At 71.3% G+C, this 40993-nt stretch carries 37 protein-coding genes and 1 pseudogene; 13 read left to right on the forward strand and 25 right to left on the reverse strand.

The genetic code is table 11. The features are described from left to right. The 3 genes from kdpB to kdpF all read right to left on the reverse strand — a co-directional run. Positions 1-1766, reverse strand: a 1766-nt coding sequence (gene kdpB / locus ABZ848_RS47340; protein WP_360842712.1) for a potassium-transporting ATPase subunit KdpB, incomplete at its 3' end; no start/stop codon positions are given. A gap of 29 nt (positions 1767-1795) precedes the next feature. Beyond that, positions 1796-3460, reverse strand: coding sequence for a potassium-transporting ATPase subunit KdpA (gene kdpA, locus ABZ848_RS47345; RefSeq protein WP_360842714.1), 1665 nt, complete (start codon positions 3458-3460; stop codon positions 1796-1798). 8 nt (positions 3461-3468) lie between these two features. Next, entirely contained in the window at positions 3469-3558 is a 90-nt protein-coding gene (gene kdpF / locus ABZ848_RS47350) for a K(+)-transporting ATPase subunit F (protein ID WP_016434100.1), read from the reverse strand. Between the two features lie 512 nt (positions 3559-4070). Here kdpF and ABZ848_RS47355 point away from each other — a divergent pair. Then, positions 4071-4580: a hypothetical protein gene (locus ABZ848_RS47355; RefSeq protein ID WP_360842717.1), complete on the forward strand. Its 510-nt coding sequence runs from the start codon at positions 4071-4073 to the stop codon at positions 4578-4580. Here the strand turns inward: ABZ848_RS47355 and ABZ848_RS47360 are convergent. Further along, positions 4558-5714: pseudogene (locus ABZ848_RS47360) on the reverse strand (ATP-binding protein); the annotation flags it as partial. The gene ABZ848_RS47355 and the pseudogene ABZ848_RS47360 sit on opposite strands and share 23 nt — an antisense overlap. A 247-nt stretch (positions 5715-5961) precedes the next feature. Here ABZ848_RS47360 and ABZ848_RS47365 point away from each other — a divergent pair. Then, positions 5962-7536 (forward strand): Na+/H+ antiporter, encoded by a 1575-nt coding sequence (locus tag ABZ848_RS47365; protein ID WP_360842720.1) that lies wholly within the window; start codon positions 5962-5964, stop codon positions 7534-7536. Here the strand turns inward: ABZ848_RS47365 and ABZ848_RS47370 are convergent. The 7 genes from ABZ848_RS47370 to ABZ848_RS47400 all read right to left on the reverse strand — a co-directional run bounded on the left by ABZ848_RS47370 (position 7533) and on the right by ABZ848_RS47400 (position 14876). Beyond that, positions 7533-8045: a hypothetical protein gene (locus ABZ848_RS47370; RefSeq protein WP_360842723.1), complete on the reverse strand. Its 513-nt coding sequence runs from the start codon at positions 8043-8045 to the stop codon at positions 7533-7535. The two genes, ABZ848_RS47365 and ABZ848_RS47370, sit on opposite strands and share 4 nt — an antisense overlap. Before the next feature lie 438 nt (positions 8046-8483). After that, positions 8484-9362: a LysR substrate-binding domain-containing protein gene (locus ABZ848_RS47375; RefSeq protein WP_360842726.1), complete on the reverse strand. Its 879-nt coding sequence runs from the start codon at positions 9360-9362 to the stop codon at positions 8484-8486. 118 nt (positions 9363-9480) lie between these two features. Continuing rightward, entirely contained in the window at positions 9481-10479 is a 999-nt protein-coding gene (locus ABZ848_RS47380) for an RNA polymerase subunit sigma-70 (protein WP_360842728.1), read from the reverse strand. A gap of 74 nt (positions 10480-10553) precedes the next feature. Next, positions 10554-11498 carry a hypothetical protein gene (locus tag ABZ848_RS47385; protein WP_360842731.1) on the reverse strand — a complete coding sequence of 315 codons (945 nt, stop codon included), beginning with the start codon at positions 11496-11498 and terminating at the stop codon, positions 10554-10556. Between the two features lie 158 nt (positions 11499-11656). Next, positions 11657-12613: a TauD/TfdA family dioxygenase gene (locus ABZ848_RS47390; protein ID WP_360842733.1), complete on the reverse strand. Its 957-nt coding sequence runs from the start codon at positions 12611-12613 to the stop codon at positions 11657-11659. Positions 12614-12699: 86 nt separating this feature from the next. Next, positions 12700-13245, reverse strand: coding sequence for a HEAT repeat domain-containing protein (locus tag ABZ848_RS47395; RefSeq protein ID WP_360842735.1), 546 nt, complete (start codon positions 13243-13245; stop codon positions 12700-12702). A gap of 83 nt (positions 13246-13328) precedes the next feature. After that, positions 13329-14876: a GH32 C-terminal domain-containing protein gene (locus ABZ848_RS47400; RefSeq protein WP_360842737.1), complete on the reverse strand. Its 1548-nt coding sequence runs from the start codon at positions 14874-14876 to the stop codon at positions 13329-13331. 169 nt (positions 14877-15045) lie between these two features. On the opposite strand from ABZ848_RS47400, the gene ABZ848_RS47405 reads away from it, so the two are divergent. Genes ABZ848_RS47405 through ABZ848_RS47420 form a run of 4 tightly spaced genes read left to right on the forward strand, consistent with a single transcriptional unit; the run spans position 15046 to position 19650 of the window. Next, positions 15046-16455 (forward strand): extracellular solute-binding protein, encoded by a 1410-nt coding sequence (locus tag ABZ848_RS47405; protein ID WP_360842740.1) that lies wholly within the window; start codon positions 15046-15048, stop codon positions 16453-16455. Continuing rightward, the gene (locus ABZ848_RS47410; RefSeq protein ID WP_360842742.1) at positions 16452-17399 is read left to right on the forward strand and encodes a sugar ABC transporter permease; all 948 of its coding nucleotides are present in this window, start codon (positions 16452-16454) and stop codon (positions 17397-17399) included. The genes ABZ848_RS47405 and ABZ848_RS47410 overlap by 4 nt, the downstream gene beginning before the upstream one ends. A gap of 14 nt (positions 17400-17413) precedes the next feature. Further along, on the forward strand, positions 17414-18268 hold the full coding sequence (locus tag ABZ848_RS47415) for a carbohydrate ABC transporter permease (protein WP_360842745.1): 855 nt from the start codon (positions 17414-17416) through the stop codon (positions 18266-18268). After that, the gene (locus tag ABZ848_RS47420) at positions 18265-19650 is read left to right on the forward strand and encodes a glycoside hydrolase family 32 protein (protein ID WP_360842748.1); all 1386 of its coding nucleotides are present in this window, start codon (positions 18265-18267) and stop codon (positions 19648-19650) included. Before ABZ848_RS47415 ends, ABZ848_RS47420 begins: the two co-directional genes overlap by 4 nt. Before the next feature lie 32 nt (positions 19651-19682). Here ABZ848_RS47420 and ABZ848_RS47425 read toward each other — a convergent pair whose 3' ends face one another. After that, complete coding sequence (locus tag ABZ848_RS47425; RefSeq protein ID WP_360842750.1) at positions 19683-20747, reverse strand: LacI family DNA-binding transcriptional regulator; 1065 nt, start codon at positions 20745-20747, stop codon at positions 19683-19685. A gap of 97 nt (positions 20748-20844) precedes the next feature. Between ABZ848_RS47425 and ABZ848_RS47430 the strand changes: the two genes are divergently transcribed. From ABZ848_RS47430 to ABZ848_RS47440, 3 genes are all read left to right on the forward strand, one after another. Further along, complete coding sequence (locus ABZ848_RS47430) at positions 20845-21675, forward strand: aldo/keto reductase (RefSeq protein WP_360842753.1); 831 nt, start codon at positions 20845-20847, stop codon at positions 21673-21675. A 49-nt stretch (positions 21676-21724) separates the two neighbouring features. Further along, positions 21725-22342 (forward strand): DNA polymerase ligase N-terminal domain-containing protein, encoded by a 618-nt coding sequence (locus ABZ848_RS47435; RefSeq protein ID WP_360842756.1) that lies wholly within the window; start codon positions 21725-21727, stop codon positions 22340-22342. A 112-nt stretch (positions 22343-22454) separates the two neighbouring features. Next, on the forward strand, positions 22455-22889 hold the full coding sequence (locus ABZ848_RS47440; protein WP_360842759.1) for a cupin domain-containing protein: 435 nt from the start codon (positions 22455-22457) through the stop codon (positions 22887-22889). On the opposite strand, the gene ABZ848_RS47445 is transcribed toward ABZ848_RS47440, so the two are convergent. The 4 genes from ABZ848_RS47445 to ABZ848_RS47460 all read right to left on the reverse strand — a co-directional run bounded on the left by ABZ848_RS47445 (position 22890) and on the right by ABZ848_RS47460 (position 26935). Continuing rightward, positions 22890-25232 (reverse strand): SpoIIE family protein phosphatase, encoded by a 2343-nt coding sequence (locus ABZ848_RS47445; protein ID WP_360842761.1) that lies wholly within the window; start codon positions 25230-25232, stop codon positions 22890-22892. 76 nt (positions 25233-25308) lie between these two features. After that, a complete protein-coding gene (locus ABZ848_RS47450) occupies positions 25309-25776 on the reverse strand; it encodes a peroxiredoxin (protein ID WP_360842763.1) in 468 nt (155 codons plus the stop codon). After that, positions 25773-26153, reverse strand: coding sequence for a DoxX family protein (locus ABZ848_RS47455; RefSeq protein ID WP_360842765.1), 381 nt, complete (start codon positions 26151-26153; stop codon positions 25773-25775). Before ABZ848_RS47455 ends, ABZ848_RS47450 begins: the two co-directional genes overlap by 4 nt. Before the next feature lie 77 nt (positions 26154-26230). After that, positions 26231-26935, reverse strand: a complete 705-nt coding sequence (locus ABZ848_RS47460; protein WP_360842805.1) for an AraC family transcriptional regulator — start codon at positions 26933-26935, stop codon at positions 26231-26233. A gap of 150 nt (positions 26936-27085) precedes the next feature. Here ABZ848_RS47460 and ABZ848_RS47465 point away from each other — a divergent pair, with 150 nt between their 5' ends. Next, positions 27086-28276, forward strand: coding sequence for an MFS transporter (locus ABZ848_RS47465; RefSeq protein ID WP_360842768.1), 1191 nt, complete (start codon positions 27086-27088; stop codon positions 28274-28276). 1 nt (position 28277) lies between these two features. Here ABZ848_RS47465 and ABZ848_RS47470 read toward each other — a convergent pair whose 3' ends face one another. From ABZ848_RS47470 to ABZ848_RS47495, 6 genes are all read right to left on the reverse strand, one after another. After that, positions 28278-28805: a MarR family transcriptional regulator gene (locus ABZ848_RS47470; RefSeq protein WP_360842771.1), complete on the reverse strand. Its 528-nt coding sequence runs from the start codon at positions 28803-28805 to the stop codon at positions 28278-28280. 100 nt (positions 28806-28905) lie between these two features. Next, the gene (locus ABZ848_RS47475) at positions 28906-29736 is read right to left on the reverse strand and encodes an SDR family oxidoreductase (protein WP_360842774.1); all 831 of its coding nucleotides are present in this window, start codon (positions 29734-29736) and stop codon (positions 28906-28908) included. Positions 29737-29752: 16 nt separating this feature from the next. Beyond that, positions 29753-30937, reverse strand: a complete 1185-nt coding sequence (locus tag ABZ848_RS47480; RefSeq protein WP_360842777.1) for an FAD-dependent oxidoreductase — start codon at positions 30935-30937, stop codon at positions 29753-29755. Beyond that, positions 30934-31128 (reverse strand): ferredoxin, encoded by a 195-nt coding sequence (locus tag ABZ848_RS47485; protein ID WP_360842780.1) that lies wholly within the window; start codon positions 31126-31128, stop codon positions 30934-30936. The genes ABZ848_RS47480 and ABZ848_RS47485 overlap by 4 nt, the downstream gene beginning before the upstream one ends. 53 nt (positions 31129-31181) lie before the next feature. Continuing rightward, a complete protein-coding gene (locus ABZ848_RS47490; RefSeq protein ID WP_360842783.1) occupies positions 31182-32393 on the reverse strand; it encodes a cytochrome P450 in 1212 nt (403 codons plus the stop codon). A 284-nt stretch (positions 32394-32677) separates the two neighbouring features. Continuing rightward, complete coding sequence (locus ABZ848_RS47495) at positions 32678-33418, reverse strand: response regulator transcription factor (protein ID WP_360842786.1); 741 nt, start codon at positions 33416-33418, stop codon at positions 32678-32680. 208 nt (positions 33419-33626) lie between these two features. Here ABZ848_RS47495 and ABZ848_RS47500 point away from each other — a divergent pair, with 208 nt between their 5' ends. Beyond that, positions 33627-34553, forward strand: coding sequence for an SGNH/GDSL hydrolase family protein (locus ABZ848_RS47500; RefSeq protein ID WP_360842789.1), 927 nt, complete (start codon positions 33627-33629; stop codon positions 34551-34553). A gap of 94 nt (positions 34554-34647) precedes the next feature. On the opposite strand, the gene ABZ848_RS47505 is transcribed toward ABZ848_RS47500, so the two are convergent. Both ABZ848_RS47505 and ABZ848_RS47510 read right to left on the reverse strand, forming a co-directional pair. Continuing rightward, a complete protein-coding gene (locus ABZ848_RS47505) occupies positions 34648-35298 on the reverse strand; it encodes a TetR family transcriptional regulator (protein WP_360842792.1) in 651 nt (216 codons plus the stop codon). Positions 35299-35300: 2 nt separating this feature from the next. Then, the gene (locus ABZ848_RS47510) at positions 35301-36521 is read right to left on the reverse strand and encodes a cytochrome P450 (RefSeq protein WP_360842795.1); all 1221 of its coding nucleotides are present in this window, start codon (positions 36519-36521) and stop codon (positions 35301-35303) included. Positions 36522-36679: 158 nt separating this feature from the next. Here ABZ848_RS47510 and ABZ848_RS47515 point away from each other — a divergent pair, with 158 nt between their 5' ends. Beyond that, positions 36680-38161 (forward strand): MFS transporter, encoded by a 1482-nt coding sequence (locus ABZ848_RS47515; protein WP_360842798.1) that lies wholly within the window; start codon positions 36680-36682, stop codon positions 38159-38161. Between the two features lie 43 nt (positions 38162-38204). Here the strand turns inward: ABZ848_RS47515 and ABZ848_RS47520 are convergent, their stop codons facing one another. After that, complete coding sequence (locus tag ABZ848_RS47520) at positions 38205-38387, reverse strand: hypothetical protein (RefSeq protein WP_360842801.1); 183 nt, start codon at positions 38385-38387, stop codon at positions 38205-38207. Between the two features lie 268 nt (positions 38388-38655). Here ABZ848_RS47520 and ABZ848_RS47525 point away from each other — a divergent pair, with 268 nt between their 5' ends. Beyond that, entirely contained in the window at positions 38656-40866 is a 2211-nt protein-coding gene (locus ABZ848_RS47525) for an MMPL family transporter (RefSeq protein ID WP_360842803.1), read from the forward strand. The last annotated feature ends 127 nt before the right edge of the window (positions 40867-40993 follow it).

Below are 40993 nucleotides of genomic sequence, written 5' to 3' on the forward strand. Positions count from 1 at the left end.
CCCCGGGTGATGAGGAGTTGCTTGCCGATCTCGACGATCTCGATGAGCTTGGTCGGGTTGGAGTCGAGGTCGACCATGTTGCCGGCCTCCTTGGCGGCCGACGTACCCGTGTTCATCGCCACGCCGACGTCGGCCTGGGCGAGCGCCGGCGCGTCGTTCGTGCCGTCGCCGGTCATCGCGACGAGCTTGCCGCCCGCCTGCTCGCGCTTGATGAGGGCCATCTTGTCCTCGGGCGTGGCCTCCGCGAGGAAGTCGTCGACGCCCGCCTCCTCGGCGATCGCCTTGGCCGTCAGCGGGTTGTCGCCCGTGATCATGACGGTCTTGATGCCCATCCGGCGCAGCTCGTCGAACCGCTCCCGCATGCCCTCCTTGACGACGTCCTTGAGGTGGATGACGCCCAGGATCCTCGCGCCGCTCTCGTCCTCGACGGCGACGAGCAGCGGGGTGCCGCCCGCCTCGGAGATCCGGTCGGTCAACTCCTGGGCGTCCTGGGCGACTTCGCCGCCCCGCTCGCGCACCCAGGCGATGACCGAGCCGGCCGCGCCCTTGCGGATCCTGCGCCCGTCGACGTCCACGCCGGACATACGGGTCTGGGCGGTGAAGGCGATCCACTCGGCGCCGGTGAGCTCGCCCTGGTGCCGCTCGCGCAGTCCGTACTTCTCCTTCGCGAGTACGACGACGGAGCGGCCCTCGGGCGTCTCGTCGGCCAGCGACGACAGCTGGGCGGCGTCGGCCACCTCGGCCTCGGTCGCGCCCGACACCGGCACGAACTCGGCGGCCTGCCGGTTGCCCAGCGTGATGGTGCCGGTCTTGTCGAGCAGCAGCGTCGACACGTCACCGGCGGCCTCAACCGCCCTGCCGGACATGGCGAGTACGTTGCGCTGCACCAGCCGGTCCATGCCCGCGATGCCGATCGCGGAGAGCAGGGCGCCGATCGTGGTCGGGATCAGACAGACCAGCAGGGCGACCAGCACGACCATCGTCAGGTGGGTGCCCGCGTAGTCCGCGAACGGCGGCAGCGTCGCGACCGCCAGCAGGAAGACGATCGTCAGCGAGGCCAGCAGGATGTTCAGCGCGATCTCGTTCGGCGTCTTCTGCCGGGCCGCGCCCTCGACGAGGCTGATCATCCGGTCGATGAAGGTCTCGCCCGGCTTCGTCGTGATCTTGATGACGATGCGGTCGGACAGCACCTTCGTGCCGCCGGTGACGGCCGAACGGTCGCCTCCGGACTCGCGGATGACGGGCGCCGACTCGCCGGTGATCGCCGACTCGTCGACGGAGGCCACGCCCTCGATGACGTCACCGTCACCGGGGATGATGTCGCCGGCCTCGCAGACGACCAGGTCGCCGATCTTGAGGTCGGTGCCGGGCACCTGCTCCTCTCGGTCGCCCACCAGCCGCCGGGCCACCGTGTCGGTCTTGGCCTTGCGCAGGGTGTCGGCCTGCGCCTTGCCGCGGCCCTCGGCGACGGCCTCCGCGAGGTTGGCGAAGACGACGGTCAGCCACAGCCAGGCGCTGATCGCCCAGCCGAACCAGTCCCCCGGGTCCTTGAAGGAGAACACGGTGGTCAGCACGGAGCCGATCCACACCACGAACATCACGGGCGACTTGACCATCACCCGCGGATCGAGCTTGCGGAACGCGTCCGGCAGCGACTTCAGCAGCTGCTTGGGGTCGAAGAGGCCCGCACCGACGCGGCCCTCGGGAGCCTTGTGCCCGGTGGGTACGTCGCTGTGCGGCGCCCGGGTCGGAGTGGCTGTGGACATGGAGTCCTCTTGATTCGTTACGTCGGTGGTCATGACGCCAGCCCCTCGGCCAGCGGGCCCAGCGCCAGCGCCGGGAAGTAGGTCAGACCGGTGATGATCAGGATCGCGCCCACCAACAGACCGGTGAACAGCGGCTTTTCGGTGCGCAGGGTGCCCGCCGTGGCCGGCACAGGCTTCTGCTCGGCGAGCGAGCCGGCCAGCGCCAGCACGAACACCATCGGCAGGAAACGGCCCAGCAGCATCGCGAGTCCGGTCATGGTGTTGAACCAGTCGGTGTTCGCGTTCAGCCCCGCGAAGGCCGAACCGTTGTTGTTCGCGGCGGAGCTGAAGGCGTACAGCACCTCGGAGAAGCCGTGCGCGCCGGAGTTGAGCATCGAGTGCGGCGGAGTCGGCAGGGCCATGGACGCGGCCGTGAAGATCAGCACCAGTGCCGGGGTGATCAGGATGTAGCAGGCGGCCAGCTTGATCTCGCGGGAGCCGATCTTCTTGCCCAGGTACTCGGGCGTACGGCCGACCATCAGACCGGCGATGAACACCGCGATGACCGCCATGATCAGCATGCCGTACAGGCCGGAGCCGGTACCGCCGGGCGCGATCTCGCCCAGCTGCATGCCCAGGATGGTGATGCCGCCGCCGAGACCGGTGAAGGACGAGTGGAAGGAGTCCACCGCGCCGGTCGAGGTGAGCGTGGTCGACACCGCGAAGATCGACGAGGAGCCGACGCCGAAGCGCACCTCCTTGCCCTCGTACGCCCCGCCCGCCGCCTGCAGCGCCGTGCCGTGGTGGGCGAACTCGCTCCACATCATCAGGGCGACGAAGCCGACCCAGATGGTGGCCATCGTGGCGAGGATCGCGTAACCCTGCTTGATCGAGCCGACCATGACGCCGAAGGTCCGGGTCAGGGAGAACGGGATGACCAGCAGCAGGAAGATCTCGAAGAGGTTCGTGAACGGGGTGGGGTTCTCGAAGGGGTGCGCGGAGTTGGCGTTGAAGTAGCCGCCGCCGTTGGTGCCGAACTCCTTGATGGCCTCCTGGGAGGCGACCGCGCCGCCGTTCCACTGCTGCGACCCGCCCATGAACTGACCGACCTCGTGGATGCCGGAGAAGTTCTGGATGGCACCGCACGCGACCAGCACGATCGCGGCGATCGCCGCGCCGGGCACCAGGATCCGCAGGGTGCCGCGCACCAGGTCGGACCAGAAGTTGCCGAGTTCACCGGTGCGGGAGCGGGCGAATCCGCGCACCAGCGCCACGGCGACGGCGATGCCGACGGCGGCCGAGACGAAGTTCTGCACGGCCAGACCGGCGGTCTGCACGACGTGACCCATGGTCTGCTCGCCGTAGTACGACTGCCAGTTGGTGTTGGTCACGAAGGACACGGCCGTGTTGAAGGACTGCGCCGGGTTGACCGAGGAGAAGCCGAGCGAGCCGGGAAGGATGCCCTGCAGCCGCTGCAACAGGTAGAGGAAGAGCACGCTGACGGCGGAGAAGGCGAGGACTCCGCGCAGGTACGCGGGCCAGGTCATCTCGGCGTCGGGGTTGGCGCCGATGCCCTTGTAGATCCACTTCTCGACGCGCCAGTGCTTGTCGGAGGAGTAGACCCTGGCCATGTAGTTGCCGAGGGGGATGTAGGCGAGCGCCAGCGCGCCTATGAGGGCGAGCAGCTGGAGGAAGCCGGCGAGTACGGGTCCCATGTCGTGGCTCAGAACCTCTCCGGGAAGATCAGGGCGAGGACGAGATAGCCCAGCAGGGCGACGGCCACGACGAGGCCGACGATGTTCTCGGCGGTCACAGCTTCGTCACCCCCTTGGCTACGAGAGCCACCAGCGCGAAACCCGCGAGCACGGTGACGACGAAGGCCAGATCGGCCATCGCGAACTCCTGGAGTGAGGTTCGGTTGAATCGGACGGTTCGAGGAAACAGCCTTCGCGGCCGGAAACGAGCGCCGTTGACGGGTCCCATACGGCGGCCCGCACGGCTTTGACGGGACTCTTACGGGCCCGCCCCGTACGGGTGAGTTCGGCGCCGTGACCGGCGGTGACCTGGTTCACAGCAGCCGGAAACGGAGCCGGCAGATCACCGCGTCGGTCTCCCAGCCACAGCCGCTCCGGCTCGGTCTCCGGGATCAGTACCGTGACGCACGTACCCGGCTCGGCGGCGGCCCTGTCCGTCGCTTCCTTGCGGCATCTTCGAGCCGATCCGGCCGACTTTGACGGACCCTTGCCGAGCGAGAACCGTCTGGCACGCGTCAGAGCCGCGTCAATACGTGCCACCGCGCCCGGCCGGGTCTCTACCGTCACCTGCATGGATGGCCGCGAGAGGGTGTACGACCGCCGCTGGGGACGGGATGTGCGGGATGCCGTCCGGTGTGCCGGGCTGCTTCTCGCGCTGCTCCTGCTCGTCGACGGGGGCTCGGGCCGACTCACCGCCCGGCGCTGCCTGTTGTGGCTCGCGCTCGCCGCGCTGCTGCTCCTCGCGCTGTTTCCCGCCCGGGTCTCGGCCGGCGAGGACTGGCTGGGCTCACGGCCGCTGCTTCGTGAACGCCGGGTCCGCACCGATCTGCTGGTGTCGGTGCGCTGCCTCGACGGCATCTCCCAACGGCTCCTGCTGCGCGACGCGTTGGGTGCGCGCGTCCGGATCGACCCCGAGGTGCTGGTACGCAACCCCGAGCTCTGGCTCCGCCTGGAGGCAGGCGCCCGGAAGGCCGCGGCCGACGGCCTGCTGCTGTGCGGCCGGACCGCGCTGAGCCGTCTCTCGGCCCGCATGGACCGGGAGACCGCGCGGGCCGTGTTCAAGGTGTCCGGGCTGGAGTGACTCCCGTCATCACCTGTGCGGCGAACGGCAGCGACACGACCATCGTCAGACCTCCGCCAGGGGTGTCCTCCGGGGTGAGCGTGCCGTTCATCGCCTCGGTCAGGCCGCGGGAGAGGACGAGTCCTAGGCCGAGGCCGGTGGTGTTGTCGGTGTCGCCGAGCCGCTGGAAGGGCTCGAAGAGCCGCTCACGGCCGTCGGCGGGCAGACCGGGCCCGCGGTCCACGACCCGCAGTTCGACGCGTCCCGCCAGGGCACTCGCGGTGACCAGCACGCGACCCAGCCCGCGGCGAGCGGTGTGCGCAGGTCGTGGCCGACGGCACGCAGCAGGGCCGTACGCAGCCCGTCGGCAGCCTTGACCGGCTCCACCTCGGCCGCGGCCTCGGCGAGCCGGGCCCGCTCGACGGCCGATCCGACGTGGGTGGCGAAGGCGGCCAGCACCCGCCGTTCGGAGGAGGAGAGGGTACGGCCCCGCAGCACGAGGTGGGCTCCGGGACCGGCCGGAACGGCCGTCACCTCGGCCGCGTCGGGCGGCTCGTCGACCAGTTCCGCCGACTCCATGCCGAAGGTCTCGCGGGTGCGCTCCAGCAGCGCCGGGATGGTCGCCTCCCCGCGCACGATGCTGCCGGCCAGCGACGACATGGGCGGCGCGACAGGCGAGGGCCGCGTCGACCTTCTCCGGCGGATAGGCGTTGCCGTGCGCCATCCGGCGGCGCAGCCCTCGGGCGGGATGTCCACCAGCTCGACCTGGTGCGCCCGGCGTACGACCTCCTCGGGCACCGTCTCGTGCTGGGGCACCCCGGTGATCTTCTCGACCACGTCGTTGAGCGATTCGAGGTGCTGGATGTTGAGCGCGGTGATGACGTCGATGCCGGCGTCCAGGAGGGTCTCGATGTCCTGCCAGCGCTTGTGGTTGCGGCCGTCACCGGGAACGTTGGTGTGGGCGAACTCGTCGACGATCACGACCTGCGGTCGCCGGGCGAGGACGCCCGCCAGGTCCATCTCCTCGAACCGCCCGCCGCGGTAGGCGCAGGGCGCGCGCGGGACGGTCTCCAGGCCGTCGAGCATCGCCTCGGTGTGCGGGCGCCCGTGGCACTCCGCGAACCCGACCACCACATCCGCGCCGCGCGAGGCCCGTACGTCACTCATCGCCGCCGACGCGCTCCGCTCACTGACTCAACTCCCCCGCGCACACGGGTTCCTCCCCTACGGAAGCCGCTTCGCGGGACGGCCGACGCGGGTGTTGGCGGCTTCTTGGCGTCGGCCCCGGGGACCTTGACGCTGTCTTGACGTGGCCTGGCCCGATAGGGTGAGGGCAGGTGTGCCGGGAAGTCTGGTCGGCCGGGGACCACGGCGGTTCTCCGTAAGCCCCCAGGGGGACGGCATGCGCGGCGTCGGTACGGTTCTCGCCCTCGTGGTCCTCGCCACACTGGTCGCCACCTTCGCGCGCCGGTGGCGCATTCCCGCCCCTTCTCTGCTCGTGGTCGCCGGTCTCGCGGTGGCGCTGCTGCCGGGCACTCCGCAGATCGAGATCAGCCCCGAGGTCATCGGCCTGGTCGTGCTGCCGCCCCTGCTGTACGCGAGCGCGGAGGAGATGCCCTGGCGGGAGCTGCGCGCGGTGTGGAAGCCGGTCGGCATCCTCGCCATAGGGCTGGTGCTCGCCTCCGCTGCGGCCGTCGGGGCGGTGGCGGCGCTGGTGACCCCGCTGTCCTGGGAGATGGCGTTCGTGCTGGGGGCGGTGCTCGCCAGCACCGACCCGGTGGCCGTCACCGCGCTGGGCCGGCGGCTGGCGCTGCCGCCCAGGGTGCAGGTGCTGGTGCAGGCCGAGAGCCTGTTCAACGACGCGACCTCGCTGGTGCTGGTCAGGGTCGCGGCCGGGATCGCGGTGGCCTCCGCCGCCGCGAACTGGGGCGCGGCGGGAGGGGAGTTCCTGGTGCTCGCGGGCGGCGGTACGGTGATCGGGGCCGCGGTGGCCGCGGCGATCGCCCTGATCCGGCGGCGCACCGAGGACCCGGTCCTGGAGACGGTGATCGCCCTGGTCACCCCGTACGCCGCCTATCTGCTCGCGGAAGCCGCGCACACCTCCGGAGTGACGTCGTGCGTGGTGGCCGGAGTGGTCCTCGGCGGCCGGGGTGACCGGCTCACCAACGCCCGCATCCGGCTCCAGCTGCACGCCGTGTACGGCACGGTCGTCTTCCTCCTGGAGAGCGTGGTGTTCAGCCTGATCGGGCTGGCCCTGCCCGCCCAGGTGCGGGCGCTGGCCGACGGCGACCGGGCCTGGCCGCTGTACGCCCTCGCGGTCGCCGGCACGCTCGTCGCCGTACGACTGCTGTGGCTTGCGCCGCTGTCGGCCGTCGTACAGCGCAAGGGCGGGATCGGCCGCCTGAACTGGCGGATACCGATGGTGCTGACCTGGGCGGGCACCCGCGGGGTGATGCCGCTGGCCGCCGCCCTGTCCATTCCCGAGGTCATGAAGGACGGCACCCCTCTGGCCGACCGTCCCCTCGTCCTGGTCCTCACCACCTCGGTCGTGGTCGTCACCCTCGTCGTGCAGGGCTTCACCCTGGCCCCGGTCGTCCGCGCCTCCGGGATCGCGCTGGAGCCCGCCCACACCGCGCGCGAGGAGGCCGAGGCCCGCTCCCACCTCGCCCACGCGGGTCTCGCCCGCCTGGAGGAGCTCGCCGAGCTGGAGGTCGTACCGGACGTCGTCCTCGACCGCCTCCGCCGCGGCCTGACCGCCCGCCTGGACGACGCCCGCGACCGCCTCACGGAACAGAACGGCAGCGCGACGGCCACCGAGTCCGCCGACCTCGTCTACCGCCAGCTCCGCCGCGACCTGATCACCGTCGAGACCATCGAACTCCAGCGCCTGTACGACGCCCACACGATCAGCGACACGACCCGCCGCCGACTGCAGCGCTCGCTCGACCTGGAGGAGGCCCGCCTGGCCGACTCCTAACGGAACTCGGCGAACCTGAGCCGCAGCCCGAACAGCGTCAACAGCACGGCCGACACCAGCAGACCGACCGCCCACGGCAGCAGACCGTTGACCGAAGACCGGCCCGCGTCGACGGAGGACGTGAAGTGGGCGCGATTGATTCCGGCCACCTTGTCCAGGGCGGCCGTCCACGCCCCGAAGTGCGCGTTGGACGTGCCCGGCTGCCACCCCATGCAGAACTCGACCGCCTCCCGCTCCTTCCCCGCCGCGGCCCGCTCACCGACGAAAGTGATGTTGTCCAGCTCGCGCCGGAACTCACCGGTGAAACGCAGGTCGCGGTGGCCGGTCCCGTACGCCTGCCAGGTGGCGGCCGGCCGGGAGTCGTACGACGCAAGATCGAGCAGGTAGCGGCTCTCGTCGGCGTTGGCGTCGTAGGCGATCGCGCGGGCGCAGGCGAGAGCGACGATGGAGTCGAAGGCGTCGTGCCGGGCCGCGTAAGGAGACCGGGTCAAGATTCGCGTCAGCGGCATGCAACGGAGCGGACCGGCGGGCTCGGCCGGCGACCGTCACTGGTACGCCAGCGCCCGTTTCGCGGTGACCTGCGCCCGAGTGTTCGGCGTCCTGGTCGACTGGGACGCGGGAAGCCTGACGCCCCTCCGCGCCCTGCTCTGGGCCACGCTCTCGGCGGCCGTGTGCGCGGTCCTGGTGCCGCCGCGGGTGACCGCGGGCCCCGGGTGGCTCGCGGTACGCACACTTCGGCGGAGGCGAGTGATCCACGGATGCGCTGACGGCCGTACGGCAGTACGACGGGCTCTCGTCCCACCTGGTCCTGCGGGACGTCCACTGCCACAGCCTGTGCCTCGCCGCCCGCGCCCTCACCGCCAACCCCCTGCTCTGGCACGAACTCGACACGAGCGTCCGCCGCTCCCTGGAACGGGGAACGCTTCGCACCGGAGCGGAACCGGATCTCAGTCCGGGCCCGGGCCGAGCATGCGGCGGGAGAGTTCGGCGAACTGGTGCAGCTCGGGCATGGTGCGGTGCTTGCTGTAGGCCAGGGCGACCATGCGCGGCGCGACGCCTTCCAGCGTCAGGCAGGCGACGTCGTCACGGCGGTAGAAGCCGGCCATGCCCGCTGGCATGACATAGCACCCGGCGCCGGAGGCAACACCCTCCAGGCACTCCTCGATCGTCACGGGAAACCGCCCGGCATCCGTGTGCGGTGCGAGGGGTTCGCGCGGCAGCCGTCCCCGCCATTCCGGGACGTCCCGCGGGTCCTGCAACAGGGCCATGTCCCGCAGGTCCTCGACATGCACCGCCTTGAGTTCCGCGAGCGGATGCGTGCTCGACAGTGCGACCACTCGGGGCTCCGGGAAGAGCGGGACCACCTCGAACATGCCCTCCGGCAGGGGCAGTCGGACGTAGCAGACGTCGACCCGGCCATCGACCAGGAAGTCGACCTGGTCGGTGATCGAGGTGTGCACGACCTCGATGTCGAGCTGCGGCGCCATCGCGGCGAACTCCCGCACGATGGGGGTGACGACGATGCCCGGCATGAAACCGATGGCGAAGTGGTTCACCTCCCGGTCCGCCGTCCGCACCCGCTGCTGCACCGCCTGCGACATCGCCAGCATGGGCCGGGCGTCCTCCAGCAACTGGTGCCCGGCCCGGGTGAGTACGGTGCCCTGCCGGTCCCGCAGGAAGAGGACCACGCCCAGGTCCTCCTCCAGCGCCCGGATCTGGCGGCTGAGCGCCGGCTGGGTCATGTAGAGACGGCTCGCCGCCCGCACGAAGCTGCACTCCTCGGCCACGGCCACGAAGTAGCGCACCCGGCGCATGTCGAGGTCCATGAGCCTCATGCTAGCCGTGCCGAATGGCATATGCCGAAACGGCCTCGGGTTCGGCTCCGCCGCAACGTCCTTGCCCGCCAAGGGAGTTGAGCACAGGGGGCGGGCGTTCACACCGCAGCTACTCTGTGCCGTCCGCCGGCAGGCACTCCGGCAGCCCGAGCCGCGGGAACCGGTCGGCGTGGAAGATGACGATCTCGGTGATGGCCCCGCCGGAGACCCGCAGGACGTCGATCGTCAGCGGCAGGTACGCGCCCTCCCGGTCCCGCCAGAGGTAGAAGGCGACAGCGGGCTGCCGGTTCACGGCGGTGCGGACGGGGCGCAGACCCTTCATGCCCTCGAAGCCGTCTGCGACCCAGTCGTTCACCACCGCGTCGCGGCCCACGTGCAGCCCCGGCGTGGGCGGCATCGAGCAGCGGACGTCGTCCCGCAGCATCGAGGCGAGCGCCGGAACGTCCGTGGCCACGCTGGCGTCGGTGAAGCGGCGTACCAACTCGCGCGTCCCCGCGTCCTGTTCACCGCCGGTCCAGTCCTGCCGCTCGGCGGGCAGGTGTTCCCGCATGCCGGCGCGGGCCCGCTGCAGCGCGCTGTTCACGGAGTTGACGGAGCTCCCGAGGGCCTCCGCGACGTCCTTGGCCGGCCAGCCGAGCACGTCCCGCAGGATCAGCACGGCCCGCGGCCGCGGCGCGAGGTGCTGGACCGCGACCACGTACGCCAGCTCGATCGTCTCCCGCGCGACGACGACGGTCTCCGGGTCGTCCGCGTCGCCCGCGGGCAGCTCGTCGAGCAGCCGGTCCGGGTAGGGCTGCAGCCACAGCACCTCACCGCCGGTCGCGGGCTCCGGGCGGCACCTGGCGAGCAGGTCCAGGCAGGCGTTGGTGGCGATCCGGTACAGCCAGGCCCGGAACGTCGAGCGCCCCTCGAAGGTCTCCCGCCGCCGCCAGGCACGGAGGAACGTCTCCTGCACGGTGTCCTCGGCGTCCTCGAACGACCCGAGCATCCGGTAGCAGTGCACGTGCAGCTCCCGCCGGTGCCGCTCCGCCAGCCCCGAGAACGTCGGCTCGTCGACCTCGCCCAGCCCGCTCACGCCCAGCTCCTCCAGCCGCGTGTCCACACTCATGACGTCATCCTTCCGCGCCGTCCTGTCCTGCCGTGTCCTGTCGTACGTGTGACGGGTACGGGCGCGAAAACTCATCACGAGGGCCGAGCGACGTCCCGGTTGCGCCAGCTCAGCGAATACGCCGCCTGGCGAGCTCGCATCAATTCGCCGAGCGGCCGATGCTCCGTTGCCGCAGTCCAGGGGTTGAAGCTGCTCTTCTCGACGGTCCTCGCGAATGCCTCGTCCGGTGTCTGCCGCGACACGCGCAGTCGCGCCACGGGCACCCACGGCGCGTCCCACCGAACCGACGAGTCCTCGATCGGCGTCCGGATCTCGTCCTCGAAGAACTGGGCCTGGAAAAGGAATTCCAGGTCACCGTCCGCCAGTCGCGCGTACATGTCGGCGGCCAGATCCCTGCGCGCTTCCTTGTTGATCGTCGTCGAGGCGGCGCACAGCTTCAACCGTGCCGCGTAGTCGCCGAAGGTGATCGGCATGATGCTGAAGAAGTCATGCGTGGCGAATCCACTGAACGGTTTCGCCATGTCCCGGAAGTTCGCGACGGCGCTGCGTGTCAGCTGTGGCTTCGCCGCGGCCTTGCGGAGAGCGGTTCCGGGCGTACTGGTGGAGAGCTCGACGATTCCGACGACGTCCGCGCTGCCGCTGACCTTCAGGGTCTCCTGGCTGACGAGGGTGAAGTTCTGCTCGACATCGGCGGCCGACGGCGTCGAGGCCCCGAGGACCTTGATCGCGAACCCGCGGATGTCGGGAGCCCGGTCGGTGGAGAAGTTCCCGTTGGACAGCCGGACATGGGCCTCATGAACAGCGGGAAAGGCGAAAATCCCCTGCCGCGCATACTCGGGAAGCCCCTCCTCCACCACGAAATCCGCCCTGAGTGCGGCGACTTGCTTGCGGTGCAGCGCCCTGCCGTGGCCATGCTTCTTCAGACGCTGACGTTGCAGTTCACTGAAAACGTGCGCCTGCTCCGCATGGCGCGTGCTTTCGTCAGGCAGAAAAGTCTCGCGCCACTCAGTGCTCGGCATCTTCTGAGGCCTCTTCAATGTTCGGGCCCTCCGTCGGATGGAAGGCGGGTACCGAGCATCCCGGGCCGACGACACGTCACGCCAATGCCGATCGCGCGAACCGTCATGCCGATCAGGCATAGCGGCAGGACAGTGACTTTCTGCTCAACCTCAGCGGACTACCAACGCCCGGGTTCCGTCCCCACCAAAGCCTCCGACGCCCCGCCGTCCACCCCCACCGGCACGTCCCCGGTCAACATCACCCGGTGCATGATCCGCGGAAAGTCGAGGTGGGCGTTGTCGCTCGGCGCGAGGTGGATCGTGGCGCGGTTGTCCCAGAAGGCCACGCTGCCGGGCTCCCAGCGGAAACGGACCGTGTACTCGGGCCGGATCGCCTGTTCCAGGAGCATGTCGAGGATCGCGCGGCTCTCCGGCCGGGAGAGGCCGGCGATCTGCTCGACGTAGTAGCCGTTGACGAACAGCACCCGCTCCCCCGTCTCCGGGTGGACCCGGACCAGCGGGTGCACGGAGGCGACCTGGTGGTCGAGCAGGTGGCGCAGGTAGGAGTCGTCCCCGGGGCGCGGCTGGTAGCCGACGCCGAGGCGGTGCTCGGCGCGCAGGCCGTCGACGAACTCCCGTACCGGCGCGGACAGTCCGGCGTACGCGGCCGCCAGATTGGACCAGGTCGTGTCGCCTCCGTACGGCGGTACGGTCTCGGCGCGCAGGATCGTCGCGGCCGGCGGGTCGATCCGCGCGCCGTGGTCGCAGTGCCAGCCGCGCAGCAGCGTGTGCCGGCGGCGCTGCAGCCACTCCTCGTGCTCCATCCCGAACTTCCAGCCCAGCTCCAGCCGGTCGGCGGTCGTCTCCACCTCGGGGAAGTCGGGCGGCGAGGCACTCCCCCGCTTGCCCAGCAGGACCGGCTCACCGAACCGGCGCGCGAAGGCCACATGCCCGGCGTGGTCCAGCCGCTGCCCGCGGAAGAACACCACCTTCCAGCGCAGCACGGCCGCCCGGATCGCGGCGACCTGGGCGTCGTCGAGGTCGCCGGCCAGATCGACGCCCGCGATCTCGGCCCCGATGTGTCCGGCGACCGGTCGCACCTCGATCCCCGTCGCCCAGTCCCGGTCCGTCGTCATGCGCGCCCTCCAGCAGCCGTCAGTCGTCCAGTTCCACGAAGATCGTGACAGTGTTCGCGAGCCTTGGCGACAGGGCCTCGTACCCCTCAGGCCCGGGACGGGCGTACGGGCTTCGGTGCGGTACGGCGGTGGATGGGGCCGCCGGGCGTGTACCAGCCCGCCTTCTTGCGCACGACAGGAGAAGGGTCCTCGTCCCGGGCGCGTACGAGAGCCGCGAGGGCCTGCGGGTCCGTGTGCACCCAGCGTGCGACGAGTTCGACCGCCCGCGCCCTGACCTGCGGGTCCGGGTCGTCGTGCAGGATGCGGATTGCGCACGGCTCGATCACCGCACGGTCGGGACGGCACGCGTCGGCGTCCGGCTTGCAGCGGTCGCAGGACAGGGCGTGCAGCGCGGCCACCCGCACCCCGGGGTCGGGGTCGTCGACCATGGCGATCAGGTCGTCCACCGCCTCGGGGACGAGGAGTTGGTCCAGCAGCCGGCAGCACTCCTCGCGCACCTTCGGCACGGGGTGCGCGAGCCCGCGGCGGATGTCCGGCACGGCTTCCGGACCGCGTCGCATGAGTTCGCGGAAGGCGTCCGGGCGGCGCGGTTCGCTGCCCAGGGCGTCGACAAGGGATTCGTTCGTCGGCATCGGATCCTCCCGTCGGCCGGTCCGACGAGACGAGTGTGTGCGCCCGGCTCCCTGGGCCTCAAACCCTTTTACGGCGGGACGAGTTACACCGTGAACTCCCGTACCACCGTGTTCCGGAACACCGCCGTTCCGTCGATCGTGAACAGCGCGAGCCCGGTGTCGATCAGGTACGGGAACGCCTCCGAGGAGTGCACGTACCGGCCGTCGTCGACGAACATCTCCACGCTCGTGCGGTCGACGAGGATGCGCAGCTTCACCGTCCCCGCGGACCGGTCGAACGGGCTGTGGCTCTCCTGGCGGTTCCCGCTGATGTCGGGGTTGACGGTGTTGCGGCGGTTGAGGAAGGCGTAGTCGCCGTAGATCCCGGCGTCGATGTGCCGGCCGCCGTCGGGCGAGCGGCGCAACTGCATGCCGGCGCCGGTGAGTTGGTCCCATGTGATCTCGGTGGTCAGCTCGTAGGAGACGCCGGTGTAGTCCAGCACGCGGGTGCCGTCGACGGTCAGGTCGCCGAGGTTCACGGTCCGGGAGACGTACGAGTCGAGCGCGGCCACCGGCTGCGAGGCGAGGTAGTAGGCGCCGGAGGAGGCGCGCTTCAGCCCGACCTCGCGGACGATCGAGTCGGTGCCGTCGAAGCCGTCGCAGTCGATGGTGGGCGTGGTGTTCGCGTAGGCCCAGTTGTTCAGCCACCCGAGGGCGTAGCGGGCCGTCGGGTCGAGGGTGCCGCCGGTGTTCCGCTTCTCGAAGGTGACGGCGCCGTACCAGTCCCAGCCGTGGTCGAGCCACTGGGGGTCGGTCGAGTCGGCGGTGAATCCGCTGCCGTCGAAGGAACCGGTCCAGTACGCGTACGTGTTGGGCTGTCCGGACGAGCGGCCGTCGGCGCTGGCCCCCAGCACCCACTTGGCGGTGCCGTCGTCGGCGGTGATGCGGAACAGGTCGGGGCACTCCAGGACACCGATGCCGTCCTTGGTGAAACCGCCCGTGTAGGTCCAGGACTTCAGGTTCGTCGACCGGTAGAAGCCGATCTTGTTGTTCTCCGCCAGCGCCATCACCCACTGGTTCCGGTCCTCGTCCCGGATCACCTTGGGGTCGCGGAAGTCGGCCACGCCCGGGTTGGGCAGGACCGGGTCGGTGCCGTGATTCGCAAACGTACGGCCGCCGTCGGTGGAGTAGTACAGGAACTGCTCCTGGTGATCGGTGCCGCCGCCCGGCGACATGGTCACCAGTACGACCACCGCGCCCGCCCCGAAGCCCGCGGTGTTGCCGGTGTCGACCACCGCGGAACCGGACCAGAGGTCCCCGTTGGGCGTGGTGTCCTTGGGCACCGCGACCCCGCGGTCGGTGAAGGAGACCAGGTCGGTGCTGGTGGCCAGGCGCCACGCGGTGCCGACGGCGCCGCTGAAGTAGTCGGCGTTGTAGAGGTAGTAGTACTGGTACTCGCCGTCGATCCAGACCGGCCGCTGGGGGTCGTTCTTCCACGCGTCCGGAACCGCGAAGTGGTACCCGGCCCGGTAGCTCGCGCACCCGGCCTTGACCGCCTTGGGTTTCGCGGTGGCCGGTGCCGCGGGCAGCAGTGCGGCGGCCGTGCCGGCGCCCGTACCGGCCAGCAGGGCTCTCCTGGACATCCCGTGCATCACTCTTCGTTCCTCTCGTCGTCGAGTCGAGAACGGCGGCTCATGTGATGCAGGACTGTGCGACCTAACTCGTTAAAGGTCAAGGGGTGCACGACCCTTGACAGCGCCTCGGCGGGCTCCCCATCATCTCGGGCATCAACCCTGATCTAACACGAGTTAGGCACGCTGGATGACCGACTCGAACCTCACTCGCCGCACCCTGCTGCGATACGGCGCCTACGGGGCGGGAGCCGCCGCCCTGGCCGGTACCGCCGCGAGCTGGGACCGGCTCACCGGAAGCGACATCCCCGGCCGCGACGACGGCTCGCTCACCGTCGCCACCCTCGGCCCCGCCTACGGGCCGCAGGCCATCCGCACGCTCACCGACGGCTTCCGGAAAGTGCACCCGGACATCAAGCTCCGGATCAACGCCGTCCAGGCCGTCGACTGGTCGGACTTCTTCGCGAAGATCCTCACCCAGATCGCCGCGGGCACCGCACCCGACCTGGTCTACGTCGCCACCGAGGGCGTGCAGCTGTTCGCCGAGAGCCTCGGCGTCCCGCTGGACCACTATGTGCGGCGGGACGCGGCCGAGCTCAAGGAGTACTTCGCCGACGTCCACCCCTCGCTCGTCGAGTCGATGATGTACGAGGGGCGGCTCTATCAGCTGCCGGTCGAGTTCAACGCGGCCGACATCTATCTGAACCGGCAGGTGCTGAAGCGGGCGGGCGCGGACTTCCCCGCCCCCGACTGGACCCGCGACGACTTCACGACGCTGCTGCGGGACATGAAGAAGTCCAGCGGCTCCCAGTTCACGCCGTACTTCTGGACCAACCGCCTGTGGGGCGGAGTGGTCCCCTGGCTCTTCGCCAACGGCACCAACCTGCTCACCGAGTCCAAGGCCCCCGGCGGCGCCTGGCTGTGGGACTCCTTCTACCCGGCCGCCGAGCGCGAGGGCCGCGGCGGTGGCTTCCGCTGGACCACCCCGCAGGCCACGGACGACCGCGTCGAGGAGGCGTACGACTACCTCGCCTCCCTCATCCAGGAGGGCCTGTGCACCCGCCCCGAGGGCGGCAACGGCCAGAACCTCGTCGGCGTGTTCTCCACCGGCCGCGTCGGCGTCACACCGGCGGGCGGCTTCTGGGCCGGCGGTCTGCATCTCGCCGGCATGAAGGCCGACGCCTTCGACGTGCAGTACTTCCCGCGCTGGCGCACCCAGCGCCACCAGTTCGGCGCGGCCGGCTACGCACTGCTGCGCACCTCCAAGAAGCAGGACGAGGCCTGGGAGTTCATCAAGTACGCCGCCCGCCGGGACACCCTCATGCGGCTCTTCGACACCAACCAGACCACCCCGGCGCGCCGCTCGATGCTCACCGCCGGCCGCTACCAGGAGTCCGGCCCGCGGCACTGGCAGGTCTTCTACGACACCCTCGACAAGTTCCCCGACACGGGACCGATCCCCGCCCCACCGCAGGTCGCCGAGGTGACCGAGGTGCTGCTCAAGTACACCGGCACCGCCCTGGCCTCCCCGCGCTCGGTGCGTCCCGCGCTGCGCCGGATGCAGGGCGATCTGGAGAAGGCCATGGAGCGTGACGTATGACGAACACTCAGACAGTCAGCCCCGCAAGGCCGTTGACCCAGCCGGTCGCGGCCCCGCGGCAGTCCCACCGGGATCGCGGTACGCGGCTGCTGGCCACGCTCTTCCTGGCCCCGACCGTCGTCGGGATCGTGGTCTTCACGGTCGTGCCGATCGTCGGCTCGGTCGTGCTGAGTCTCTTCCACTGGAACGTGATCGACTCGCCGAGCTTCGCTGGTACGGCCAACTACCGTGAGGTCTTCACGGATTCGACCGTGCGGGTCTCCTTCCTCAACACGCTCGTGTTCATGGTGTTCGCGGTCGCGGCGCAGTTGCTGATAGCCCTCGCACTGGCGCTGACCCTGAACGGCCGGATGCCGACCTGGCTACGCTCGGTGTTCCGTTCGGCGTTCTTCTTCCCGTTGGTGCTGTCCGCCGCGTCGATCTCCGTGGTGATGAAGTACCTGTTCAACCAGGACTTCGGTGTCGTCAACTGGCTGATCGGGCTGGTCGGTATCTCCCCCGTGCCGTGGCTGACTTCGGAGCACGCGGCACTCGCGACCGTGATCATCGTGTACGTGTGGCAGCAGTTCGGCTTCTCGTTCCTGCTGTTCATCGGCGGTCTGAACAACATCCCCAAGGAGGTCCACGAGGCCGCCTCCCTGGACGGCGCGACGGGCCTGCGCAAGCACCTGCACGTGACGCTGCCACTGCTGTCGCCGACGCTGCTGGTGGCGACCGTGGTCGGTGTCATCAACGCGCTGCAGGTCTTCGAGCAGCCGTACGTCCTCACCAACGGCGGCCCCGGCGACTCCACCCGCACCGTCGTGATGGTCATCTACGAGAGGGCGTTCGAGCAGCTGCGCTTCGGCGAGGCCTCCGCGGTGGGCGTGCTGCTCTTCGTACTGATCATGGCGGTGACCGCCCTCCAGTTCCGGCTCAGCCGGCGTTTCGTCCACTACCAGTGAGCCGGGTGAGTCTCTTGAGCCAAGCAAGCCTGTCCCTGAGCCGCGCCCGGTACTCGCTCGGGCCATGGGCGCGCATCGTCGCGCTGGCCGTGTGCGCGCTGCTGACCCTCGGGCCGGTCATCTGGACCGTCTCCACCTCGCTGCGCACCCCGGCCCAGTCCTTCGACCTGCCCCCGAAGATCATCCCGACGCATCCGACGACCGAGGCCTACCGCGGGGTCTTCGACCAGCTCGACGTGTGGCTGCTCGCCCTCAACTCGACGTTGGTGACCGCGCTGATCGCGGTCGGCCAGATGTTCACGGCGGGACTGGCCGGCTACGCCTTCGCGCGCCTCGAATTCCGTTTCAAGAAGCCCCTGTTCGGGCTCGTGCTGGCGACGATGATGGTGCCGCTGCAGGTCACGATCGTGCCGGTGTTCCTGGTCCTGAAGTCGATGGGCCTGACCGACACCCTGCTCGGTCTGATCATCCCCGCCTTCCCGACCGCGTTCGGCACCTTCCTGATGCGCCAGTACTTCCTGGGCATGCCGAAGGACCTGGGCGAGGCCGCCATGCTGGACGGCGCCGGACCGTGGCGGATCTTCCGATCGGTGTACGCGCCGCTGGCCGCGCCCGGCCTCGCGATCGTCGGCGTACTGGCCTTCAACTACCACTGGAACGAGTTCTTCCGGCCGCTGATCCTCGAGACCTCCGGCCAGAACTACACGCTGCCACTGGGCCTGGTCTCGCTCCAGGGCAACCTGGGCACCGGGTCCATCTCGGTGGTCCTCGCCGGTGTCGTCCTGTCCATGCTTCCCGCCGTCGCCGTGTTCGTCGTCGGCCAGCGCCCTCTGCGCGAGGGCATCACGTCCGCAGGAGTCAACCGTTGAGCCACGACCCCAACGCACCGCGCTTCAGGGTCCGTCCGCCCGGCAACTGGATCAACGACCCCAACGGGCCGTTCCGTTGGCGGGACCGCTTCCACCTCTTCTACCAGCACAACCCTGAGGCGCCGGTGCACGCGAACGTCCACTGGGGCCATGCCTCCAGCCCGGACCTCGCACACTGGGAGCACCATCCGATCGCGCTCACCCCGACACCCGGCGGCCCGGACGAGGCGGGCTGCTGGTCGGGCTGCGTGGTCGACGACGACGGTGTGCCGACGGCCGTGTACACCGGCGTCGACCGACACCACACCGGCCTCGGCACGATCTGCCTGGCCCGCGCGGTCGTCCCGGACGACGAGACCCTGACCGACTGGAAGCCGCTGCCCGCACCGGTGGTGTCCGGCCCGCCCGCCGGCCTGGGCGTGACGATGTTCCGTGACCCGTTCGTGTTCCGAACCGGTGGGCGGCGGTGGGCACTTGTCGGAGCGGGGCATGCGGACGGGACGCCGTCGGTCCTGCTGTACGACTGCGACGAGCTGATCGACTGGCGGTTCGCCGGGGTGTTCCTCGACGGCAACGACCCTGTCGCGGCGGACGTGTTCGGGGACAAGGCGGTCGGCTGGGAGTGCCCGCAGCTGTTCACCACGGCCGGTGGCGAGTGGGTGCTCGTGCTGTCGCTGTGGGACGGACACCCGTGCCACGCAGGCTATCTGACGGGGCGTCTCCAACCCTCCGGCAACGGTCAGTTGAGTTTCGAGGCGCGGTCCGGCGGCCTGCTCGACCACGGGCGGGATTTCTACGCCCCCGCGGTGCTCCAGGGGGCGGACCGGGCGCTGATGTGGGGCTGGTCCTGGGAGGCGCGGGAGCAGAGCGAGGTCGAGAGCGCCGGGTGGGCCGGGGTCCTCACCGCGCCGAGGGTCGTGGACACGCATTCCGACGGCACGCTGGGCGTCGTACCCGCTCCGGAGCTCGAACTCCTGCGTGCGCCCGAGCCGTTCGTCTCCGCACCCGGCGGCCGGGTTCCGCTCCCGCGGTCGTACGACCTGACGGTCACCGCGCGCGGTCGTACCACCGTGAGTCTGCTGCGGTCCGCCTCCGGTCCGGAGCTGACGGTCGTGCTGGACCCGGACGAGGGCACCGTGACGCTGGATCGCGGCGGCTGGCCGAGGTCGCGGCCGGACGGGTCGGCGCCGATCGTGGTGCGGGCGCCTGCCGAGGAGGTGCGGGTGCTGGTCGACGGTTCGCTGGTGGAGCTGTTCGTCGACGGCCGGGCCACGGTCACCGAGCGGGTCTACCGTCGGCCGGACGATGTGGCCGAGCTGGAGGTGACCGGGCTCGCGGGCGGGGTCACCGGCTGGGAGCTGCTCACCCGTACGGCCGAGTGATCACAAGATCGGCCTCACCGGCGCCCGAGTGATCAGCGGGTGGGAACCGGCCCCACGGATGCCCGGCTGATCACCGGGCAGGCGATGCGTCGCGTGGTCGCGGCCGGTGTGCGGCCGGTGTCGATGGAGTCGAGCAGCAGGCGGGCCGCCGCCTCGCCCATCGCCCGGTGCGGGAGAGCGACCGTGGTCAGGGGCGGGTTGAGGTAGGCGGCCATGTGCTCCTGGTCGTCGTAGCCCACCACCGACAGGTCGGCGGGGACGTCGATGCCGAGCCGGGTCGCGGCGTGCAGGACGCCCGCCGCGACCCGGTCGTTGTAGCAGAAGACGCCCGTCGGACGGCGGTCCGCGGGGGCGCCGTCGAGGATGCGCGTCGCGCCCTCGTAGCCGCTGGAGATCTCGCCGCCGGTGCGCAGGACCCAGTCCTTGGGGACCGTGATGCCCTCGGCGCGCAGGGCGTCGCGGAAGCCGCGCAGCCGCTCGACGGAGGCGATGTCGTCCTGGCCGCCGATCATGGCGACCCGGCGGTGTCCCTCCTCCAGGAGCAGCCTGGCCGCCGTACGGCCCCCTGCCCGCTCGGCGGGGATGACGGCGGGCAGGGAGTCGTCCTCGGGCAGGCAGTTGGCGAGGACGGAGTGGGTGCGGTGCAGGCCCTCGGGCACGCGGACCCGTCGTAGCGACATGGCGGCGTAGATGATGCCGTCCACGCGGCGGTCGAGGAGTTCGGCGACGGCCGCGTCCTCCTTGGCGGGGTCGCCGCCGGAGTCGACGGTCAGGACGAGGTGCTCGCTGTCCCAGGCGGTCTCCATGGCGCCGCGCAGCAGCCGGCCGGCGAACGGCGAGGAGGCGATCTCGTCGGTGACCAGGCCGATCACGGCGGTACGGCGGCTGCGCAGGCCGCGGGCGACGGGGTCGGGGCGGTAGCCGAGCCGGGCGGCGGCCTGCCGGATGCGTTCCTGGGTGGCGGGCGAGAGGTTGCCGTCGGCGCGTCCGTTGAAGACGAAGGAGACCGCGGTGTGCGAGACCCCGGCCAGCCGGGCGACGTCGCGGGACGTGGGGCGCCCGGATCGCGTGGGCTGCTTCTCCTCGGTGCCGCTCATGCCGTCCGCTGTCCTCATCCCCCACCAGTGCGTTTGATCAGGTCTCACCCTATCCGTGAGGCTGGGGGTACGGCACAGTCGAGGGAAAGGTCCCACCGTGGTCAGCATCCCGACGCACACGCTCAACGACGGCACGCGGCTTCCCGCGATCGGCCTGGGCACCTGGCCGATGAGCGACGCGGAGGCGGAACGCGCCGTGGCCGAGGCACTGGGCCTGGGCTACCGCCTGGTCGACACGGCCACCAACTACCGCAACGAGGACGGAGTCGGCCTCGGCATCACCCGCAGCGGCGTCCCGCGCGAGGAGGTCGTCGTCACGACGAAGCTCCCGGGCCGCCATCATGGTTACGAGGACACCCTCGCGTCCTTCGAGGAGTCCCGGCGCCGGCTCGGCCTGGAGTACGTGGACCTGTATCTGATCCACTGGCCGCTCCCCCGCGTCGACAAGTACGTGGACTCGTGGCGGGCGATGATCAAGCTCCGTGAGGACGGGCTGGTCCGCTCGATCGGTGTCTCGAACTTCACCGCCGAGCACATCGAGCGGCTGGAGAAGGAGACCGGGGAGCTGCCGTCGGTCAACCAGATCGAGCTGCACCCGCTCTTCCCGCAACAGGAGCTGCGGGACTTCCACGCGGCCAAGGGCGTCGTCACCGAGAGCTGGAGCCCGCTGGGCCGAGGCTCCAGCCTGCTGGACGACCCGGTGATCATCAGCATCGCGGAGGCCTTCGGGGTGACGCCCGGGCAGGTCGTCCTGCGCTGGCACACCCAGCTGGGCGTGGTCCCCATCCCGAAGTCGTCGAACGCCGAGCGGCAGCGGCAGAACCTCGACATCTTCGGCTTCGAACTCGGCCCGGCCCAGCTGCAGGCCGTCTCCGACCGCGCGCATCGCCGCCTGGGCGGGGACCCGGTGGTGCACGAGGAGTTCTGAGCGGCCCACCGGGGTACCCGGGGTCCGCGCGAAGCGGAGGGAGCGCGAGGTGAGCGGACGTGACCGGCTGCGGGAGTACCGCGGCAAGCGCGACTTCGGGCGGACCAGGGAGCCAGAGGGCCGACCGGGCGGGGCGGCCGAGGAACCCCGGTTCGTCGTGCAGATCCATGACGCGAGCACCCTGCACTTCGACTTCCGGCTCCAGGTCGGCGACGTACTGAAGTCGTGGTCGATCCCGAAGGGCCCCTCGGGCGATCCGCAGGACAGGCGGCTCGCCGTGCCCACGGAGGACCATCCGCTGGAGTACGAGGAGTTCGAGGGCGTCATTCCGGCGGGCGAGTACGGCGGCGGTGCCGTGATCGTGTGGGACCACGGCACCTATGAGCCGCTGAGCCACGACCGGAAGGGGCAGCCGGTCGGTTTCGAGGAGTCCCTGGAGAGCGGGCACGCGCGGTTCCGGCTCAAGGGGTCGAAGCTGCGCGGCGAGTACGCGCTCACCCGGTTCCGCGGCGGCAAGGACGGTGACCGGGAGGAAGCATGGCTGCTGGTGAAGGCCGGCGGCGGAGCGCACGGTCACGGGACGCTGGATCCGCGGCGGGCCCGCTCGGTCACCAGCGGCCGTACGCTCGCGCAGGTCGCCGCGGACGGCGGGTCGTCCTCCGGGTGAACTCCCCGTGTCCCGGCACGGATTGAGGCGTTCCGGCCCCAACAGGCCTTGCAGGGGCCTATGTTCACGGCCGTAGGCGATCTTCGCTCCTCGTCCCGGGAGGCCTCTCCGCATGCGCAACGCGCTCCGTACCACCGTCGTCGGTGCGATCGTCACCGGCACCGCGCTGACCTGCGGCACCGCCGGTGCCACGCCGCCCGGGCCGGGGGTGACCGCCAAGCTGATCAGCACCACCACCGTCGGGGACACCGACTACGTCGTGCGGGAGATCACCGTCCCGCCGGGCCAGGCGACCGGCTGGCACTACCACGACGGGCCCGTCTACGGCTTCGTCCAGCAGGGCACGCTCACCCACTACCACGCGGACTGCAAGCAGGACGGCGTGTACAAGACCGGCACCGTGGTCCGTGAGCCGGGCGGGCCGAGCGACGTCCACCTCGGCCGCAACGAGGGCGACACGCCGCTGGTCCTGGACGTGCTGTACGTCCTGCCGCACGGCGCGCCGTACTCGGAGGACGTCCCGAACCCGGGCTGCTCCTTCCAGTGACTACCCAGGCGGCAGCGGCTGTTCGGCCCAGATCGTCTTGCCGCTGCCGGTCTGCCGGCTGCCCCAGCGCTGGGTGAGCTGGGCGACCAGCAGCAGCCCTCGGCCACCCTCGTCGAAGGCGTGGGCACGGCGCAGATGCGGTGAGGTGGAACTGCCGTCGGAGACCTCGCAGATGAGGGTACGGTCGCGGATCAGCCGGAGCTGGACGGGCGGCGCGCCGTACCGGATGGCGTTGGTGACCAGTTCACTGACGACCAGTTCGGTGACGAACGCGGCCTCGTCCAGACCCCAGGCGGTGAGCTGATCGGTGGCGGCCTGCCGGGCGGCGGCGACCCGCTCGGGGTCCGGGGTGATGTCCCAGGTGGCGACCTGGTCCGCGCCCAGCGCCCGGGTGCGGGCCAGCAGCAGCGCCACGTCGTCGCTGGGCTCCTCGGGGAGTACGGCCTTCAGGACCGTGTCGCACAGGCTGTCGAGGGTGTCGGCGGGGGCGGTCAGGGCGCGGCACAGCTCGTCGGTCGCGTGGTCGACGTCGCGGTCGCGGTCCTCGATCAGGCCGTCGGTGTAGAGGGCCACGACCGCGCCCTCGGGCAGTTCTAGCTCCGTCGCCTCGAAGGGCAGGCCGCCCACGCCGAGCGGGGGTCCGGCCGTCATCGGTACGAGGCTCGTGGTGCCGTCGGGCAGCAGCAGCGCGGGCGGCGGATGGCCGGCCGCGGCCATGGCCAGGCGGGCGGAGACGGGGTCGTAGACGGCGTAGAGGCAGGTCGCGCCGAGTTCGGCGACCTCGTCGCCGGCGTCGTCCGAGGCGAGGTGGGTGACCAGGTCGTCGAGGTGGGTGAGCAGCTCGTCCGGCGGCAGGTCGACGTCGGCGAGGGTGCGCACCGCCGTGCACAGGCGGCCCATGGTCGCCGAGGAGGGGATGCCGTGCCCGACGACGTCTCCGACGACCAGGGCGACACGGCTGCCGGAGAGCGGGATCACGTCGAACCAGTCGCCGCCGATGCCGGCCAGCGATCCGGAGGGAAGGTAGCGGTGGGCCACCTCGACGGCGGCCTGGCCGGGCAGTCCCCTGGGCAGGAGGCTGTGCTGGAGGGCCAGGGCGGTGGTGCGTTCGCGGGCGAAGCGGCGGGCGTTGTCGATGCAGACGGCGGCGCGGCTGGCGAGTTCCTCGCCGAGGACGGCGTCGTCAGCGCCGTAGTCGTCCGGATTGCCGATGCGGACGCAGACCATGACGCCGAGCGTGGTGCCGCGGGCCCGCAGCGGCACCGCCAGCACAGAGTGGGCGCCGGTGCGGTGGCGGCGGCCTTCCGGGGCGCGGGCGTTGCGTTCGGCGACCCAGCGCACGAAGTCCGGCTCGCCCGCCTGGCTGACGACGGCCCGCCCGGTCCGCAGGGCCTTCGCGGGCGGGGTGAAGGAGGGGTAGACGTCCGTCTCGCCGACGTGCACGGCGGCTTCGGGCGTGCCCTCGGTGCCCGAGCCGTGGGCGACGCGGCGCAGCACGATGTCGGCGCCCGGCAGTGCGGGCCGCTCGTCCGCGCCGAGCACCCAGTCGAGCAGGTCGACGCTGGCGAAGTCGGCGTATCCGGGCACGAGCAGCTCGACCAGTTCCTCCGCCGTGCGCACCACGTCGAGGCTGGTGCCGATGGACGCGGCGGCCTCGTTGAGCAGGGCCAGGCGCCGGCGGGCCCAGTACTGCTCGGTGCTGTCGAACGCGGCCAGTGCGACGGCCGTCGTCTCGCCCGAGCCGGCGTCCTTCAGGGGCCACATCTCGATGCTCCAGGCGTGCTCGCGGTTGAGGGCGGGCGCGCCGGTGAAGCTCTCGTAGCGGACCGGCAGTCCGGTCTCGGCCACCTGGCGGAGGTTGGCGAGGAAGCCGCGGCTGTGCTCGGCGTCCTCGACGGAGTCCGGGAAGTGCCGGCCGAGCAGGGCCTCCTCGGGTACGCCCATGACGCGGCAGGCGACGTCGTTCAGGCGCAGATAGCGCTGGCGCGTGTCGAAGACCGACATGGACATGGAGGCCTGCTGGAAGGCCTGTCCGGCCAGCAGCGAGGCGTGGTCCTCCGGCGGCTCGGCGGTGACGGTGTAGCCGGCCGCTTCGCCGCCCGGGCCCTGCAGGGCGCAGGCCCGCAGTCTGAGCGTGACGGTGGAACCGTCGCGGTGGCGCAGTACGGCGGTGCCGGTCAGGGCCGCGACGGCCTCGGACGGCGGTTCCTCGGCGAGCAGCTCCCGTACCGCGTGCCCCACGACCTCTTCGGCCGGGTGTCCCGTCAGCTGCCGGGCGCCCTCGCTCCACCCCGTCACGATGCCCTGGGCATCGACGATCGCCACGGCGGAGGCGTGCTCCATATCCCTCAGGATGGTGCTTTTGTCGCACCGATACAACCGAAACGGAGGACCGGCGAGGTCCTCCGTTTCGCGTGCGTCACTTCTGTGCGGCCTTGAGCGCGGCGAGTGCCCGGTCGGCGTGGGTGTTCATGCGCAGCTCGCTACGGACGACCTCGAGGATCGTGCGGTCCTGGCCTATGACGAAGGTGGCCCGCTTGGTGGGCGCCAGGCTGAAGCCGCGCTTGACGCCGAACCGCTCCCGTATCGTCCCGTCGGCGTCCGACAGCAGCGGCATGCCGAGGGTGTGCTTGCCGGCGAACTCCTGCTGGCGTTCCACCGAGTCGCCGCTGATGCCCACCGGGCGGGCGCCGACGGCCGCGAACTCACCGGCCAGATCACGGAAGTGGCAGGCCTCCGTCGTGCAGCCGGTGCTCAGGGCGGCCGGGTAGAAGAACAGCACGACGGGTCCGTCGGCGAGCAGGGCGGACAGGGTGCGCGGGGTGCCGGTCTCGTCCGGCAGCTCGAAGTCGTCGATGCGGTCGCCGACGTTCACCTTCTCGCTCATGCCTGCGCCTCCCCGCTCCGGGCGACGCTGCGGGCCCACAGGACGAGGGGTAGCTGCAGCGGCAGCCGGCCGATGGCGGCGGCCCTGAGCGGCGCGGGGCGGTGGCGCCAGTCGACGGCCATCTTGACGTTGGCGGGGAACACGCCGACGAAGAACGCCGCCGCCGCGAGCGCCGCCGCCTTCCGCGTGCGGGGCAGTGCGATACCGGCCGCAAGCGCGAGTTCGACGGCTCCGCTGGCGTACGTCCATGTCCTGGGCGTGCCCGGCAGGGCGCTCGGGATGGTCGCGTCGAAGGGGCGGGGTGAGGCGAAGTGGGCGACACCCGCGGTGGCCAGCAGGCCGGCGAGCAGCAGGGGCGAGCGTTCGGACCGGGTCAACGGTTCCTCCTCCGGTGGGCCTGCCGCGCGATATTACTGGACGGTACAAACCGCCCGTACAGCGGCCTCTTCGCTTGTCAGGAGCGGCGGTTGTGGGTGCCGGGCGTGTAGCCGAAGGAGCGGCGGAAGACGTCGATGAAGGCGCTCGCGGAGGACCAGCCGCAGTGGTGGGCGACGGTCGTGACGGGTGTGTCGTCGGCGAGCATGCGCAGGGCGTGGTAGAGGCGGGACTGGGTGCGCCACTGCGGGAAGGTCATGCCGAACTCGCCGCGGAAGAGGCGGCTGAGGGTGCGCTCACCGGCTCCCGTCGCGGCGCCGAGCTCGGCGAGGGTGCGCGGGTCGGCGGGGTTGGCGTGGACGAGCGCGCAGACGGCGGCCAGCCGCGGGTCACTGGGGGTGGGTAGCCGCATCGGCTGCTGGGGCGAGGCGCGCAGCTGGTCGCGCAGGACGGCGAGCACCCGGCGGCGCTCGGGAGTGTCGTGGTCGGGGTCGCGGGTGTAGGCGAGGATCAGCTCGCGCAGCAGCGGGCCGACGGCGAGGGCGGTCGGAGCGTCCAGGCCGAGGGGGTTGTCGTCGGCGGGCAGGCCGACGAGGTGCAGGTCCAGGTGGCCGTGACCGTGGGCGCGGTGGGCGTGGACGGTGCCGGCGGGGATCCACAGGGCGCGGGTGCCGGGCGCGAACCAGGTGCCGGCGTCGGTGGTGACGGCGAGGACGCCCGAACCCGCGTACACGATCTGGTGCTCGTCGTGCAGATGGGCGTCGATCCGCTCCCCGGCGGCCAGGACACGGGCACGGGTCGGCGCCTTCGCGTCGTGGCGGACGGTCCCCTCTTCGTCCTGGCGGACGCTCGCCCGATCGCCTTGGCGGATGTTCGACACAAGAAGGCAGATTATCGGAAGCGGGCCACACCGCGGTCCCGCGACGATCGCAGGGTGTCCATCCTTCGTCCGAAACCCATCGCCCTCCTGTCCCTGGGGCACGCCTGCGTGGACGTGTACCAGGGCGCCGTCGCCGCGCTCGTGCCGTACTTCGTCGCCGAGCGGGCCTACTCCTACGCCGCGGCCTCGGGCATCGTCCTGGCCGCGTCCCTTCTGTCGTCGGTGGTGCAGCCGCTGTTCGGGGCGCTGACCGACCGATGGCCGATGCCGTGGCTGCTGCCGCTCAGCGCGCTGACCGGCGGCGCGGGCGTGGCCGCGTGCGGGATCGGCGGCTCGTACCCGCTCGTGCTGGCGGCGATCGCGGTCTCCGGGATCGGCGTGGCCGCCTACCATCCGGAGGCGGCCAGAGCGGCCCGTGCCGTGGCGGGCGGCGGGAACACGGGGATGGGCTGGTTCTCGCTCGGCGGCAACCTCGGCTTCGCGACCGCGCCGCTGCTGGTCGCGGCGGTCGTGGGCACCGGCGGCCTGGGAGCCTCGCCCCTGCTGGCCGTGCCGGCGGTGGCGGGGGCGGGCCTGTGCGCACTCGCCGTCCGCTCGACGCGCGCCCGGGCCACGGCCGCCGGCGCAGCTCCCGCAGCCGGTACCGACGACTGGCCGTCGTTCCTGCGGCTGTCCGGCGCGATCGTCTGCCGGTCGATCGTGTTCGTCAGCCTCGGCGCGTTCGTCTCGCTCTACGTCCGTCAGCGCACGGGCGGCGGGGCGACGGCCGGGACGGCGGCGCTGTTCCTGCTGTACGCGGGAGGCGCCGTGGGCACGGTCGCCGGGGGCCGGCTCGCCGACCGGTTCGGGCGGGTGGCGGTGGTGCGGCGCTCGTACGCGCTGACCGCGCTGGCGGTCGCCGGGGTGGTCCTGGTGCCGGGTCCGGCGGTCTACCTGTTCGTGGCGCTCACCTCGGCGGGCCTGTACGTCCCCTTCTCGCTGCACGTCACCCTGGGTCAGGACTTCCTGCCGAGGCGGATGGGTACGGCGAGCGGGGTCACGCTGGGCCTCGCGGTGAGCGTCGGTGGGCTCGCCGCCCCGGTCGTCGGGGCACTGGCCGACGCGGCCTCGCTGCGGACGGCTCTGCTCCCCTTGATCGTGCTGCCCGTCCTGGGCCGGCTCCTGGTGATCGGGCTGCGGGAGCCCGCTCCACCGGTCGGGCAGACGCCCGCGTCCCGGCCGTGTCCCCGCAGGACGTCGGCCTGAGTCAGGCGGTGGCCGCCGGGGCGACGGCCTGTTCGGTCTCGTCGTCGATGGCGTGGGCGAGGAAGTCGTCGACCATGCGGTGGAAAAGGGTGGCCAGCTGGCCGAGCTCCTCCGGGGTCCAGTCGGACAGCGCCACCTGCATGCCGCGGGCGCCGGCGTCACGCACGCGGTCAATGGCCTGCCGGCCCGCCTCGGTCAGCTGGATGCGCTGGGCGCGGCGGTCGTCGGGGTCGGGGACGCGGGTGACGTACCCGGTCTTCTGCAGCTGCTGCACGGTGCGGGTGACGTGCGAGGCCTCCACACCGAGGCGAGTGGCGAGCTCCCCGGGGCGCAGCGGCTCCGAGTCGGCCACCTGCCGCAGCAGCGCCACGGCGGCCCGGTCCAGCGGCACGCCGGCCAGCGCCATCAGACGGTCGTGCTGCCGGGCCCGGGTGCTCAGGTAGGTGATGCGGGTGAGCGCGCGCTCGATCTCGATGACCTCCTCGGACGCGGGGGTGTCGGGGATCTCGGGGAGCGGTGGAGTGGACATGCGATCCACTTTACCATCTTGTTGCGTAACTCAAGTAATCTACTGCGGACGTTTAGCCCGCGTACTGCGAAGGAAGTACGGCGTTCGTACGACTCCCGGGTCAGTGCCAGCGCATCCACGCGGTGAGGCCGCCGTCGACGACCAGGTCGGTGCCGGTGAGGTACGAGGACTCGGGGCCGGTGAGGAAGGCGACCGCGTCGGCGATCTCGGCCGGGGTGGCGGCGCGGCCGGCTCCGCAGGCGTCCAGGGTCCTCCCCACGTGCTCGCCGTACACGGAGTCGGACTCGGCCCGCGCCATCGCGGTGGAGACGACGCCGACGCTGACGGTGTTGACCCGGGCGCCGCGCAGGCTCCAGGCGAGGGCCGCGGCCTGGGCCCGGATCTGGGCGGCGCGGTTGGACACGATGTACGCGGGCACCGCGTCGTCCCCGACCCTGGCGACGACGTCGAGCTCGAGGAGTTCCTCGGTGCCAGCCGTGGCCAGGGTGGTCTCGTCGTCCGGGCTCAGGGTGCCGTAGTGGCCGGCGACGGCCGCGAGACAGACGAGTGAGGTGCCGCGGGTGGCGACGGCCTGGAACTCGTCGAGCACATGGGCCGTCCCGACCATGTTCACCTCGAAGTTGGTGCGCGCCGAGGCGATCGCGGCACACACGCCGGCGGTGTGCACGACGGCCGCGATCGGACCCTCGGCGGCGGCCGCCTCGGCGAGCTTCCGTACCGCCGCGCGCTCGCACACGTCCATCACCATGCCCTGCGCCGCATACCCCTCGGCGCGCAACGCGGTGACGGTCCGGTCGAGTTGACCGCGCGAGGCGTCGGCGAGGAACAGCGTGCGGCCGCTGCCGATACGACGCGCCACCGCCGTTCCGATGCCGCCCGCCCCGACGACCACGACCACGTCGTCGCGTGCACCGTACGGAAGACCCACCATGGACAACCTCCTTGCTTCAGGCCCCCGTCGGGGAGACCTCGGTGTGCACGGCCTCGTCCCAGGGCGCGCCGGCCGCGATCGCCAGCCGCCACTGCCGGATGGCCTTGGGCGGCATGCCGACCGCGAGGGCGCCGGTCACCCGGTCGCCGGTGCGGTACGCGGCGACGAACCTGCGCTCGGCCAAGTCCCCGTCCACGACGGCGACTTCGTCGTGCCCGCGCAGATAGCCGTACGCCTGGATCTTCATGTCGTACTGGTCGGACCAGAAGTACGGCACGGGCGCGAACGGCTTGCGGGCGGCGGGACGCAGCAGGTTGCGGGCGGCGGCCATGCCCTGTTCGGCGGCGTTGGTGCGGTGCTCGATCCGCATCGAGGTGCCGAACAGCGGGTTGTACCAGCGGGCGACGTCACCGGCGGCATACACGTTCCTCGCGGCCTCGCAGTACTCGTCGCACACCACCCCGTCGCCGACGCTGAGCCCGCTGCCCTCCAGCCACTCGGTGTTGGGCAGCGAGCCGATGGCGACCAGCACCTCGTCGGCGTCGATCACCTGACCGTCCGTCAACCGCACGCCGTCCTCGGTCACTTCGCTCACGCCGACCCCGCAGCGCAGGTCCACGCCCCGCTCCACATGGGCGGCGGTGAGCATCGCGCCGACCTCGGTGCCGACGGCGTGGGCCATCGGCACCGGCGCCGGTTCGAGGAGGGTCACCCGGGCGCCGAGCCGCCAGGCCACCGCGGCGGCCTCCGCGCCGAGGAACCCGGCACCGACCACGACCAGCCGCAGCCCCGGGCCGAGCCGGTCGCGCAGCGTCAGGGCGTCGTCGAGGGTGCGCAGCACATGAGCGCCCTCCCCGGGCAGCCGCCGCGGCCGCACCCCGGTGGCCACGATCAGTCCGTCGTACGGCACCTCGCTCCCGTCGGCCAACCGCACGGTGCGGTCGGCCAGTTCGAGCCCGGTCGCGGCCACGCCGAGGCGCAGGTCGAGGCCGAGCCCGGCCAGGTCGTCGGCGGGGCGCAGGTCGAGCCGCTCGGGCTCCCACTCGCTCGACAGGAGCTGCTTGGACAGCGGCGGACGGTCGTACGGGGCGAGGGGTTCGTCGCCCACCAGGGTGAGCGTGCCGTCGTAACCCTCGCGGCGGAGCGTCTCGACCGCCGCGAGTCCGGCGGCCGAGGCTCCGACGACGACGATCCGGTTCACTGCTCGACCAGTCGGATCGCGGCGGCCGGGCAGACCGCGACGGCTTCCCGGACGTCGTCGAGGAGTTCGGGTCCGGGCTTCTCCTCCAGCAGGACCGCGATCCCGTCGTCGTCCTGGTCGAAGACGTCCATCGCGGCCAGTACGCACTGCCCGGAGGCGACGCACTTGTCGGCTTCCAGCTCCACCTTCATGGGTTCTTCCTTTGCTGTACGTGGTTCTCGGTCTGTTGCGGGACGGGGAGCCGTCACCAGGCGACGGGCAGTTCGTGCACGCCGTAGATGAACGCGTCGTGCTTGAACTTCACGTCCTCGGGCGGGCAGGCGAGCCTGAGCGTCGGAATGCGCTTGTAGAGGGTGCCGTAGACGACCTGGAGCTCCATCCGGGCCAGGGGCTGGCCCAGGCACTGGTGGACGCCGAAGCTGAAGGCGACGTGCCGGCGGGCGTCGCGGGTGATGTCGAGCCGGTCGGGGTCGGCGAAGACGTCGGGGTCGCGGTTGGCGATCTCGTTGGTGAAGATGAGGCCCTCGCCGGCCTTGACGACCTGCCCGGCGATCTCGATGTCCTCGGTGGCCGCGCGCCGGCGTCCCAGGTGGGTGATGTTGAGGTAGCGCAGCAGTTCCTCGACCGCGGAGGCGACGAGTCTGGGGTCGTCGGTCTCGCGCAACAGGGCGAGCTGGTCCGGGTGCTGGAAGAGCGCGGCGGTACCGAGGGCGATCATGTTCGCGGTGGTCTCGTGGCCCGCGAACAGCATGAGCAGGGCCATCTCGGTGGCCTGCCGGTGGTCGATCTCGCCCGCGGTGACGCGCCCGGCGATGCTGGAGAGCAGGTCGTCCCTGGGTTCGGCACGCCGTTCGACGAGCAGTCCGGACAGGAACTCGGCGATGGCCCGGACCGCCTTGCCGCGTTCGGCGGGGGTGGCGTCGCGGTGGACCATGGTCTTGGTGTTGTCCTGGAAGAACTCGTGGTCGTCGTAGGGGACGCCGAGGAGTTCACAGATGACCAGGGAGGGGATCGGCAGGGCGAACGTCTCGACGAGATCGACCGGTTGGGGGCCGGCGAGCATCTCGTCGATCAGCCCGTCCACGATCTTCTGGACGGTGGGCCGCAGTGCCTCGACCCGCTTGATGGCGAAGGGCGCCGTGACCATCCGGCGCTGCCGGGCGTGTTCTGGGTCGTCCAGCATGATGAAGCTGAACTTGTCCTCGCCGGCGTCCCCGCCGTCGCCCTTGCTGGGGTAGCCGGGCATCGTGTTGTCGGCGCTGACCCGGGCGTCACCCAGCAGCGCACGCTGCTCGGCGTAGCGGGTGACGAGCCAGGGCTCGCTGCCGTCCTGCAGCCGCACCTTGACCAAGGGGCCCTGTTTCTGGAGCTCCTGGAGGGCGGGTGGCGGGTCGAAGGGGCAGCCGGAGGCGCGCGGCATGGGGAACTCGGGGATGACGTCCGCCGTGTGGGCCATGGTTTCTCCTCGGTGGTGGGGGACTCCGGGATGAGCACATGCAAACAGAGGGGGCTGACCTACTCCGGACAGGCACCTGACGGAAAGCTGACGTGACCCGGATCACATTGCGAGTTGAGCGTTCCTCTGCATGAGCGAGCACACGGCAACTTCCGTACAAGTAAGCGAAGTTGAGGATCGCGCGCAGATTCCGACACGGGCCCCACACATGCCGAAGAGGGCAGCCCGAGGCCACCCTCCACGAAGTTCGCACATCCGTCCCCGAGTGTTTGCTTTCGAACCCCTCAGGTCTCCGCGTCGGCGCTGCCCAGCCAGTAGCCGAAGCCGCGGCGGGTCTGGATCAGGGCGGGTTCGTCCCGGTCCACCTTGCGGCGCAGGCGGGAGACGAGCTGCTCGATGGCGTTGTCACCGCGGAAGTCGCCCCAGACGTAGCGGCCGATCTGCTCCTTCGACAGCACCCGGTGGGCGTTGACGAGGAGATGGCGCAGCAGCCGGTACTCGGCGGGGGTGAGGTCCAGCGGCCGTGTCCCGCGCCGGGCCTGACATCGGGCGTCGTCCAGGGCCAGGTCGCCGTAGGCGAGCGCCGCGTCCCTGCGCGGGCCGGGGTTCGGGCCGCACAGCAGGACCTGCATCCTGGCGAGCACCTCCGCCACCCGGAACGGCTTGGTGACGTAGTCCTTCTCCCCCAGGCCCAGTTCGGGCAGCAGCCGGTCCAGGGAGTCGAACGCGGTCAGGAAGAGCACGGGCGGACGGTGGGCGGCGGGTGGACGGCGGGCCCGGCCCAGGGAGGGCACGTCCGGCAGCGTCGCGTCGAGGACGACGAGGTCGTAGCGCTGCCGCACGGCCCGCGCCATCGCCTCGGCGCCGGTGTCGACCAGGGTGACCCGGTAGCCCGCCAACTCCAGTGTGGTCGACAGCAGTTCGGCCAGGTCTGGTTCGGCCGCGACGACCAGCACATGCTGCCCCGCCCCGCGGGCGAGGGCCGGCCGCTCACTGACGGTGCCGTTCGGCGACGAGGGAGGCATGTCGGTCACCTTACCGTTCTGCTTGCCTAACTCAAGTAAATCAATCCATTGCTTGACTCAAGTAATCTAACTGTGCTTGCCTTACGCAAGCAACCTTTCCTGCTCGGTTGTCCAGCCGCCCACTCCCCCGGCCGAGCGACATGCGGCGTTCGCCGCATCCGGAAGCGCCCCCGCGGCGCCGGACACCTCCGAGACGGAAGAGCAGGACATGGCTATGAGGAACTCTGTACGAGCCGGGCTGGCCGGGGTGCTCGCCTTCGGGGTGCTGGGCACCGCGGTCGGCATCGCGCACCACGACGACTCGGACGGGCCCGCGCCGAAGGGCCCGTACGTCGCCATGGGCGACTCCTACACGGCCGGCCCGGAGATCCCGGACCAGAACGGCAAGCCCGCCGGCTGCGACCGCTCCGACCGCAACTACCCCTCGCTGGTCGCCCGCCAACTCGGCCTGAAGTCGGCCGACTTCCGCGATGTGAGCTGCAGCGGCGCGACCATCGGCAACCTGACCGGCGTCCAGGGCACCGACGACGGCGCCAACGCTGCCCAGCTCTCGGCCCTCTCCCGCGAGACACGGCTGGTCACCCTCGGGATCGGCGGGAACGACATCGGGTTCAGCTCGATGGTCAAGCAGTGCGTGCAGCAGGGGGTGATCTACTACGCGCTCGGCGGAGGCAAGCAGGACGACGCCCCGTGTCGTGAGCGCTATGTCTCCGGGGGCACCGACGAGGTGCAGGAGAAGATCCGGGCTGCCGACGAGCAGCTCACCCGGGCGCTCGGCGAGGTCCGGCGGCGGGCGCCCGAGGCGCGGGTGTACGTCGTCGGGTATCCGGCGATCCTGCCCGCCGAGAGCTCCGGCTGCGGGCGGGCCATGGGGCTGGCGCCCGGCGACGTCTCCTATCTGCACGAGAAGGAGCAGCAGCTCAACGCGATGCTGCGGGCCCGTGCCAAGGCGGCGGGCGTCCGGTACGTCGACACGTACACGCCCTCCATGGGGCGCGACGCCTGCTCGGCGCGGGGCGAGCGCTGGATCGAACCGCTGATCCCCCGCGCCGCCGCCGCGTCCGTCCACCCCAATGAGCGGGGCGAGCGGGGCATGGCGGACGCGGTGCTCAAGGCGGTCGGCGCCGGCAGCTGAGCCCGGCGGGGCCCGGCCGGGCCCGGCCGGACGTCCTTGAGCGGGGCCGGACACGCCGTCGGCGCCCGTCACCGGCTCGACATGACGGTCGCCCTCAGCGTCGCGGCGTCACCGGCGCCAGCCACAGGCCGATGATCGCGTCGGCGAGGCCCGTGGCGGCGTCGTTCCAGTTCGAACGGGGGGTCGGGCGGCCCTCGGCGAGAGCCCGCTCCCGTTCGGCGGGCATGTGCACGATGAGGTGGCGAGCCATCTCACCGCGCTCCGCGCGCACCTCCGGGGGCAGGTCGGGCAGACAGCGGTTCAGTCCGTCGATGCACTGCCGCAGGGACTGGGAGGCGAGGGACTCCTCGATCATGATCTGGTGCAGCGCCGGGTCGGTGGTCACCTGGGCGCAGAACCGCGCGAACCAGGTGGGCCCGCCGAGCTGCCCGAGATGCTCGGGCATGGGACGCACCAGGCAGTCCGCCCAGTCACGTACGCCGGGCGAGTCCCCGATCCCGGCCAGCAGCCGGGCGCGGATCTCCTCGATGCGGACGGTGTGCTTGCGGACGATGGCGCGGACCAGGTCGGCCTTGGTGCCGAAGTGATAGCCGACCGCGGTGTTGTTGCCCTGTCCGGCGGCCTCGCTGACCTGGCGGTTGGAGACCGCGTTCACACCGCGCTCGGCGAACAGCCGCTCGGCCGCGGTCAGGATCAGCTCCCGGGTCGCGCTGACCTGTTCCGCCCGTACCGTCCTGCCGGTCATCCTCACCACCGCACCGGGACTTCGCTCAGCCCTCCGACGGCCAGCCCCTCGAGCCGTCGCAGGTCCGCCGCCGGTGCGGCGAGTTCCAGCGACGGAAGCCTACGCAACAGCACGTGCAGGACGATCCGCAGCTCCGCGCGGGCGAGCGCCTGGCCCAGGCAGGAGTGGGGTCCGGTGCCGAAGGCGAGGTGGGGGTTGGGGCTGCGGTCGAGGACCATCTCGCCGGGCGTGTCGAAGACCGTCGCGTCCCGGTTGGCGGCCGCCGTGCAGCACATGACCGTCGTACCCGGTGGCAGCACCTGGCCGGAGATCTCGGCCTCCTCGTCGAGGTAGCGGGGCACGCCGATGCCGGGATCCGCGTCGAAGCGCAGCGCCTCCTCGACCGCGGAGTGCACCAGCGAGCGGTCGGCGAGCAGGCGCTCCCAGCGGCGGCGGTCGGCGAGGAGCAGCGCCACGGTCTTGCCGATGACGTTGGTCGTGGTCTCGTGCCCCGCGACCAGCAGGGCCTGGCCGGTGAAGACCAGCTCCCGTTCGGACATGGGCTCGCCGTCGGGATCCCACTCGATGACGAGGTCGCTGAGCAGGTCGGCGCTCGGCGTCTCGCGCTTGGTGTAGACGTGCGCGGCCATGTAGTCGACGAAGTCGTCCTGGGCCTGCTCGATCTCGTCCTGGCCGTAGCGGGTGAGGTTGAGCATGACGTCGGACCAGTACGCGAAGCGGTCGTGGTCGGCGGCCGGGACGCCGAGGAGGTCGCAGATCACCCACACGGGCAGCGGATAGGCGAGGTGGGTGCGCAGGTCCGCCGGGTGGCCGTGCGCCACCATGTCGTCGACGAGCTTCTCGGCCATCGCCTCGATGCCCGGTCGCAGCGTGGCGATGCGCTCGGCGGTGAACCACCTGCCCACGGTCTGCCGCCACCGCCGGTGGGTCTCGCCGCGGGCCGGGATGGCCATCGCCATGTCGCTCCCGAAGACCCCGCCCGACTCCTCGTCCGAGATCCGGGCCGCGTCCCCGGCCCGCAGCACATTGGTGAAGCGGGGGTCGGCCAGGACCTGCCGGACGTCCTCGTGCCGGGTCAGCAGCGTCGCCTCGTCCCCGCTGGGCAGCGTCACGCGGGCGAACGGGCACCGCTCGTGCAGCGCGTCCCACTCCTCGGGCGCCTCCAGCGCCGTACTGCCGTGCAACGGATACCTCAGGGGCTCTCGGTCCTGGCTCGGGCACATACGCGCTCCTCCGATCCGGCGGTCGCTGCACGATCAGGCAAACCGAGCCCTTATGGTAAGTCAAGCGCCTGACTTAAAGCTGGCGAAGTTTCCCGACTCCGCGCACGTCCCTGCGGAATCACGTCCCTACGGATTGCCGTCCCCTTGGAGGATCCTTCATGTCCGACGCTCTTCCCAGACCTGCGGACGCGGGCGATGCGGCCGCTCCGCGGTCGAACGCCGTGGTGGCGGTGCTGGCCTTCGCCGGCATCGTCGTCTCGCTGATGCAGACCCTGGTCATCCCGATCGTCCCGGAGCTGCCGAAGCTCCTGGACGCTCCCGCGTCGGACACCGCCTGGGCCGTGACCGCGACACTGCTGGCGGCCGCGGTGGCGACGCCCGTGGTGGGGCGGCTCGGCGACATGTTCGGCAAGCGCCGGATGCTCCTGGTCAGCGTCGTGCTGCTGGTGACCGGCTCGGTGGTGTGCGCGCTCAGCGAGTCGCTGGTGCCGATGATCGTCGGACGGGCGGTGCAGGGGCTCGCCGCCGGCGTGGTGCCGCTGGGCATCAGCATCATGCGGGACGAGCTGCCGGCGGAGCGGTTGGCCGGGGCGACCGCGCTGATGAGCGCCTCGCTGGGCGTCGGCGGCGCGCTCGGGCTGCCGACGGCCGCGCTGATCGCGGACCACTTCGACTGGCACGTGCTGTTCTGGAGCTCGGCCGGCATGGGCGCCGTGGCCCTCGTGCTCGTCGTGCTGTTCGTGCCGGAGTCCCGGGTGCGTTCGGGCGGCCGCTTCGACGTGGTCGGCGGTATCGGCATGGCGGCGGGACTCGTCTCGCTGCTGCTGGCGATCTCCAAGGGCGCGGACTGGGGCTGGACCAGCGGCACCACCCTGGGTCTGTTCGCCGCGGCGGTCGTGGTGCTGCTCGCCTGGGGCTTCTTCGAACTGCGCACCTCCGAGCCGCTGGTGGACCTGCGCGCCACGGCCCGCCGTCAGGTGCTGGTGACCAACCTGGCGTCGATCGCGATCGGCTTCTCGATGTTCGCGATGTCCCTGGTGCTGCCCCAGCTGCTCCAGCTGCCCACCCAGACCGGCTACGGCCTGGGCAGGTCGCTGCTGACCGCCGGTCTGGTGATGGCGCCCTCGGGTCTGGTGATGATGGCGTTCGCGCCGGTGTCCGCGGCCGTCTCCAAGGCCAAGGGTCCGAAGGTGACGCTGATGATCGGCGCCCTGATCGTTGCCTCCGGCTACGGCCTGAACATCGTGCTGATGTCCGCGGTCTGGCACCTGGTGGTGGTGTCCTGCGTGATCGGCGCCGGCATCGGCTTCACGTACGGCGCCATGCCCGCGCTGATCATGGGTGCGGTCGACCCGTCGGAGACCGCCGCCGCCAACAGCCTCAACACGCTGATGCGGTCGATCGGTACGTCGTGCGCCAGCGCCGTCGCCGGTGTCGTCCTGTCGCAGATGACGATCAGCCTGGGCGGCTACGCGCTGCCGTCGGAGAACGGTTTCAAGGTCGTCATGGGCCTCGGGGCGGGTGCGGCCCTGCTGGCCTTCCTCGTGGCGTCGTTCATCCCGCGCCGCCGGCCCCTGACCGGAGCCCCGACGGCCCCGGCGGTCGCCGAGCCGGCGGCCGACGCCTCGAAGGTGGGCTGAGCCCGCTGCCTCCGAGGGGCCGCCGGCCGATGGTCGGCGGCCCTCAGGCCGGCTGCTTGCGGGTCCGCAGCAGGCTGATTCCCGCCCCGAGCGAGACGACTCCCATGCCGACACAGGTCAGGACGCCCTGCGCGCCGTCGACGGCGAACGGGGCCACCGCGGCGACGGCCAGGTTGAACAGGAACAGGAACCAGAGCACGGGCCGCGACGCCAGCAGGGACTTCATGGGATTTCCTTCCGGAGAGGTGGGCTGTTCGTGTACCGACAACCCTTCCGGTGCGGGACGGCCGGCTCGATGGAGCGCGCTCCCGAACCCGTGGTGTAGCCCGCTTCACCACCGCCCGGACCGTGCCGTCGTGCTCTGGGATGACGGATGCACCGGCCCGTACTGCGTTCTCAGTAGCGGCGATTGTCGGCAGGCGCACGACGACGTGACGCGCCCGTCCCGGGAGTCTGAGGAGGTACCCGAGTTCAGATGGGGAGACCTCCGTTTCATGGCCACATTCCTGTGCCGGCTGGGCCGACTGGCCTTCCGCCGCCGCCTGTTGACCGTTCTGCTGTGGGTGGCGGTGCTGGTCGGCGTGGGTGCCGGCGCGGCGACCGCGCCCGCCGCCGAGGACCAGACCTCGACCATGCCCGGCATCGAGTCGCAGAAGGCGTTCGACCTCCTGGAGCAGCGCTTCCCCGGCACCAAGGCCGACGCGGCGAGCGCCCGGGTCGTCTTCGTCGCGCCGGTCGGGCAGCGGGTGACTGCCGCCGCCCACCGGTCGGCCATCGAGGAGTTCGTGCGCGAGGCGGCCGACGGCTCCCAAGTGACGTCGGCCGTCGACCCGTTCAAGGGTCAGGCGGTGAGCAAGGACGGCTCGACCGCGTACTCGACGGTCTCCTTCGGCGAGAAGGCCGACGACCTGACGGACGCGAGCAAGAAGCATCTGGAGACCGCGATCGACGGGGCCCGGGACTCGGGGCTGACCGTGGAGGTCGGCGGTACGGCGCTGGCGGAGAAGCCCGCGGCGGGCGGTACGGCCGAGGCGATCGGCATCGGGATAGCCGCCGTGGTGCTGCTGCTGACCTTCGGTTCGCTGGCCGCGGCCGGGCTCCCGCTGCTCACGGCGGTGGTCGGCGTCGGCATCAGCATGGCGTCGATCCTCGCGCTGGCCAGTGCCTTCGGGCTGTCGTCCACCACGGGCACGCTGGCCACGATGCTGGGGCTCGCGGTGGGCATCGACTACGCCATGTTCGTCGTCTCCCGCTACCGCGAGGAGCGCGCCAACGGGCATGCGCCGCAGGAGGCCGCCGGGCTCGCCACGGGCACCGCGGGCTCCGCGGTCGTCTTCGCGGGGCTGACCGTGGTCATCGCGCTGGCGGGCCTTTCGGTGGTGGGCATCCCGATGCTCACCAAGATGGGCCTGGCGGCGGCGGGCGCGGTGATGATCGCCGTGCTGATCTCGCTGACGCTGGTCCCGGCGCTGCTGGGCTGGTGGCCCAACCGGGTCCTCGCCCGCTCCGTCCGCAGGAGCGGCCGTATCGAGGAAGCCAGCGCGAGCAACGGCGGCAGCCGCTGGGCCCGGTTCGTGCTGCGCCGGCCCGCCGCCGTGCTGCTGCTGAGCGTCGTGGGCCTGGGCGCGCTGGCCGTGCCGGTCATGGACCTGCAGCTGGGCATGCCGGGCGACGACGTGAAGTCGACGTCCACCACCGAGCGGCGCGCCTACGACGCGCTCGCGAAGGGGTTCGGTCCCGGCTTCAACGGCCCGCTGACGATCGTCGTGGACACCAAGGGCGGTGGCGACGTCAAAGACGCCGTGAAGACGATCTCGGAGAAGCTCGCCGCCGAGCGGGGCGTCGTGTCCGTCTCCCCGGCCCGCTTCGACAAGGCCGGCGACACCGCGGTCTTCTCCACGACCCCCTCCACCGGACCGAGCGACGAGAAGACCCAGGACCTGGTCAACGCCATCCGCGACGACCGCCCGGCCATCGACGCGTCGACGGGGGCGACCTTCGAGGTCACCGGCACCACCGCCCTGAACATCGACGTCTCCGAGAAGGTGCAGTCCGCGCTGATCCCCTATCTCGCGGTCGTGGTCGGCCTGGCCTTCGTGCTCCTCCTGGTCGTCTTCCGCTCGGTCCTGGTCCCCCTCAAGGCGGCCCTCGGCTTCCTCCTGTCCGTCCTCGCCGCACTCGGCTCCGTGGTGGCGGTCTTCCAGTGGGGTTACGGCGCCGATCTGCTCGGCGTGTCGGAGACCGGGCCGGTCATGAACCTGATGCCGATCTTCCTGGTGGGCATCGTGTTCGGCCTCGCCATGGACTACGAGGTCTTCCTCGTCGCCCGGATCCGGGAGGCGTACGTCCACGGGGACCCGGCCGACCAGGCGGTCACCACCGGTTTCCGGCACAGCGCGCGGGTCGTCGTGGCGGCCGCCCTGATCATGATCGCGGTGTTCGCGGGCTTCATCGGCGCCGGCGAGTCGATGATCAAGATGATCGGGTTCGGCCTGGCCGCGGCCGTCCTGCTGGACGCGTTCGTCGTCCGGATGGCGTTCGTGCCCGCGGTCCTCGCGCTGCTCGGCAAGGCCGCCTGGTGGCTGCCGCGGTGGCTGGACCGGGTGCTCCCGGTGGTCGACGTCGAGGGCGAGGGGCTGACCCGCGAGGCCCCGGACTATCCCGCCTCGGCCAAGGAGGCCACACGGGAGGCCGCCCGTCTCTGACCTTCGTCCCATCCCCCCACGAGGGTCGCCCGTGTCGCCGGACACGGGGCTCGTGGTTACCTGGAGGTGTTTGACGCCGTTGATCCAGGAGCTGCGGAGGCGGTCGGGGGTGCTGACGAGGGTCAGG

The sequence above is a fragment of the Streptomyces sp. NPDC047081 genome (genome assembly GCF_040643775.1).
Classification (GTDB): Bacteria; Actinomycetota; Actinomycetes; order Streptomycetales; family Streptomycetaceae; genus Streptomyces.

Excerpts from the sequence above, each read along its gene's own strand:
- ABZ848_RS47475 (WP_360842774.1), bottom strand. The coding sequence starts at position 29,736 with ATGGTGGGTCTTCCGTACGGTGCACGCGACGACGTGGTCGTGGTCGTC.
- ABZ848_RS47400 (WP_360842737.1), bottom strand. The coding sequence starts at position 14,876 with ATGCACGGGATGTCCAGGAGAGCCCTGCTGGCCGGTACGGGCGCCGGC.
- ABZ848_RS47485 (WP_360842780.1), bottom strand. The coding sequence starts at position 31,128 with ATGAAGGTGGAGCTGGAAGCCGACAAGTGCGTCGCCTCCGGGCAGTGC.
- ABZ848_RS47385 (WP_360842731.1), bottom strand. The coding sequence starts at position 11,498 with ATGCCGAGCACTGAGTGGCGCGAGACTTTTCTGCCTGACGAAAGCACG.
- ABZ848_RS47410 (WP_360842742.1), top strand. The coding sequence starts at position 16,452 with ATGACGAACACTCAGACAGTCAGCCCCGCAAGGCCGTTGACCCAGCCG.
- ABZ848_RS47390 (WP_360842733.1), bottom strand. The coding sequence starts at position 12,613 with ATGACGACGGACCGGGACTGGGCGACGGGGATCGAGGTGCGACCGGTC.
- ABZ848_RS47500 (WP_360842789.1), top strand. The coding sequence starts at position 33,627 with ATGGCTATGAGGAACTCTGTACGAGCCGGGCTGGCCGGGGTGCTCGCC.
- ABZ848_RS47515 (WP_360842798.1), top strand. The coding sequence starts at position 36,680 with ATGTCCGACGCTCTTCCCAGACCTGCGGACGCGGGCGATGCGGCCGCT.
- ABZ848_RS47445 (WP_360842761.1), bottom strand. The coding sequence starts at position 25,232 with ATGGAGCACGCCTCCGCCGTGGCGATCGTCGATGCCCAGGGCATCGTG.
- ABZ848_RS47440 (WP_360842759.1), top strand. The coding sequence starts at position 22,455 with ATGCGCAACGCGCTCCGTACCACCGTCGTCGGTGCGATCGTCACCGGC.
- ABZ848_RS47355 (WP_360842717.1), top strand. The coding sequence starts at position 4,071 with ATGGATGGCCGCGAGAGGGTGTACGACCGCCGCTGGGGACGGGATGTG.
- ABZ848_RS47520 (WP_360842801.1), bottom strand. The coding sequence starts at position 38,387 with ATGAAGTCCCTGCTGGCGTCGCGGCCCGTGCTCTGGTTCCTGTTCCTG.
- ABZ848_RS47495 (WP_360842786.1), bottom strand. The coding sequence starts at position 33,418 with ATGCCTCCCTCGTCGCCGAACGGCACCGTCAGTGAGCGGCCGGCCCTC.
- ABZ848_RS47470 (WP_360842771.1), bottom strand. The coding sequence starts at position 28,805 with ATGTCCACTCCACCGCTCCCCGAGATCCCCGACACCCCCGCGTCCGAG.
- ABZ848_RS47525 (WP_360842803.1), top strand. The coding sequence starts at position 38,656 with ATGGCCACATTCCTGTGCCGGCTGGGCCGACTGGCCTTCCGCCGCCGC.
- ABZ848_RS47395 (WP_360842735.1), bottom strand. The coding sequence starts at position 13,245 with ATGCCGACGAACGAATCCCTTGTCGACGCCCTGGGCAGCGAACCGCGC.
- ABZ848_RS47375 (WP_360842726.1), bottom strand. The coding sequence starts at position 9,362 with ATGGACCTCGACATGCGCCGGGTGCGCTACTTCGTGGCCGTGGCCGAG.
- ABZ848_RS47490 (WP_360842783.1), bottom strand. The coding sequence starts at position 32,393 with ATGGCCCACACGGCGGACGTCATCCCCGAGTTCCCCATGCCGCGCGCC.
- ABZ848_RS47365 (WP_360842720.1), top strand. The coding sequence starts at position 5,962 with ATGCGCGGCGTCGGTACGGTTCTCGCCCTCGTGGTCCTCGCCACACTG.
- ABZ848_RS47510 (WP_360842795.1), bottom strand. The coding sequence starts at position 36,521 with ATGTGCCCGAGCCAGGACCGAGAGCCCCTGAGGTATCCGTTGCACGGC.
- ABZ848_RS47380 (WP_360842728.1), bottom strand. The coding sequence starts at position 10,479 with ATGAGTGTGGACACGCGGCTGGAGGAGCTGGGCGTGAGCGGGCTGGGC.
- ABZ848_RS47425 (WP_360842750.1), bottom strand. The coding sequence starts at position 20,747 with ATGAGCGGCACCGAGGAGAAGCAGCCCACGCGATCCGGGCGCCCCACG.
- ABZ848_RS47405 (WP_360842740.1), top strand. The coding sequence starts at position 15,046 with ATGACCGACTCGAACCTCACTCGCCGCACCCTGCTGCGATACGGCGCC.
- ABZ848_RS47505 (WP_360842792.1), bottom strand. The coding sequence starts at position 35,298 with ATGACCGGCAGGACGGTACGGGCGGAACAGGTCAGCGCGACCCGGGAG.
- kdpA (WP_360842714.1), bottom strand. The coding sequence starts at position 3,460 with ATGGGACCCGTACTCGCCGGCTTCCTCCAGCTGCTCGCCCTCATAGGC.
- ABZ848_RS47450 (WP_360842763.1), bottom strand. The coding sequence starts at position 25,776 with ATGAGCGAGAAGGTGAACGTCGGCGACCGCATCGACGACTTCGAGCTG.
- ABZ848_RS47370 (WP_360842723.1), bottom strand. The coding sequence starts at position 8,045 with ATGCCGCTGACGCGAATCTTGACCCGGTCTCCTTACGCGGCCCGGCAC.